The sequence below is a fragment of the Metallosphaera sedula DSM 5348 genome, assembly GCF_000016605.1.
Taxonomy (GTDB): domain Archaea; phylum Thermoproteota; class Thermoprotei_A; order Sulfolobales; family Sulfolobaceae; genus Metallosphaera; species Metallosphaera sedula.
In genome coordinates, this window is record NC_009440.1 from 1,248,429 (window position 1) to 1,305,816 (window position 57,388).

Sequence of the window (57,388 nt, forward strand, 5' to 3'; positions counted from 1 at the left end):
CGACTTAGTCCTGGTCCTCCACATGGAGAGCATATCCCTTGTACTGTGGGGAGCTAGCCTGGTTCTCTGGATACTCCTTCAGTACTACTTTCTCTTCACACTGACGGTGAGAGAGGAGAAGGGAGGAATTCAGGATGTTAACGGTCTCTGGTTACTTCTTCCCGTGTCCACCCTTACCCTCTCAGTGCTATCCCTAGACCTGTCGACTAAAGTCCCTCAGTTAATCTACCCTGGCTTAATCACGTACTTTGTGGGATGGGTAACTTACCTGGTCATCACGGTCTTGATCTCATCTAGGCTCTTTCTATCTAGGGTGAAGGCGGGAGACGTGATCCCAGCTTACTGGATCAACGGAGGGTTTCCAGCACTGGCCTCCCTATCGTCCTCCCTTCTCATCCTTCATGCCAGTCCCTCCTTCCCAATTCTCCTAGAGCTGAGGTCATTCCTCCTTGGTACTGGAGTGTTGGTATGGGCCTATGGCACCTGGTGGATGCCCCTACTCTTTCTCCTCTTTGCCTGGAAGCACCTCGCGAAACACATATCCTTCCTCAAGTATGACTTCCAGTTCTGGAGTGCGGTGTTTCCCATAGCGGTGTACGACCTTGGAACTTACTTTACGGCAAGGGTGACCGGAATTCCTGGTGTCTCGCTCATCGCCCTGGTGTTCGCATACATATCCGTGGGTCTGTGGGTATATCAACTCTCGGGGTTCGTGTACAACATCCTCGTGAAGTTGAGGAAACCCATAGATGCCTAACTTGGGCAAAGACATAAAAGAGAACCCCATATCTGGTCCCGATGATCAGGAAAGAGTTCCCCGTTCCCATGGATCAAGTACTCCCCAGGATCAAGGAGAAAATCAAGAACCTAGGTGCCGAAATCTTTGCCGAAATTGACCACGCGCTTAATGCAGAGAAGGTAGGCCTCAAACTGGAGCCAACGAAGGTCCTCATATTCGGCAACCCCAGGGTCGGGACCCTCCTCATGCAGGAGAACAGGGACATAGCCTATGAGCTGCCACTGAGGCTCGCCATCTGGAGTTCCGGTAACAGGACATTCGTGGTATACGAGTTGCCCAGCGAGATAGGGAGAAAATTCGGCATAACCAACCTCGACGTCCTCAGAAAGATGGACGCCTTCATGGAGAATGTGGTAAACCTATAAATCTATTTTTCATTTATCTAAATATTTTCTACTGAATCCTAGAATACTTTATCTTCCGAGTTTGGTCTAAGCATACTTAAAGAGGCACAGTAACTTTTTAAACATTACAGTATTAGATTAAATCGGTGATAAGATGATTAAGCTCCTTGGAAGGAAAGAAGTTCCCTACGACATGGCAAAGATGCCTGAGGACTTCCTTAAGATAGAGTATCCAGAGTACTACAACTCATTGAAGAAAAGGAAATACGAAGATCCCATGATGTACTTCTCCTGAGTTTTTTACTTGAGCAAGGAGAGGATGTTTCTTACTTCAAGGTTCTCGTGTGGGCAGACCTCGACACATCTCGCACATCCCACGCAACTTACCCTGTTGGTGTAGCCCTGCCTAATGATGTCCTGGCTTACGGGGATTTTTACTGGGCATGAGGAATCGCAATTCTTTGTGGAACAAGTCCTGCACGTCTCTAGGTTCTTGGCTCTTATCTTGAATAATACCTTGTTGAAAATTCCAGTGAAGGTTCCAAAACCACACCATCCCTGCCTTGCGCACGAATAGGTCCCGAATATGGGGGTCAGGAAATAGAAGAACCACCACACATAGTTTAGGGTGAACATACCGTAGAAGTTTAGGGGATCAAGCGGAAAATTAACACCATGTAACTCCTGCATAACGTAGAGTCCTAAGAACAGAAACATGGGGATCATCAGGATTCGTCTCGCATACTCCCAGATCTTGGATGAGGTCTTGGCCTGAAACTGTTCGTAAAATATGTTGGAGAACATATGGGCAGACATACACACTAGATTGCAGTAACTTCCCCTACCGAATAGGATAGACGCTACCACTATAACACCCAGGGAAAGGGCAAACGTTGCCAACGTAACGGGGAATATCATACCGCTCATTCCGAACACGTAGAAATTGGTGTAATAGGGGATCAATACAACGAAAATGGGAACTCCAACTAGTATTGCGAGCGTCCAGTTCCTTAGGTATCTGCTCTTAACCCTCTTGTACCTTTGATATACAAGGAATGACATCTCCGCCCCCATCATGATTACGTAGAATGGTGACATCGTCGTACTCATTACGAGCATGAAAGGGGTCATGAAGAGGGATATCAAGAAACCCTTGTGAAGATACATCTCTGTCATCGTCAATGGATTAATGGGGAATAACCACCAGAAGGGGTTGGTGAAGGGCGATCTCATGGCCATCCCCGAGTGCGACATGGAAGTGCCGTGATGCATCACGGAACTAGAAAAGATCGCGTTGGTAAGATTGAAACCCAATACGCTCTCCCCAAAGCCCATGGCTAGCTCAGCCAAGTTTACCAGAACTAGAAAAAGGAATGGATACCTTAGCTTCATCTGTATCCTCGAGGAAGGGACGTTAAAGAAGATCAGGAAAAAGTACCAAACCATGGATATGAGCATGGCCAAGGTGATCACGTATAGATCGTTAAATCCCGCAAAAAACGAAAGCCCAAGCATCATAACAAAATCAAATAATGCGAGGGATATGGAGACCAATTGTCCCCTCAAGGTCGTCTGTCTCATTTCTATGATGTAAAGCATGACAATGTTCACTATCATGATGAGGGAGGACATTAAGGAGGTTACCAATTCCACCCCCGCAACGCGGTATAGGGACGGCATGAACGCCATGGACAAGGCGAACGTGGTTAATGACCAATCCACCACGCTCTTAGTTCTGGAGATTGCCATGAAGTAAACCCCATCCCCCAACATCATGAGACCGAACGCTGGATTGTCTACTGCCGTCAGGATTGGATTTGGTTGAGGGGCGAAGGAACCATAAAGATATCCCATGGAAACTTCATCTACCAGCAGAGCAATCGAGAGAATTGCTGAAAGCCTCAGGCTTCTCCTCACGCTAACTCTTTCAGATTTTACTAGAAGGGAAAGGAGCATGGGAGTAAATGCTACACTTAGGGTAACTGGTTCCATAAAAAGTGAGCCATGTAAAACAGCGATGTATGCGATGGAGACACTCTCGCTTGACATGATCAGGGTAACTGAGATGAGGAATAGGATAGCCTTCAGGTTCACAAATTCCTTCCTTAGAACATAACCGAATATCCAAAAATCTATCAGCATCATGATTACAATATAGATAACTGAGAAATCGAACAAAATCTGTATCGTCATTCCGGTCAATACAGATCTTCTCTCGGCAGACTTTAAATTTTACATTTATTCTAGATTTCTAGAAAATATATAACTAAATAAATCAAGTTTACCCCGGTGACATCATAACGATATAATTCTGAAAAAGTGAATAGATCCAGGTGTTTCGGTAAAATTAGTTCATATTATTGTGGTGAATTTACGAATATCTTCGTAACCAGATTTTCCCTGGGAAACCAGTCCGTGGAAGAAGTTCCTTCTCGCGAGGAAACGAAGTCAAGAAGGGCTAGACATGGGAAAGAAATCTCCAGATTGAGGTTAGTTCCTGTGAGCTAAGCTCCGCCACGATAGTAGCATGTGAAAGCTGAGGATCCAAACGGGCCAGCACGGAGATCTCGAGGTCTCAGGGTATCCTTATGATTTTCACCTGGTTAAAGATAGGGTAGCCTGGTAAGCTCCTCGATCTGGGGTACTCAGATTTTGGATGAGGGTATCAAGGCCGACTAGATGTGGATTCCTAGACAAGATGATCCATTCATAGATCCTAACCTCCGTCCTCGCAAGACTGGTCACATCACGTTTCCAGTAACAGAGGTGAGCAGACTTGAGAACTTCTGTTCCTTTCGAAGGGGGTACTTGGGTAAGATGTAACTAAAACGTGATCCTCCTATCCACGCATACTATCTTTCATCCTAACTCCAGGGTATAGCCTCAGGATTCGTCAGTTTCAATGGGACCATAATGCGAATATAAGCCTCGAGATGTGAGGCACTAAGTTAGGTTAGCCTACGAGAGAATAATTGACTCTAGAATATAACTTCAAGATAACGTTACAAACATATTAAAAAGATTTTTATACTAGCGTTCACAAAAATATTGATGTATAAATGAAATTCTTAAAATTTTCGTTTATTTTTATTGTATTATTTACAACTATGTTCTTGTTATCGGTGTTAATCCCTGCGACTGGCTCGTATACATCTATGGGCTCGGGGATAGTTGGAGAATCAGCTAATTCCTATAATTTAGTTCACCAAGGACTTGGGTCAGATTCGACTAGCCATTCTCGGTCAATGAACTACATAGGCTTAGGTGTGATGAACGATTACACCTACACTAGGTCAGTTAATCCCATGATATCGAATGGGAACAAGAGTGAACAAACAGGTATGGTTCCTAATAACGATCCATCAAGTACATCAGGTTTTACAGTGTACAACATATCTGTTGATGGTGGTCAGGATTACGCTATTTACGATCCTTCTAATGGTTATGTGTACGTAGTAAATTACAATTCAAGTATACTGTCTGTTATATCAGGTACTAAGGTTGTGGCTAATATTAGTCTTGGTTATTTTACCACCCCACTTTATGCTGTTTACGACCCTTCCAATGGTTACGTGTATGTAACGAATTTTGCTATTGATACAGTCTCTGTTATATCAGGTACTAGTGTTGTAGCCAATGTTTCTGTTGGTGTTGCCCCGGAGTTTTTAGTTTACGACCCTTCCAATGGTTACGTGTATGTATCGAACCTAGATTCAAATAACATGTCTGTTATTTCGGGTACTACTGTTATAGGTAACGTCCCTGTTGGTGTTGGCCAGACCTATTCTCTTTACGATCCTTCCAATGGTTACATATACGCGATTAACGGTAGCCCACATTCAAATTCAGTGATTGTCATATCAGGGACTAAAGTTGTAGCTAGCGTCCCTGTTGGTTCAGACCCGACGTGTTTAGTTAACGATCCTTCCAATGGTTACGTATATGTAACGAACTTACATTCAAATTATATGTCTATTATCTCGGGTACTAAAGTTGTAGGTAATGTGTCTGTTGGTGTTGGAGCGAGGGAGGCTGCATACGACCCTTCCAATGGTTACGTGTACGTAGACGTATTATACGCGCTTGGAAATACATCAGTCTCTGTTATCTCAGCTAATAATGTTGTAGGTAATTTGAAAGTATGTAGCGGGACTCCTCCCATATACGACCCTTCCAATGGTTACGTGTACGTTGGTGGTGCTCCTTCAGATACAGTCTCTGTTATCTCAGGTAATAATGTTGTAGCTAACGTCCCTGTTGGCTTAGATCCAGTCTACGCTCTCTACGATCCTTCCAATGGTTACGTGTACGTAATGAACTACTATTCAAATAATGTATCAGTAATTATGCCGAAAAGCTCTAGCACGTCTTCCCCTACTTCTGGAACACCTCCAACCAATACGAGTTCGACTACTTCCTCGACCAATTCGTCAAGTTCCACATCGACCTCATCCTCAGGCATCCCGTCTTCTACTTCCAGTAAAAGTAATGGATCTCCTTTCAATCTAACATTCTTGATTTTAATAGTCACTGTTGTGGTTATTATTGCCTTAGCCTTCGTGTTTATTAAGAAGAGATAAGTAAATGAAATAGATTTTTCTTTAGTCTTTATTATTTGTTAGAAATACTAAATTCCGATAATTTACTAAAAAGGTGAATGAATGATAGGCATTCCCCTGTAGTTGAACCGCCAATCAAAATTATTAGGTTATATGGGAGATCGGCATGGTCTAACTTTTCCCTATAAACTTCTTAGATTGACATTGCCTGATTATTTTAGTTAATGTATACCCGTATTGATGAACTGAAGATTCATCGCGAGTTCACGAAATAGGTAAAGAGGATCGCGAAATTGCAGAGAGAGGTTAGGAGTGATACCTTCGCAAAGCTTGGGGCTTGCCGCGATGCGAGGACTATCGAGCGTGACGCAGGTCATGGGGGTTCGATTACGCTAACACGTTGTCTAAGCTCGATGAGATCTCTAACAGCACACTGGTGAGGTTGGTCAAGGCCATCGTTCGGGACGACCCAGTCCTCTTAATAGATGACTTCACATACCACGTAAAGAGGTACGGAATCGCCGAGCCAGTGTCACCTTATTTAGCGTAGGTCTTCTACGTAGGGTCAGAGGGAACTTACCTGCCAGCGCTTCAACTGGTGATCGCGGTTAATGACCTGAATGTGAGCGCGTAATCCCGGTTCTCGTTGAAGTTGTAGCATAGGCGCAACCTTACTGATCAGCAAAGTATTTAGTATCCAAGGGAAAAGCTCACCTGATGAGTGGCGTAAAGGTACAGACGTTGAAACGAAGGGCTTTGCAATTCCTTAAGGACGCGAGGCGGGACTTAAATGAGGGTATCTACGATCTTGCAGTATTTTACGCGGAACAGGCTATTCAACTTTACGTGAAAGCTATCCTTTTCGAAATGTTTGCGTCTGAAATTAAATCACATGAAATAAGGAGTTTGATCTCATCCTTATCTAAACTCTTGAGAGAGAACGGGTATCAAAATCTAGCAAACGACCTCGATAATCTCGTGAAAAAGTTCAGGAAGGAGCTAATCGATCTAGAAGTTGCTTACATAGATTCGAGATACGAGGACATTGAATATGATAAGGAGACCACTGAGGAGATACTCAACGTGGCCATGAACATAATAAATGAGCTGGAGGAGATTAGCAAGAATGTCAAGCTGGGTAAAGGATAGATTCATGCACCTTTCCAGGTGGAGAGAGTATGCTGAAAAGATCGCTAAATCCGCTAAGGAGCTCTATCCTCAGGCGGAAGTTTACGTTTTTGGTGGTGTAGCTGAGGACAGGATAACGGTCCTGAGCGACATAGATATCCTTGTCATTTTACCTGGCAAGAGTGTCCAGGAATTACGGGAATTAAGAACTAGGATTTTCCTGAACGCAGTCGATAAGTATGGTCTACCCTTTGATTCGCCGGTTGAGCTTCACGTGGTTAACGAGGAGAGGGCTAAAATTTACTTTAGGCTTGCGAAAAAGATGATAAAAATTATATAGTCTCATAGTGGCCTAGGACAACTATTGATGGGTTCTCTTGTGAAATGGCACGTTAACTATACGCAAACAAACTGCCATAGGGAAAGCAGTTAAACCTTAATGACGCGGTCTTGTGTATGGATATTTCGGAAACTTGATCCAAAAATAGAATAAACTAGCGTAGCTTGGATCCGGATTTGGTTCCAAGTTGGGTACATGACAAGCAGAATTGCTCGGAATTCCCTCGATACCACGTGGGCCCACAGCTAAATCCACAACATCATGACTGCTGGGCCATCTTCTCCTGGCGCAGGATCTTCTCCTGGAGAATGTCCAGTAAAGCAATCAGCTTCTCCTTCTCCTCTACGCCCAAATCCCTCATGAGCTCTGAGGCCATCTCCTCGTAGACCTGCATTGCCTCCTCAGTTGCCCTAACTCCACTTTCTGTGATCTGCACGTTAATGATCCTCCTATCCTCCTTGTCCCTCTCCCTCTTGACTAACCCCTTCTCCTCTAGCCTGTCTATGGCTGCCGTGATCCCAGCCTGCGTCATCAGCACCTCCTTAGCTAGGTAGACCATGGACTTCGGGGACTCCTTCACGGTCATGAGGATCAGGAAGTCTATGTAGTTGAGTCCACGCGATTCAAGCCTCCTGTTGAACTCCCTCTTCACCGCTCGGTAGACCCTGGAGATCCTCACGAGTACTTCAACGTCTAGTTTTCTCTGCATCATATTGGACAACCTCCTCCGGGATTTTAGCTTTTCCCCTCAGGGCTGAGGCTACTGCCGCTATGAAGGAGAGCGCAGCCCCAAAGTAGAACGTCTCCCTCAAGGCTAACATGAAGCTGGGGGCAATTGCGCTTGGGAACCAGGTCCTCTGCTCCATGATCGAGATCGCACTACTGGGAATCTGGGAGGCAACTGAAGCGGGTAAGGTTCCGAGTAGGGCCTTCACGGGGTCGTATCCAAGGAAGGCCGCGAACAAGGCCCCGGTCACTGGAACCTTTTGTACATAGGGCGAAAGCTGAGGAGCGCCTGCCTGAGCTAGGGCGTGAGCCAATGACGGCCCCAACGACGAACTCAGGGAAAGGATCACAATCGTGAAGAATATGGCAATGCTCACCGTTTGTCCAGTGTTCTGAAGCGTTGACCTCATCCCCGACGCAGCTCCCCTGTGCTTTGCGGGGACGCTACTCATGATCGAGGAAGTGTTTGGAGAAGCGAACATCCCATTTCCGACTCCCATCATGAAGATGATTGCTCCAAACACTGGATAGCTGAAGTTGTAGGGTAGCGCGGTCAGGGCTAAGAAACCTATGCCGACCAGAACCATTCCCGCAGTAGCTAGCCCCCTCGATCCGTACCTGTCTGAGAGCCAACCGCTCACTGGTCCCGCACTCACGAATCCAACCATTAGGGGGATCGTGTATATCCCTGCCCAGAAAGGAGTTTCAGAGTAGGAGTATCCGTGAAGCGGGAGCCATATCCCCTGGAGGAAGATCACTATCATGATCATGAGACCTCCGTAGCCTATGGACCTCAGAAATCCAGCAAAGTTGGCCGCAGCGAACATCCTATTCCTGAAGAGTTCCATTCTGAACATGGGGTACTTGACCCTAGTCTCGATAAAGGGAAAAGAGGCCAGAAGTCCCAGCCCTGCAACCATGGAGAGTATGACGAAGGGATTACCCCACCCGGTCTGCGCTGAGCCATAGGGCATAAGGGCGTAGGTCATTGCAATTAGTACAAGGATTAACCCGAGGCCGAACACCGCATTACCGACCCAATCTATCCCCTCCCTGTTCCTTGCACTGGTCTCCTTGAGCTTCAGGTAACTCCACGCCGTTCCAAATACCCCTACTGGAACGCTCACGAGGAAGACATACCTCCAGTTTATGACCGATAGAATTCCTCCCAGGATAAGCCCAATTAACGATCCTGCCAGCGCAGCTACCTGGTTTATTCCAAGTGCCCTACCCCTCTCATTGACGGGGAAAACGTCTGTGAGGATTGCCGCGCTGTTCGCCATCAAGAACGCTCCACCAATTCCCTGGATTATCCTGAATATCACGAGCTCGAGGCCAGCCATATCCCCACTTCCAAAGGTTAAGGAGAGAAGGATAGAGCCCACGGTGAAAACCAGGAAGCCGAGGTTGTACAGCCTGACCCTTCCGTACATGTCAGACAACCTTCCAAAGGAAAGGAGAAGCGTCGCGGTTACAACGTTGTAGCCCATGAGGATCCAGAGAAGGTACTGGAAAGATGAGGGGGCCAGTGGGTTTATCCCTATCCCCCTGAATATGGCGGGAAGCGAGATGATCGTGATCGTGCCGTTTATCGTCGCCATTAGGACTCCCAAAGTCGTATTGCTCAAGGCTATCCATTTGTACTGCATGATTAGAGTACTAACTATTAACTATTTAATCTTTTCGTAATAGCGATTGAAATCATTAAGTTAATGATGGAAAATCTTATATTTTATAGATTTGATATTATATCTATGGCAAAGGTTTACGTGATACATGAATGGGATGATACGCAGAAGGATCAGGCCCTGAAGTTTTTCAACGGGCTAGTGGACATGGCGAAGGGAAAGAAGCTTCCGAAGGGATTTAAGCTCGAGAAGTTGAACGTAGATGAGGCTAACAAGACAGCAGTTTGCGAGTGGGAAGTGCCAAGCATGCAGGACCTTGCTAACGTTGCCAGCCAGATGGGAATAACCTGGAAAGTGAAGATGATAAGTCCAGTAACCAAGTACGAGCATAAGTTGTTATAAAGCGTTTTTTACTTTTTCTATCTAGAGATTCTTTCAGGCTCTCAAATTTTGGTACGATGTAGTGAAACGCTTCCTACATTCCCGGTACCCTATAAGATATCTTGAGCCTGTCTAGGGCCTCCAGCATTGCCCCTGAATTCTCGGAAATTATTGACATACCCAAATCCCCGTGAAGATATCCTAGAACGTCATAGGTTGCCAGGCCGGTACAGGCTATGTACATGGCATCTGCCTGGATTATGTCATCTATATGCTTCTTAACGAGCCTGTATACCGTGAAGGTAATTGCCACGGGACTATGATTGGCCTCATAGGTAGTCCGAGATCCTCACTAGATTGTTCGTCTCTCCCCTGGATAGATACCTTTCCAGGTTGGCACAAGCGCTTATCATTGCCCTCCTCAAGACCTCTCCGCTAGCCGATGCCCCTGCGGTATGATACGTTCCTGCGAAGTTCTCGAGTTCCCACAGTGAACTGTCAAAGTTCTCCCTCCCGTTCCTCCTCCAGAATACGTCTGTCCCAAACCTCAGGTCAGGTCTCTCCTTGAGAATCCTGATGATATCCTCCTCTACGATGGTTTCCCCTCTTCCTATATTCACAAGTATTGTCCTCTCCTTCATCAGCCTCAACAGGTCATAGTTCAGAACTCCTCTGGTCTCCTTGTTGAGGGGTAGGGCATCAAACACCACGTCTCCCTGCGGGATGGCCTCCCTTAACTGCGTCGGGTGGAGCTTAACGTCGAAGAACTCTGGTCTCTTGAAGGACCTGGACACCCCCACCACCTTCATCGAGAACCCGAACTTGGCGATCTTAGCAATCTCAGACCCTATTCCCCCTGCCCCAAGAATCACGGCGGTCCCTCCCATGACGGAGTAAGTCTCAACCTTTTTCCTCAAGTTCACCCTCTTTGCTAGGGCGAGGGCCAGGGCCCACGCGTGTTCAGCCACAGACTCAGAGTAGGCCCCAGCGTTGGACATCACCGTGACCTTTGTAAGTTTCTCGAAGGGAAGATCATCAACTCCGGCCGAGAAAGTCTGGAGAAGCCGGAGCTTCGGCATCTTCTCCAGGAGGCCAGCAACCTTAGAGGGCCAAGTCATTAACACTTCCCCTTCCCTTAGATCCGAGTCTGTTAAGTTGGAGTCCTTAACCCCAAACTTATCCAGCAGGGTGTGGCACTCCTCGGGTAACCTTTCTGTTGAGATAATCATAAATAATCCTTGTATCTCAAGTAAAAAGGTTCTCCCATGAATTAGGTCCCTATGATCCTTAATTAGATTTTCAAGTCCTATTGGCTTGACACCCCCATTGATGCTTCAGCGTACTAAAAGTTATACGTCTCTGCCTTAAACTCGTTAAAAATCATATGAATATATTCCTCTAATGTCCCAATATTATAATTTAACTTGATGCCATACTTAATTAGGATATCTTAAGAGATTTTTACTATATATCAGAAACTAATTGATTAACTGAACATCATTTAATTAATCTTTAAATTCTTAAGCGTCCCATGTATACTCATGCCCGGATGGAGCGTAGTCTTAACCTCTGATCGCGGCTCGTTTACTAGGTTTGGGCCATCCAGCGTCTTGGGATACGTGGCGTGCATGCCGGCGAGGCTAGTCCCGAGGTTTTTCATGGATAGGTTCTTCACTCCCCCGATCAAGGATGTGGATAAGGAGGGGAGAGCCCTTTACGCGCCATATGCGCTAAGGAAAATTGAGGCCAGCCTAGTTACCAATGGGATAACTGATGTGGCAGTTGTCCAACCAGAGAGGCTGGAGAAGGCAGTCTCGCACAACACCAAGATCGTGGGAATATCGGTCCACGACCCTAGAGGCCTGGACCCCGTAACCTTCAAGTTGGCTCTTCTCTTTGGGGGAGGCAAATCGTGGCTGGAACAGTTCTTCGACGAACTCGGAGATACGATCTCGAGGTTAAAGAGAAGGTACAATTTCAAGGTCATTGCGGGTGGACCTGGGGCGTGGGAATTAGCTCGCGATAGACCCGAATGGTTGGATGTCCTTATGCTCGGAGAGGCAGAGGTCACCCTACCTCCCCTGGTGAAGTCCATGCTCAGGGGTGAAAGCGTACCTCCCCTGGTGAAGGGAAGAGATCCGAAGGTGGAGGAGATTCCCCCAATCCTGGGGCCAACTAGGTGGGGAGAGGTACAGGTGACTAGGGGATGTCCTAGAGGGTGCAGTTTCTGTTCCATCACTCCTGAGACCTTCAGAACAATCCCCCTAGATACCATCAAGAAGGAGGTTGAGGTCAACCTTCAGGGAGGTATAAGGAACATTGATCTCATCACAGATGACATTCTCCTTTACGGATCCTCGAAGCTGAGGGTGAACCATGAGGCCATCGTGAAGCTCTTCACAGAGGTGAAAGGCACGGGTGTGGATGGGCTATTCTGGCCCCATATCTCTGCCCCAGCTGTTAAGTCTAGTCCGAGGACTGTCCAGGCCATGGCAGATATCGCAGGGTATGACTTCGATAGGTCGGTAATGCCGGTGGTGGGACTGGAGAGCGGAAGCCTCAAGATCCTGGAAAAGTACATGCCAGCGAAGGCCTTCCCGTGGACTCCAAGGGAGTGGAGTGACGTTATCATGGACGCCACAGCAATCATGAACGACAACTACATCTTCCCGTGCTACACCATGACCATAGGTTACAAGGAGGAGACAGACGGCGACGTCCAGGAGAGCATTGACCTGGTTCAGAAGATAATAGACCACGATTTCATGGCGTGGATCTTCCCGCTACCCGTGATTCCCATCTCGACCACTAGGATAAAGGACAATCCCTTCCCTGCACTTGAGAGGTTACCCTCCAAGTACTGGGATCTCCTCTACATTGCGTGGACTTACAACATGAAGGTTACGAGAAAACTCGCTCCAAGGCTGGCTGGAGGCAAGGGAGTGACTGGGAGTATCGTGAGATTCATGATAGACAGAATATTCTCATCCATAGAGTGGTTCTTCAGGGACCTAAAGCAAAGCAAGGGAAAGAAGTCCCTGGAGTTCTCGAATATCAACATCAACAACACCGTGGGGACCATAAGGGCCATCCTGGAACTCGGCAGGCTATCCTTCAAGGGCCACGAAAGTTAGGTTTTTTACTATTAGATGTCTAAACTTGGTATGGAAGAAAAAGTAATTAAGTATTCTAGTTTTGATGGTAAAGAGGTAGAAGGTTTCCTCGTCACAGGAGGAAACAAGGCTGGAATCATTGTAATCTCCGAGATCTGGGGGATTACGGAGTATGTGAGGAACGTTGCTAGGCGTCTCGCAGGTCTAGGCTTCACTGCCCTGGCACCTAACCTGTACTCCAGGGATTCCGAGATCTTCAACGAGAGGACCATCTCCAGCGTCATGCGAAGGTTCTTCTCCCTGCCACCAGAGAAGAGGGGGGATAGGGAGGCCTTAGCCAAGATTGTTGAGGGACTAACAGAACAGGAGAAGAGGATCTACCAAGACCTTGTGGTCAATAGGGCCTCGACGGAGGACAGAATGTTAAAGGACCTAGAACACGCGTTTCATTACCTCAAGTCGCTCGGCCTCCCCAAGTTTGGCGCCATAGGGTTCTGTATGGGAGGAGGTCTAGCTTTCCAGCTCTCCACTCAGGTCCCCCTTGACGCCACAGTCGTGTATTACGGAAGAAATCCCAGAACGCTCGAGGACATAGCCAAGATCAAGGGGCCCGTTCTAGCTCATTACGCAGGTGAGGACTCTGCCATAAACCAGGGAGTCCCTGACATGGTGAGAGCCATGATCCAGTACAAGAAGGAACTGGACATGAAGATATACCCTGGAACATATCACGCCTTTGCCACTGAAGGGGGACATGTTTACAACGAGGCTGCTGCGAAGGATGCATGGGATAGAACCGTCAGATTCTTCACCAGGGTTCTGGGGTGAGAACATGGAAGAGGAAAAGGGGAAGATCATTGAGGATTGTTTCATGACTTGGGTAAGGATCCTGGAAATGACTGAAAAAGAGAAAGATGAAAAGAAAAATTGATTTTTATTCTTCTACCAGCTGTCCATCCTTAAACTGTCTATACTGCGTTATCTCAAACTTGACCTCATCGCCCACGTCATAGTATTCCTCGGAGAGGATCGTTATGCCATACCCCTTGAAAACGCAGATGAGGTACCTGGAATCTCCCACTGCCTCCACCGACTCCACGGAACATGTTAGCTCCCCCTTCCCCACATTGACCCACTCTGGTCTGAACCCTACTTCCTCGGCCTTCTCTCCCAGTATTTCCCCTGGAACGAAATTCATGGGGAAGTCTCCTATGAATTCGGCAACCCACTTAGTTCTGGGATAGTCATACAAGTCCTTGGGTTTACTTACCTGTTCAAACTTCCCTGCATGAAGAACTGCAACCCTATCAGCCAAACTGAGAGCCTCCTTCTGATCATGTGTCACGTAAATGAACGTACCCTTCAACTCCTTCTGAATTCTTTTGAGCTCACCTCTGGCCACAGTTCTCATCCTAGCGTCCAAGTTACTGAGAGGCTCATCCAGAAGGTAGTAAGACGGGTTCCTCACAATTGCCCTAGCTATAGCCACCCTCTGTTGTTGACCTCCACTTATCTTCGTGACCTTTTTATCTAGAATTTCGGATATTCCTAGAAGACCTGCAACCTTCTCAACACTTTCCTGGATCTCCTCTTTTTTCATTCCCTTCATCTTGAGCGGGAAGGCTATGTTATCCCTCACAGTCATGTTGGGATAGAGTGCGTAATTTTGAAAGACCATTGCCACGTTCCTTTTCTCTGGAGGCTTGTTAGTTACGTCGACTCCATCCACGAGTATCTTACCCTTGTCGGGCTTCTCTATTCCTGCCATGATCCTAAGGAGAGTGGACTTCCCCTCTCCGCTGGGACCAAGAATCACGAAGAACTCACCGCTCTCTATCTTCTCTGTCACACCGTCTAGGACTCTCTTGGTCCCGTAAACCTTCACAAGCTCAACTAGCTCTACGGTCATGCCTTTATCCCCCCTGCCAAATATTCTCCTCTTAGATACTTTTGTAACGCGAAAGTTAATACTATTACGGGAATCGTGAAGACCAGGGAAAACGCAACTCCTGCGAGCAGGTTACCCCTAGTTACATCAGAGTATATGGTGACTGGAAGCGTAGAATGATACGGAATCAATAGTATGGCATATGTGAACTCGTCCCAGGAGAACATCCAGGATATTAGGAAGGCAGCTGCTATTCCAGGAGCGGCTATGGGCAACAGGATCGAGAATAACCTTCTCAGTAGGCCCGCACCATCGACCCTGGCTTGATTCTCTAGGTCTGACGGTATTGAGGAGAAAGTCCCTTGAAGAATGAAAGTTGCCAGTGGAAGGGTAATCAGAGTCTGCGCTAGGGCAAGCCCCTCAACGCTCTCAAAGAGATGGAGCTTAATGAACTCCACTGCTATGGGAATCCCAATAACGATAGCTGGCATCATATTTGTCACAAGAAGGAGAACTAAGAAGGGGTAGGCAATAGCTCTAGGAAGCCTGCTGAGACCGTAACCTGCTGGAACTGCGAGTACTAGGGTAATCACCCCAACCAGGGTGGCAGTTTCTAGGCTCTTTACCAAGGGGTCTATGAACGCTGAACCTTGCAGGGACACAACCAGGTTATTCAACGTTAATGAGATAGGTAGGAGAGCAGGATACCTTGCCAGTATAGTGATGGTTGGCGAATTGAAGGCCAACAGGAAAAGGACATAGAGTGGAAACAGGAAATATGCGCCCACCACAATTGCACCTATGTAGGACCACTTCATGAGGATCTACCTCCTGTCAATTTTATCACAACACCCATGAAGACCAGGATAAAACCTAGGAGAACGGTTGCAGCAGCAAGGGCTAGGCCCACTTCAGGAAAGGTGGTCGTGTAGAGGTTATACACCAAGGTGGTAAGTAGGGGAGGATGGTCTCCTATCAAGATTAAGGGAAGAGCGAAGATATTGAACTCCTGAACCCCTCTGAGGATGAGGGCTACACCTATGAAGCTCCTTAGATTTGGTAGTGTAATGTGAATGAACCTCCTCACCGAACCGGCTCCGTCTATGGCTGCGGAGTAATATAACTCCCTTGGGATCGAGGACATTCCTGCCAAGAGAATCAGGGATACTATAGGAGTGTTCTTCCAGCTATCAGCTAGCATGACTACAAGGAGGGATGATAGGGAAGTTTGATACCAGTTAACATTGATCCCGAATAAGGAATGCAACACTGTGTTGGCGTAACCGCCACTGGTCTGGAAAATGAAGCTAAAGGTTATGGCAGCGACCACTGTAGCCACGCCCATGGGAATGATAGTTATTGTGGAAAGTGCCCTCTTTCCTAGGAATTCCCTGCTTAATACCGATGCCACTAGAAAACCCAAGGCCAGCTGAATTAGAAGCGCACCCACAGTGACGAGAACTGTGTCTAAGACTGCTCCCCCTACATTAAAGTAGGCCAGCTCCTGGTAATTATGAAGCGATAATCCCCCGTGAGGATCCTGAAAACTTAGATAAACGGCGTCAATAGTGGGAAAAAAAGAGAAAGCAACAATATACCCCACCGCAGGCAGGACCAGTAAAAAAGGGGTTAACCTCAAGTTTTTCACCCGTACAATGGACCGTAGACTCCCTGCTCGTATTGCTGAGCCACAGTGGTGTTATAGTTCTGGACTAGGTAGTTATACATCTCCTGATTCGCCTGGCCTAGGATGCTGGGTATCTGGGAGTAGGGTGCATGATCTACAATAATCGTGTCAAATACCTTGTCAGCGATCTGTCCCCACACAGTTATCCATGGAACGGGTTCCCTGAAGAACGCGTTGCTCATGGCCTCCTCCTCTGCCTTGTACAATGCGCTGATATTGCTTGGCAAGTTGTTGTAGGCCTGCTGATTTACTGCTGGCCAGGACAAGTATATGATAAAGTCCCTTTGAACCTGCGTCGATAGGAGGAACCTCGCGAAATCTATTAGTGCAGGAATGTCGGTTGCTCCCTTAGGTATGGCCAGGACATCTCCGCCCACCAGATGGTCTCCGTTAGCAGGTCCCACAGGGCCCGGATAGAAGCCTATGTGACTCATGTTTACGCCTTCACTAGCCATGGTGCTATAGATGTAGGGCCATTGATAGTCAATCATGTAATACTCTCCACTTAACAGTCCCTTATAGCTACCCCAGTACCCATGGACGTAACCCGGAGTGAAGTAGTTGGAGAGGTTATAGAGATATTCGAAGGCTAACACATCACCGGAGTCGTTGAAGAGGAATGGATTTCCTCCAGCCTGTACCATCCATTGGTAAAGCTCCGTGTAGGTGCTGGCTCCGCCGTGACCCTGGAACATGATTGGGGCCACACCAGTCTTAGCCTTTATCTCAGAGGCTACCTGCATTAGCTGAGACCAGTTCTGAGGCGGAGTTATTCCCATTTCCTGGAACAGCGTTGCATTATACCACACTAGGGGTATGTTACCCCTCAATGGTATGAAGAACTCCCCGTGGTAAACACTTTGCTCATACTTTACGAGGCTCACCATTGAGGGTATGAGGGAGACGTTCTGAAGTATTTCGCTCGTGTATGGCGTGAGGTTCATCAAATAGTTCCCGTTCAGAAGCTCCCCAATAACCAGGTTATCCTCTCCAATTATTACAGGTCCAACGTTACCACTTAGCTCAAGCTCCTCAACACTCTTCACGATGTCCGTTGCACCTTCATCCACATAGTTGATATGAATGTTGGGATATTCCTTTTCAAATTGCGGAATGATTACGTTCTGCATTACTGAAGCCTCTGACTGGGAGAGGTCGTCGAAATAGGTTATGGTCACATTCCCAGTAACAGGGGGAGGAGTCGTTGTGGTAGTTGAGGTGTTAGTTACACTTGGGGGCGTTGTCCTATGACTTGTTAACTCTATAGCTGCCACTGCACCTATAACTATTATTACAATTACTATCCCTATTACAACAGATTTGGCTATCCCCCTAACTGCCTTTTTATAATTAACTCTCGGTAACAAGGGTATCACTTTCCTCATATTGGACTTCATGTTATTTAAATATATCTGAGATTTTTATACATACTAGTATATAGATTAATTCAAGTAATAAAGTATAAGTATATCTAGTAATTTTTAAGTAATAGTGCTAATCAAGGCCAAATCTACAACAGCTAGAAAATAACGTTTCGGAGTCACAAATCGCGATAGAATGTTGGATATCAATATAGAATACTTTATTTAATCGTCATTAAGAATATAATAGAAGGCGTTACATTTAAGTTTCAAGTTAAAAATTTAAACATAGCCCACTGTATCCACGGGATGGTTGCCGTAGTAGATGCGTGGATTACGCCCTTCGGAAAGAGAAGGGAGAGCATCTTTGACCTGGCTAAGGAGTCCTCTCTGCCACTTGTGAGAAAATACAGGGATGTCGTGGATTTCGTGGTTGTATCAAACTCTTACTCAGGGGAATTTAATGGAGTTTCTGGATTGAACAACCTCATCTCCACGTACCTTTCTCTGGAACACGTTCCCTCAGTTAGGATAGATAACACGAGCGGAAGTGGAGGGAGCGCCGTTCTGGTGGGAAAGAGCCTTCTTGAGTCAGGGACGGCCAGGGCTGTCCTCGTGATAGGTGTGGAGAAGATGTCCACAATGAGGACAAGGGAGGTTACCTCAGTTATTTCCTCCCTTCTGCCTCCTAGGGAGAGGTCGGTGGGGATCTCTGTACCCTCCCTTGCTTCCATCATGACGAAGGAGTACATGGCGAGATATAATGCTAGGAGGGAAGCCATAGCTGAAGTGGCAGTGAAAAACCACAGAAATGGGGCCAAAAATCCCTTCGCCCATATTAGGAAGGAAGTATCCTTGAGCGAGGTTCTCTCATCTCCCGTGGTTGCCGATCCGCTGACTCAGTACGAGTTCTGCCCGATCAGTGATGGTTCAGCATCCCTCCTCCTGGTAAGGGATGAAGACGCGCTCAGCTTCACTGGTAGACCAGTTTACATCAAGGGAATAGCCATGGGTTCTGACTCCTCCCACATAACCGATAGGGAGGACCTACTAGAGATGAGGTCAGTGAGAAGGGCAGGCGAGTTGGCAATGAGAACTAGCAAGGTGGACCGCGTGGACTTCGCCGAGCTTCACGACATGGCCACCATCCTGGAGATTGTGGAGGCAGAGGCGTTGGGTCTACTCAAGAGAGGAGAGGGGTGGAGATCTTACCTGGAGGGGGAGACCGAGATTCACGGTGAGATGCCCATTAACACCAGTGGTGGGCTCAACTCTAAGGGCCATCCCATAGGTGCCAGCGGAATTGCTCAACTGGTGGAGGCGTTCCATCAGATCAGGGGAGAGGCAGGCGAGAGGCAGGTAAAGGACGCGAGGACTGGGTTAACCTTGAGCATGGCTGGTTTCGGTAACTCTGCCACAGTCGCGATAGTGGGTGATGAGCCGTGATAGTCTACGTGTGCAACTCATGTGGTAAGGCCTATTTCGAGCCAAGGGGAATCTGCCAGTGCGGGTCAGATAGCTTCAGGGAAGAGGAAAGGGAGACCACGAGGATACACTGCGTAAAGTTGATGGTCCCGCCTGCAGGATTCCCGGACCAGGTTGAGTTCTGCCTATCGCAGGCTAAGGGAACAAAGGTTTTCGAAATCGTGAGGTCAGCCTAAACTTCTCCTGACCTCGTTCACCACCTCAGGGTCCTCCAGTATCGTCGGGTCTACATCCTTTCCCGTGAGTAGGTCTCTCAAGATCCTCCTCACCACTTTCCCGCTCCTGGACTTAGGAAGCCTAGGCACTCTCACCACCCTGTCAACCACGTATATTGGCCCTAGTTTGGATCTAACCTCCGCCTTAACTCTCTCAGGGTCTGCGTCTCCCACGATGAAGAGGACAAGTTTCTCCCCCTTGACGGGGTCGGGAACTCCCACCGCAGACGCGTCCTTAACCCCTGGAACCTTTGAAACCACGTCCTCCACCTCTCCGCTGGTGATCCTGTGACCTGCGACCTTTATCATGTCATCACTCCTGCCCACAATCTTGACGTATCCGCCTTCCACGATTGCCAGGTCTCCCGTGTCATGTCCGCCGTACCTCTGATACTCCTTGAACTTCTCTTCATTTCTCCAGACCCCAATGAACTTCGTGGGGAAGGGACTCTTCAGGACTAGGTGGCCGACCTCACCCTCAACCCTATTCCCGTTCTCATCAACTGTTTCCAGCAGTGCTCCAGGGAACGGAACTCCGGCATATCCCTTCCTTGACTCCACACCCAGGGAGAACGGAGTCCCCACCACATATCCTGTCTCGGATTGGCCGTAAATATCCGTGACCCTATCGGCGAACCTTATGGCGTAATCCCAGGAAGGCTCATCCATTATCTCGCCTGCAGTGGCAATGTACTCAACGCGAGGCAGGGATAGGTCCATACTCCTCAACAGGCGTAGAAGCGTTGGGGATGTGAAGAATACCTTGGGGTTCTCCCTCTCCATGATCTTCCTAACCCTATCCCTAGGGTGATCAGGAGCTCCCTCCATGAAAACCAGTGTTCCGCCATGAAGAAGAGTGCCATACATGATCCTGGAAAACGTTATCCATCCCACGTCAGCTGAGGTGAATACCACGTCACCAGGTCTCAGGGAAAACACGATATCGAACACGGTGTAGTGACCCACCATCCAGGAGCCGTGGGGTAGAACTATCCCCTTAGGTCTACCTGTGGTACCGGAGGTGTACATTATCACGAGGGGATCATTTGCCTCAATCCTCTCAGGGAGAGTGAAGTCATCTTCCCAGGGGGTGAGGTTCCTTTCTAGTGTCACATCACCACCGAGGAGAGGAATCCTCTGACCCCTTCTCTGGGTGTACCTCGTGGTGAGCACAAGCTTGGGTGAGAGGTCCTGAATCCTGGCCTTGACTGCCTGCTCCCCAAGACCTGCAAAGATAACGGAGTACACGACTCCCATCTTGGCGCAGGCGAGGAGTGAGGCAATGGTTTCAGGAAGGTTTGGCATGTAGATTGCGACCCTATCGCCCCGAGTCACTCCCTTGTCCTTCATGACGTTGACCACCCTCTCTGTCAGCCTGGCCAGCTCGGAGTACGTGATTTCTCTCCTCTCGTCTTCACCATACCAGATTAGTGCCGTGCCCTCATGTGAAAGGACGTTATGCGCAATGTTGGTCTCCCCGTTCACGAACCACTTCCCGCCCTCTAGGACTGAATTCCAGGGCTTAAACCATCTTAGTGCTGAGGCAAAGGGCGACCAGTACAGATCTGGCCTTTCCAGAGCTGTCGCAAAGGCCGAGGAATAATCCATAGGGTGATAGAATCACAACTGCCTAAAAAGGACTTGGTGGCAGAGGCATTGTTAAGATGTCGGTACCCTTGATCACGTTCTTGACATGGATTCGTGAGTTGGAGATAACGCGTGCCTCATCCTTGATTTAGCTATGACGCAAAGGGATATCCCAGTGAACGCGTCTAGGAGCTTTAGACACAGTCTTCATTATCTCGTAAGCGAGGCTTTTTTAATTCTTAAATCATTGAAGACCTGATGGAGCCGTCTATTTACGTTAGGAGCAACGCAAGGTTAGGAGAGGGACCGCTGTGGGATCCTAGGACGGGGACTCTTTACTGGGTCGATATTGAGGGAGGAAAACTTCACGTAACAAGGGATGGAAAGGATACCGTCATAGATGCACCCCAAATGATCTCTTCATTGGGCTTAACTCACGAACCTGGGACACTGATCACGTCCGCAGGGTTAACCCTATACAAGTTCTCAGGGGAATTCACTCCCATCTCCAGCATCACTGCGGAAGGAGTTAGATTCAATGACGGAAAATGTGGCCCTAAAGGAGAGTTCTGGGTGGGAACAATGGATCTCAAGGAGGAGAGGGACCTGGGGATCCTTTACCGATTTAACGGCGAGTTTACTCCCCTCGTGGATCATCTAATAATATCCAACGGAATGGACTGGTTCAAGAACGTATACTACCTCGTGGATAGTCCCAGGAAGAGGGTTTACGCCTTCAGGGTTAGAGATGACGAACTTGAAAGTCTTGGAGCGGCTGTGGATACCTCCGATTACCCGGGAGTTCCTGACGGAATGACCATGGACTCCTCCGGGTTAATTTGGGTAGCCCATTATGGAGGAGGGTTGGTGACCGTGTGGGAGCCCTTCTCTAGGAGGCCAGTCCTGGAGATCCAGATGCCTGTAAAGATAGTGACCTCGGTCGTCTTTGGAGGGCCTGAACTTAACCAGCTTTTCGTGACCTCCTCATCTAGGGCAGGGGAAGAACTAGGCGGTTCGGTGTTTGTGGTGGAGACGGAGTACAGGGGACGTGAACCCTTCGTGTGCATGGACTTCTCACGGTGAATCCATGGACTTAAGGATTCCCCTAGTGGCGCTCCTGGGAACTGTGATCTCGTGGTACTCCTTCTTCTCTGTGGGTATCCTTTCAGCATCTAGTTCGCCCTTTCACTCCCTAATCCTGTCTGCCCTCTTCTACTTTTCAGCCTTTGTTGGGAGACCGTTGGGAGCCTTCCTCCTAGGGAGGGTGGGGGATAGCTGGGGAAAGAGATTCTCGCTCTCCCTAGTATTCCTCTTCCTTTTCGTGGGTGACCTCCTCATATCGCTGAGATCTCCGCTAGAGGTGATTTCGCCAGTCCTCATAGGTCTTGCCCTTGGCGGAGAGTGGGGGAGCGCCTCGGTCCTAATGGCAGAAAGCGTGGAAAACATGAGAGGTGGTTGGACAAGCCTGGTGCAGTTGTCCGTACCCATTGGACTAATCCTGTCGCTCACGGTGGCAATTTCGCCCCTCTCCCTCTTTGTGCCAGCGTTGATTTCCGCGCTTTTGATACCAGTGACATTCCGATTGCCTGAGACGAGGGGAAGGATAATTGGTGCTCAGCTAAGTGGTCTCAGATCCCTGATCAAAGGGATCATGATTAAGGTGGGGGAAAGCTCGAACTTCTACTAGTTCACATCCTTCTCAATCCCCTTTCTCTTGAAAGCTGGCCTTGACCTAGGAACACTTCCGATCCTTTTTGTTTCTGTGGAGGAGATGTTCCTAATGATACCCATGGGGATAGCGTCAGATCTCATGGGGAGAAGGACGGTGATAAGGATTGGGATGCTGACAATGTTGTTGTCCTCTGCCATGTTGAGCATTTCCGCCATCTTAAGAAGTGGTATCCTGGTCTTGGCATCATTTCTGGTTTTTGGCCTTGGAGACTCCCTAAGCTACGCACCGCAGGGAGCTTACCTAGCTGAACTCTATAGGGAACAGAGAGTGATGATGGCCGGGTTGGCCTACCAGCTTTCAGCGGTTTTAGCTGGAGGTACCTCTGTAATCCTGACCTCCCTATCTCTCTCATTTCTTGGGGAGACAGGGAGCTCGATCGTCATACCCTTGCTCTCCCTGGTATACGTGATGATGTCTGTCCTTGCAGTTTGAGAGTTCTGAGGCTCTTCTAAAATAAGGATTAATAATGAGGATTCCGCATTCTAGTTTATGAAGTGGAAACTGCTATTTCTTCTCTTGAGGCTGTTGAGAATATTCAGAAAGAGATAGGAAGTGCTTATTTTTCCTATTCTACTAAGCAATGATTTTTTACCCACCGCATCGCAAGTTATGATATGGAGATCCTTTTACGTGAACTTGGTAAACAGTTGAATGACCTGACCAAGGAATTTTATGAGAAGGTGCTCCCACCAATAGACGTGTACGAGCAGGGTAACACCCTTGTGGTTATTGTGGACATGCCGGGTTTCGACAAGTCCAGCATTAGTATAAGGCTATCGTCTGATGGAGTTCTCAGAATTGAGGGAAAGAGGGACGTGGAGCAGGCTGGAATAAAACACGTGGCGCAAAGACCCTCAAGGATGATGAGGGAAATCAGGTTACCAGTCAAGGTTCCTAAGGACGCTGAGGTAACAGGGAAATATGAGAACGGTGTTCTCACGTTAAAGATTCCCATAGAGGGCGCAGCTAAGGTAAAGATAGAGTAACCGTTATCCCTAGAAGGGCTATCAAGAGGGAAACTACGTCACCTAGGAAAAAGTAGGCTGGGATCGAGGCAGCCACCACGGGTATACCAATCCATTTTCTCTCCCTTTTCCTGGGCAGGCTTGGCTGTTTTAACATTCTCTCCTTAATCCCTGTCGAGAAATAGTTTACGTAATCCATTACCTCGTCCACCAGGGCCACGCGCATTAGCCCTTCCTCCTCCACGATTCTAACCAGGTTAGGGAGGAAGTCGAATTCAGGGTCAATCATTCTACACGTACCCTCTAGGACAGATGACATTCTGAAGTAAAGGGCTATCTTCTCCGGTAACCTAAGGGGGAACTTAAAGAACGCCTCGCTGGCTAACCTGTTAAAGTCGTCGAGTTCCAATTGGTCCACGGGGACCCCCTTCATCTCCTTTATCATTAGCTCGAAACCCTTAGCTAAGACCTTCCGATCAGCGTAGGGTTGAACTGCACCTAACTGATCCAGAACGTTGACCAGCATGAGAGGGTCGCCCCTGCTGATGGTAACGTACATGCGAATCAACTTTATCCTGGTCTCCCTGTCAATGTAACCCGCCATTCCAAAGTCGTAAAGGATTATGTTCCCGTCTTCATCCACTGCTATGTTTCCAGGGTGAGGGTCCGCGTGAAAGTACTCCCCCTTCAACACGGGGTAAACAAACACCTTGAACACTCTCCAGGCTAGGCCCTTCCTGTCAAATTTGTTAAGGGCCTCCTGTGACGTGATCTTTAACCCAGGAATGTACTCCATCACAAGGACATGCCGGGTCGCCTTTATGGTATTGGGTATCCTTACCCTGAATCCCTCTAGTTCTTCCCTAATTTTCTCCGTGTAGAAGGCCTCCCTCTCGTAGTTGAGCTCTTCAAATATCCTTGTGGAGAACTGCCTGAAGATAAGCTTGAGGGTCTCCACTAGACTGGAGTCCAGAATCAACCTAGTTAGGGGGAGAAAGGTCCTTATCACGGAGATATCTGCCTTCAGAATTTCCTCAACTCCAGGCCTGTTCACCTTGATCGCGATCTCCTTCCCATCCTTACTCACTCCTCGGTGGACCTGTCCAAGACTTGCTGCAGCCAGGGGAGTCGGGTCTACTTCCCTTATCACGTCTCCAGCCTCCTTGAAAATCGTTTCCTTTACCTCTTCAAAGGGTGCTGGGGGTACCTCGTCCTGAAGCCTCTGCAACTCCCTCATATACTCCTGGGGAAGGACGTCAGCGCGAACCGAGAGCACTTGACCCAGTTTTATGAAGGTTGGGCCTAGCTCTATCATGGTATCCACGAACCTCTTGGCCTCCTCCTCGAGCTCCTCCCTGGGGATGGTTTCTCCCTTCAGGATCCTTCTCCTGAAGTCCCTGTACTTCAAAAGCCTCGGCGTCATCTTTCGTAGGATGGTAAACGTCCTGGAGATAGACACATGTAGATGATTTCCCTCACCATAAAATAATTTTACTAGATAGTGCGAAGATCGCCTCAGAACTTGAATGCGTAGGTTTTTATTTAAGACTTCAATTTAATTTCTATGGAAGTCGTTGTTCCCATCCTAACGCCTTTCAATCCAGACGGGACCATCAACAGGGAAGCCTTGAAGACCCACGCCACCAATCTTCTTGAAAAGGGGATAGATCTAATCTTCTTGAACGGAACGACAGGGTTAGGACCAGCCCTCTCGAAGGAGGAAAAGAAGGAAACCCTTAGAACCCTTTCAGACGTGGCTGACAGGGTCATATTCCAGGTAGGAGAGCTTAACTTAAACAATGTGCTGGAACTTGTTAAGTTCTCCTCTGATTACGGTGTAAGGGCTATAGCGTCTTACTCCCCCTACTATTTCCCGAGGCTTCCAGAGAAATGGTTAATCAAGTATTTTCAGACTATTGCCTCCCATTCCTCCCATCCAGTGTACCTTTACAACTACCCGTTGGCCACAGGTTATGATATATCAGCTGAACTACTTTCCAAGTTTGGCCTTGAGTTGGCAGGGGTAAAGGACACGAATCAGGACCTGGCACATTCCATGAAATTCAAAACAACTTTCCCTAAGATGAAGGTGTACAACGGTTCTGATACCCTAGCGTTTTACTCCTTGTTATCACTCGATGGGACGGTAGCCTCAATGTCCAACTGTCTCCCCACAGTTTTCGTTGAGATGAAGAGGGCAATCTCACAGGGAGACGTGAAGAAGGCCTTAGTTCACCAGAGACTGATTACCTCCATTGTGGAGCTAGCAAGGAAATATGGACAACTTGGTGCACTTTACGTCCTAACTGAAATGACGCAGGGATATTCGGTTGGGAGACCAAGACCGCCCATATTTCCCCTTGAGGAAGGCGAGGAGAGGGAACTCAAAAAAGAGGTAGAGAACTTCATCAAGGGTCTCGGTGTTAAAGCTTGAAAACTATGGTAACCCTGGGAGAAATTCTCATAGAACTTAACGCCGTTACCTCGGGACCATTAAGGCACGTGAATTACTTTGAGAAACACGTGGCGGGAAGCGAGGCCAATTATTGTGTGGCCTTCGTCAGGCTAGGGAACAATTGCGTGTACATAGGAAGGGTAGGACGCGACGAGTTCGGTCATAATGCAATAGAATGGTTAAGAGGAAAGGGAGTTAACGTCGATCACGTCAAGTTTGACGATAATCCCACGGGTATATTTTTCGTACAGAGGGATTATCCGGTTCCGCTTCATAGCGAGTCAATCTACTATAGAAAGGGAAGTGCTGGAAGCAGACTATCGCCGGAGGACGTGGATGAGAACCTTGTGAGAGGCGGTGACCTCGTCCACTCCACTGGGATAACCTTGGCCATTTCTAGCTCAGCGAGAGATTCGGTGTTCAAGGCTTTCTCACTTAACGGGAACAGATCATTCGATACCAACATTAGGTTAAAGCTATGGACTCCAGAGGAGGCGAGGACGACAATAATGAAGCTTCTTAAGGATTACCCTGTGAAGTACTTGATAACTGATGTTGATGACTCCAGGATTCTAGTGGGTGAGTCAGATCCAGATAGGGCCTCTGCCATCCTAAGGGAATACGCCGAGGTGGTAGTGATGAAGCAGGGGCCAAAGGGAGCATCCCTTTATCACGACGGAGGAAAGTACTTTTCGCCAGGTTATTCGGTCCCAGTAGAGGACGTTACAGGAGCAGGAGATGCGTTAGGAGGAACCTTCCTATCCCTAGTTATGTCAGGGTTCAGCATGGAGAAAGCGTTGGATTACGCCATCGTGAGTTCAACCCTTAACGTAATGATAAGGGGGGACCAAGAAAACCTCCCAGGTTTGTCCGAGATCGAGGCATTCCTCAAGGAAATGGATAAAAAGTAATGTGTACATTCTATTTATGAACCTCAAGGAATTGTCCCCAGAGTTTAAGGAGATAACTAGCTTAGAGTCTAACACGACGGTCTTCAAGACTTATCTCACCGGTGACTGGGTGTCAGCAAGGGAGCTCGAAGATGTTATATCCCCAATAGACCTCACCACATTCGCCAGGGTTCCCAGACTTCCCTATGAGATGGTGGACAGTGCACTCTCCAAGATCTCAGAGAAGGGGAGATGGGAGATCCGTGACCTTCCAGGAGAAAAGAGATTGAAAATATTTCATGATATGGCCTCGCTCCTGGACAAATTTAGGAGTGATCTGGTTGAAGTCCTAGTGATAGGCAACGGAAAGACTAGGGCAGCTGCCAACGGTGAAGTGAACGCGTCCATAGAACGATTAATCAGGGCAGACCTGGACGTGAGGAAACTCTATGGAGAATACGTTCCAGGCGACTGGAGTAGTGAGAGCTTGGAGACTGAGGCCATTGTGAGAAGGGAACCACTGGGAGTAGTTCTTGCAATTACTCCTTTCAACTATCCACTTTTCGACGTGGTGAACAAGTTCGTTTACTCTACGGTTGCAGGTAACGCCATCCTAATCAAACCTGCTAGTAAAACTCCAGTGCCCGCAATCCTTTTCGCGAGAATCGCGGAACTTGCGGGATTTCCCAAGCACGCGTTGGGAATACTGACCATACCTGGGAAGGACATGGATAAGGTAGTCTCGGACAGAAGGATTGGAGTCATCTCATTCACCGGAAGCACGGAGACTGGAGAGAGGGTAATTAGGGCTGGAGGCGTTAAACAGTACGTGATGGAGCTCGGAGGCGGTGACTCGGCCATTGTCCTAGATGATGCTGATCCTGTCTCCACTGGACAGAAGCTTGTTACCTCGATCACCTCGTACAGCGGACAGAGGTGCGATTCAATAAAGTTCATTTTCTCTGAACCTGGCGTCTATGACAAACTTAAGCAGACGCTTCTCAACGAGCTATCCAAGATAAAGGTTGGCGATCCCAGGGAGGACGTGAGCATGGGACCGATCATAGACAGGGGAACGGTGGATGAGCTAGAGTTCTCCGTCAAGGACGCGCAGGAGAAAGGAGCCAGGGTTTTATTTGGGGGCAAAAGGCTGAAGGAGAACTATGTTGAACCTACTTTGATCGAGGCCTCAAAGGAGATCGTGAAGAACCTTTACCTTTATCAGAAGGAGGTCTTCCTCTCGGTTGCAGTTCTAGTTAAGATGAACAACGTGGATGAAGCTATCTCCCTGAGCAACTCCAGGAGATATGGGCTTGATGCCTCGGTATTTGGAGAGGACATCAATAAGATCAGAAAGGCCATAAGACTACTTGAAGTGGGAGCGGTCTACATAAATGACTTTCCAAGGCATGGGATAGGTTACTTCCCCTTTGGAGGAAGAAAGGACTCGGGACTAGGAAGGGAGGGAATAGGGTACACCATAGAGTACGTAACTGCCTACAAGACGGTGGTCTACAACTACAAGGGAAAGGGTGTATGGGACTACATGTAGTGACGACAAAGATCATCTTGGATCATGCTGGAATATGCCTTGAATTTTAGCCATAATTCCATCGTCCCTTATTTATTAACTATAAGTCATTATTATAAAAATGTGGAAGTCACATACGAATTTGAAACGACCAGGCCGGCAACGTAGTCAAGGATTACCTATCCGACCCACGTAATCTCATGAAGTACGTCCCGAGCTTCAAAAGCCTCAAGGAGACTGAGAACGGATGGGAGCTTCAAGTTTCCTGGATGATCACAGTCACGCTTAGGGTGACCATGCAAAAATCGAGAGATGAGATAACCTATCTCATAAAGAAGACGGAAGGACTAGTGAAGATTAACTCTTATCTCCGCTTCATCATTCTTCCCACCAGGGACAGAACCGTGGTTAGGTTAACCTTCTTCTACAAGGGTCCCTTCGAGAGGGTTGCCAAGAGGCAGACCGAGGAGTTCTATAGGCGGGGCGTAGAGATATTTAAGAGGGATCTAGAGTCCGTACAGGTGGAAAGAAAGGAGGAACGTGGAGCACCGAGTAACGCAAAACTCCTCTTGAACATGAGGACTCTTCTCTCCACACAAATTGGAAAGGATCAGCTGGATGAGGTCCTGGAACAGGCCATGCTGTGGAGCGTGAATTCGCAGGTATTTGTCCTCATCTCCGATGGTTCTAGAAGGGTTGAGTTGAGGTTTAGGAATGGGGACCTAGAGAGCGGTGGTGATCTATCGAGCCTGGGGGATAAAATAACCGTTATAGTGAAGGGAGATAGAGCGGATTAACCAAATTATCCTGTGCCACTATCTGATTTATGGATCCCTTTGAATACATTGAAAACCTAGAAGATCCTAGAACTAAGGCATTCATAGAGGAGGAAACGAGGAACTCCTCTTTCTTTCAGGAGAGGGCAAAACTTCACTATCAGCCCATTCTCGAGAGACTCACCGAGGAAAGGCCCATCACGTTGGTGGGCACGGAAAAGGGAGTGGCAATTTTAGTTAGGTCCAAGAGTGGAGTCCACGCTGAGGTCAACGGGAACATCATCAGGAGTGAGAGGGAACAAGACATCTTCAATTCCCTGGAGAGGGTATGGAACTCAGACCTGGTGAGAATAGGGGTAGGGATAGGAGGATCTGATCAGGGTTACTCGATCCTAGTGAATGAGCAGGGTAAGGTAGTGAGAAGGGTTGAGGGGCTCGTTAACCAGTTTTTCTTCTTAAGGGGCAAGCTGTGTTACGTTAGGGAGTATAGGACAGAGAGCTCACCTGATGGAGTTCCTCCTGCAGTGGAAAGGTTGTTCTGTGGGGAGGAGATGCTCCCCTTTTACCCTGGAAGGGGTGAGTGGATCTCAGTTAAGGCTGAGGGAGATAACCTTCTCCTGGTTAGGGGAATAGGTTGGAGCAAGAAGGTACTCTATCGAGACTTTGAAAAGGTGGATGAAGGCGATATCACCTCCTACGACATGAAGGGAGGAAGGATATATTACGTGAAGGGAAACTCTCTCATGCGTGATGGTGTGGAGTTATTCAAGATTTCAAGACCCACACTGGACATGAAGGTTATGGACGATGGGATTCTGACCCTCGAGATCAGGAATTACAAGACGTCTCTAGTGAAGTACTCAGAGGAGGGGAGGGAGACCTGGAACTACACGACGGACCACATCCTCACCTTCGATACAGTTGGCGATCAGATCTACGTCCTGGAGACATCATTTGACACGTCATACACCATCTCCAGGATAAAGGATCAGAGAGTCGAGGTGCTGAGAAGGGGGAGGGAGGAGAGGCTCACGGTCAAGGAGATTTACGTCCAGGGAGACGTCCTCCTGCACGGGTTCCTCCTAAGTAAGGGAGGTAATAGGGGAGTTGTGGTTTACGGTTACGGTGGGTTCGCGATCCCGCTCCTTCCCAGTTACAATCCTCTATTCCTCGAACTTATGGACTCTGGTTACTCCGTCCTAGTCACAAACCTCAGGGGAGGCTTTGAGAACGGGGAGGAGTGGCACAAGGCGGGGATGCTCAGGAACAAGATGAACGTATTCAAGGATTTCTCGGAGTTCCTACAGACCGTGAAAATGATGGGAGGAAGGACAATAGCCATGGGTGGAAGTAACGGTGGACTGCTGGTGGGAGCTACCCTTAACCTCTACACGTCCCTGGTGGACTGTGGAGTCATAGGTTACCCTGTCCTTGATATGTTGAAATTTCACAAGTACCTCGCTGGTATGTATTGGGTACCCGAGTACGGTGACCCTGAAAAGGACTCCGAGTTCCTCCTTTCCTACAGTCCCTATCACAACCTGAAGAAAGGGCTACCTCCAACCCTAGTGTACACAGGGCTTAATGACGATAGGGTCCATCCCATGCACGCCTTGAAATACGTTGCTAAGTCTAGGGAGATGGGAAACAAGGTTTACCTCTTCGTAAATAGGAGAGCTGGACATAACTTGAGCAGACCGGAGGCAAGTGCCGAGGAGATGTCCACCGTGGTGGCGTTCGTGGAACAGTGTCACTCACTCTGATTCCTTCCAGAACTTTATCATGAAGACGTAGATAAAAAGGGCCCACACTGCAGAGATCACAGTGAGGATTAAACCAACCGCGAAATCCTTTAACGTGAGATACACTCCAAAAATTGTGAGAAAGAGGAGACCTGACACTATGTACAGTAACTCGGTTCTCTCCATTAACTCTCACGAGCAGTCCAGTCTATGACCGTCTTTATCTCCCCCGGGACCTTTTCCTTCAGGACTTGGGGGGCCTCTTCCACGCTGACCCTCTTGGTGATCATCCTTTGGAGGACGCCTGGATACCTGGCCTTCCATTCCACTAGAAGGTTAACTCCAGCCTGGAAATCGGCCTTTGAGGCATTCACGCTCCCAAAGATCAGGATGTTGTTCTCAACCAACATGGTTATCTCCTCTGCAGTTAGCTCATATCTCTCTAGCCCAGTTGTTCCAAAGAGGATCACCGCACCGTTCTTCCTGATTCTAGGAAGTAAGGGGACGACGGCTGAGGGATGCCCAGAGGTGTCCACAATGAGATCTGGCTCAAGGTCCTCATGCTCAGAGGTGTTGAGGAAGGTTGCCCCTATATCTCGAGTTATTTCGCTCTCAACCTGGGATGGGGGCCTCCTGTTCGCCACAATCACGCGGAAGCCCATACTTCTCAGGGCCATGGAGAACAGGAGACCTATGGGTCCACTCCCCAGTACCACAGCTGTTCTGCACGAGTAGGTGGAATCGTCGCACCTCCACCACGACCTCCTCTGAAGATATTCCATCTCTGTGAGGGCCTTCACGACATTTGAGAGAGGCTCCAATAGAACTCCCTCATCTCCTAGTTCCCTTGGAACCCTAACTAGGTACTTTGGGTCCTCTAAGAACTCCTCCCTCATGGTACCGTGAGCTCCCCTTATTCCGATCTCCGTGAATCTTCCGGTTTCACAGAAGTCCTGCCTTCCCAGCATACAGTTTAGGCAGGATCCACAACCCCTCCTGACCACTGGAACAACTAGGTCCCCGGGACTGAACTCTCCATTACCCTTTACCACTTCACCAAGAGTCTCGTGACCCAGGATAAGGAAATCGTATCCCGGTGGAGGCCTTGCGAAGGTAAGCCTTCCCGTGACTAGACCCCTATCTGTTCCACACAGACCGCTGAGTCTAGTCCTGACAACTATCTTCCCGTCCGTGGATTCCCTCAATGTGATGTCCTTAACCTCGACACCCTCATTAGGTGGCCTTACAATAATTGCCTTCATAATAGAAATAGTTCTGGCTCCATTTTAACCCTTGTCTCAATCACGCTCTTCCAGTGAATGCCCACTTACCCATTTCCTTCACGTACTCTGCAAGGTCCCTCAGGCTGTTAAATGACGCTGTCTGGAGGTGAAGGTATTCGTACCTGGCCTCGTCCTCTAGCATTTTCCTCCTGAGCTCATCAGCCCTTCTTGAGGCGAGGAGGTCCTCTAGCCTGTTCCTAGTTAGGTTGCCTATTATCTCGCCGTTGACGTCGTCCGGATAAGGCAGATCGCCGTTAGGGTAAACCGTTATGGCATAACTCGTCAGCTTCTTGGGGAGCTCACCTCCCACTGCACGTATAAATCCCCAGGAGTTGTTCAGAGTTGAACCGTACTTCCTCTTTAGATAGGACAGTACCTCGAAATATTTTTCCCTGTCGGGGGCTAGCTTAACCCTAGAGTCAGGGTAGTCAACTGCGGGCATGAGGAGGATCTTATAACCGCACTCCTTAACCTTTCTCACCTTGTCCTCGAGTTTGTCTATGTTATACCTTGTAACTACTGTCTGAACGTTAACCTTTAGGCCGTATTCCCTGAACTTACAGAGAGTATCAAAGGCCTTCACGTTCCAATGGTATTCGTCAATGGAATAGTGAAGGAAGTCTATCCTATCGGCCAACTTTGAGAGAAAGTCCGGATCATTCAACTTGTATCCGTTCGTAGTTAACATGACGTAAAATGATCCATCGTGGGCGTACTCCAGAAGCTCGAGAATGTCGGGCCTAGTAGTTGGCTCTCCACCCTCAAAGGACAGAACAACCACAGTGGACCTGAGATTATCGATGATCTTCTTCAGCTGTTCCGTGCCTACCTCCTGCAGGGTCCCAGAGTAGTACGACGGATTACAGAAGGTGCACCTTAGATTGCAGTGGGAAGTAACCTTGAAGGTAGCGTAAGCAACGCTGTACCATTTCCCGAGAAGTTGAGTGTTTATGAACCACTTTATTGCCTTAAGGTTCCTATTCAAGGGACCAACCCCCTTTCCTCTAAAAACATGAAAATTATTCTGCTAAGAAGATTTAAAGTCTTATTATTAAGGAGCTAAGGTAGTGGAAAGTATATTATGGATAACTGGGTACTATTTTTATGAAAATCCAAGAAATTACGCCGTTTGTCCTCTCCTCCAAGGAGAGGGGATCTGCAACCTGGGCCTCTACCATGATCGTGGTGAAAGTGACCACAAGTGACGGAATGATAGGTTATGGTGAGGCCGTGCCTACGTTGAGGGTTAAGCCCGTGTTTAGTGCAATCCAACAGGTTAGCAAGGGCTATCTGGGAAAGGAGGTCGAAAGAGTAGAAAGGAATTACCACGAATGGTACAAGCAGGACTTCTATCTCAGCAGATCCTTCGAGTCCGCAACGGCAACCAGCGCGATAGATATTGCGCTCTGGGACCTTGTGGGAAAGGAGTTGGGAGCACCGATTCACAGGCTACTGGGCGGAAAGTTTAGGGACCACGTACCCGTTTACGCGAACGGGTGGTACAAGGACTGTGTTACGCCAGAGGACTTCGCTAGGGAGGCAAAGAACGTGGTTAAGAGGGGGTACAGGGCCATGAAGTTTGATCCCTTTGGACCATACTACGATTGGATTGATGAACATGGATTGAGACAGGCAGAGGAAAGGGTGAAGGCAGTCAGGGAAGCTGTTGGGGAAGAGGTCGAGATCTTGATTGAACATCACGGGAGGTTCAACGCAAACTCGGCTATTGAGATTGCGAAGAGGCTCGAGAAGTACAGACCACTGTTCGCTGAGGAGCCAGTTCACCACGAGGATCTGGAGGGATATAGGAAATACAAAAGACACTCCAACCTAAGGGTGGCAATGGGAGAGAGACTGGTGAGCTTGAAAGAAACTCTGGTTTACTTGAGGGAGGGGCTAGTGGACATCCTACAACCTGACTTGACCAACATCGGTGGAGTTACAGTTGCCAGGAAAGTAGCATCGCTAGCTGAGGCCTTCGACGTTGAAGTTGCCTTCCACAATGCCTTCGGTTCAATACAGAACGCGGTCTCAATCCAGTTGGCGTCGGTTATTCCTAACCTACTCCTGCTGGAGAACTTCTACGACTGGTTCCCACAATGGAAAAGGGATCTCGTGAATAACGGAACTCCAGTTGAGATGGGAAGAGTGAAGGTACCGGATGGACCTGGCATAGGAGTTGAGGTTAACGAGAGGATACTGGAGGAGTTGAAAACCGATCCTGTTGCGCTTGAGGTTGTGGAGGAGCCTGTGTGGGTTGTGGGCGGAACGTGGAAAAACTATTAATTTAAGGAGGGAGTTGGGAGGGTAGGCCTTCTTTCTTTGCCCTGCTCGTTCAGAGGTCTTTACTTCATTCAAGGAGTGGAAGTGTCTCTGAGGTAGAAAGTCTCATATTTGCCAGTCAACCTTTCCAGGATCCTCGTAAGTCCCCCAAGTTGAGACCTGTACTCGTTCAAGGCCTCGACCTTTTTCTCCCTATATTCCTCAATGTTAACCTTCACCCTCTTCCACCTTCTCAGTGGGAGCAATCCTACTTTTCTTGTCCCTATGGGAATCCAGATGAGATAGAACCTTGTCATGACGTTAATTCCCGTTACAATTTTCCCCACGGTTGAATGGTCAGGGTGACCATCGTAGGGAAGTGGAGAATACAGTAACGAGGCGTTCAAGTCCCTCACCACGTCCCTAAGGGCATCCGTCACTTCCTTAACCCTATATTTCACATGCGCGTCCTCAAAGCCCAGGAAGGTTACGTCATTGGGTGTAAGTCCTAGCCTCCTCACTGCCCTATGCAACTCACGCATTCTCATCTCGACGAGCTCCTTGCTCCCCCTCAGCTCTTCTTTAGGGGCTCCGTATCTCCCATCCGTGACCACAATGACGTGAACTTCATCTCCCCTTGTCACATGACGTATAATGGAACCTCCACAACACAAGGTTTCGTCGTCGGGGTGAGGAGCTATAACCAGGACTTTCAACTTCACCCTAAACTTGAAACCAGGAATAAAGGGTTTACCTGCTCATTGACCTGGAGAGTCTGCTCACCCTTACCCTGTAAATCGTCGCAGATAGGCTCCAGACTACCACGAAAACCGAGACTATGAAGACCCCCACATAGCCCCACTCTGCACCTCCATTCACCCAGGCTATCCAACTCCACATCCCACCCTGAAGTCCGAGCTCTGACTGAAGGAGACCCAACAACTCCAGGGATCCAATCACGAACGCCACCATAACTGAGATCACTGTCATGGTGAGGTTGTACCAGATTTTCCTAAGTGGATCTCCGGAGAAGGCCCACCTGTACGCCCCATTCATGAAGAATCCGTCGGTCGAGTCTATGAGAGTCATACCACCGGCAAATAGGGCTGGGAATAGGAGGGCGTACCATGTGGATACTCCACTGAAGAGACCAGATGAGGTCGCGGTGATGGCAAGGAGTGCGGTCTCTGAGGCCGTATCAAACCCTAACCCGAACAGGAAACCTATGGGGTAGAGGTAATACTGATTCTTAATGAGCGAGAATAGCCTTCTGAAGTACCTTCCCATTAACCCTCTCTTCTGTAGCACGTTATCCACCCTCTCCTCGTCTACCTCTCCCCTCATGACACCCTTGTATAGTTGGTATATCTCAAGGGCAACGAAGAAGTTCAGAAACCCCAACAGGTAGAGAACCCCTCCGCTGATCGCGGTTCCGAGGAAGGAACCGAGTTTCTCAAGGCTTGGAATGCTTCCCTCCACCAATCTGGTGCTCAGCACAAGTCCAAACGACAGGAGGAAGACCACGCTGGAGTGACCAAGTGAGAAAAAGGTTCCAACCAGGAGAGAGCTCTTCCCCTCCTGCGTCAGTTTTCTGACCGAGTTGTCTATTGCTGCCAAGTGGTCCGCGTCAACTGCGTGCCTCAATCCCAGGAAGAAAGCCAGTATACCCAGGGAGAAGAACGAGATCGAGGATGATCTCGCCTCCTGTGAAAATTTTACAAGTTCCAGGAAGAGGATTCCAAGTATGGTCAAGTTTAAGGCGTAGAATGCGCCAACCTTCAGCTTGAAATCCATGGGGGTTGGATAGGCTATCCATATTAAAAAGATTTCCTTCGGAGGCGCAATCTAGCTATTAGCGATATCCTTTCACGTAAGTCCCCTCCGGTCTAGAAAATTCCGTTAATCGAGAACGTCCTGGCCATTCTATTAATTGAGGCGAGTTCAGCGAGGGCTACCTTGTCCCAGGAGGAATACATCTCAGGGACGTTAACCTCACTCCTCTCCTGCTTCAGGCACAGGGAGGCCATACCGCTTAAGTTGTCCTCCTCCACGGTGTGAACGCCCTTAACACCGCGATATATCTCCCTGATTGCGGGTGTATCATAAGCTATTACGGAAGTGTTCAGGGCCAACGATTCCAACACCACAAGGGAGAAGCTGTCGTAGTGCGAGGGATAAAGCGTGAACTGGGCCCCAGCCACGACCTTGTACAAATCCTCCCCACTCCTGAAGCCCAGGTACTCCACGTTAACGTTAAGTCTGCGGACGAGCCTGGTAAACTCCTCCCGGTCATCCTCGCTCAGGAACTGTCCCATCACGTAAAGCCTCATGTCCCTATGCTCGTTTACCCTCTTCCAGATTAGGGGGACGTCAAAGAGTCCCTTCTCGGGAATTAACCTGGTGAAGTAGACTGCGTAATCCTCCTTCTCCCTCCTCACCTTGCTCACCTCTGGATCTATGGCATTCCCCGGGGTCGTGACGTCATATGGGATCATCTGATCTAGGCCTGAATAAGTTAAGGGAATCCTGCTCACGGAAATGGCGAAGTTCAACTTTCCCGCCCTAATCAGGGATAGCCAGGTTCTCTCCTCCTCCTTGGACTCCTGAACTGCCCTCTGAAACCTGGTGAGGGCTCTCCCTGTTGACCCCCTGAACTTGATCCTGAAGAGGGTCGAGAGATCCCTATAGAAGGGTTCCAGTTGCAGTTGAACGCCGACGGGGGAATTGGTCAGGGTCGAGGCTAACTCCACGTTTTCACCAGAGTTACTATACACGAGGGCGAGATCGTATTTACCTGGTCTCAGGAGTTTAAGGAACTCCTCCAGTGAGTTTGCATCCCTTAACGCATCGAGGGAGACGGTAGCCTTCAAGTCCTTCAGTAAGGAGATCAACTCATCCCTATGCCCGCTTAAGGCGAGCCTCACATTCCTCAATGAGGGAACTATATCCACCTCGAGGTAGGAGGGTAACCTCCTCATAATTTCCAGGTTTCTCTTGTACCCACCACTATGCTCCACGAGGCCGAAGTCCACCACTGCGAGAACTCTCAAGACTAGGAATAAGTTGGGTACAAGGTATTAAATCAATGTCGTGAAAGTCCTGGAGCTCACTTTATCCAGATCCTCTCTATTTCCTTGATCTTCTCGAAGTCGGAGTCCTCGGTGAGAATCTTCTTTATGGAGTTGTTGAGCATTACTGCCACGTGAAACGCGTCTGAGGGATAGAGGGAATACCTAGTGATGAGCTCCTTGCTAACCTGGTACTCCCTCAGGGAGATCGGAAATACCACTACGTAAGGTAAGACTAGCTCGTCCAGAAATCGCAATGTGTCGCCGAAATTCACGCCATACTTCTTCCTCGAGACGTAGATCACCTCGTCTAGGACCAGGGGGTCAACGCCCATACTCTCATTGGAAAGTATCCTGAGGTAGAAGCTCTTGACCGGGTCAACTCCCAGGTTTAGGTACACCAAGAAGTTTGCATCCAAGAATATCAATCGTCAAACTCCTCCTCCAACACGACGCCCTTTAAATCTCCAAGGCTGGCCCTTCTTGCATACGCGATCCTTCTCTCGTGTTCCTCAAACTTCCTCTCCACCTCCTCCAGATCAACTTTCCTTTCCTTTTCCAGGACTATCTTGCCATTCTCTACCCTGAGTTCCAGGAAGTCGCCCTCATTGATGCCGAGCAGGTCTCTGACGTTCTTGGGGATTATCATGTAACCCTTCTTTCCTACCTCTACCCTAAGAGTCAATCCGGCTTCACTATGGTTTAACTGGCTAAACCAACTAAAAAATGTTGACTAAAAGTGTCTGGGTCTCATCTAAGCCACCACTCCACCAGGTAACTCGCGATTCTTAGGAGACTGTTTTGCCTTATCTCGACCTCCTTCACCCAATCCTGATTGCCACCGTATTCCCTGATCCATTCCTCTACCATTTTTCCGTCCACCTCCACATGAAATTGAAGACCAAGGGCATGACTGAATGAGAATGCTTGAAAATACTTCTCACTGTAGGCTAGAAGCTCAGATCCTTCGGGGAGAGAGAACGTATCACCGTGCCACTGAAATACCTCAACCTCGCCTAGGTTTGCAAGTTTCCCCATGAACTTGACCTTACCTATACCCAGTTCTGGACCGAAGGCTCCCTTCACAACCTTACCCCCAAGCGCATAGGAGAGGAGTTGCGCCCCTAAGCAGATTCCTAGGACCCTCTTATCCTCTGCTATTGCTTTTTGGATTAGATCAACCTCCCTCCTGAGATGTGGATATTTCTCCATCTCGTACACGCCCATGGGTCCTCCGAGGACGATGAGCCCTTCGAATTCCTCCTTTCCCGTTAGGTCCTCAGCGCTTACCGTCAGGGTACGTATTCCCTTGGAATCTAGTACTTGCTTCAGCGTACCCAATCCCTCGATAGGGTAATTTTGAATCACAAGAAACATGATCTCTAAAAGTACTTTGGGTTTAATATCCTCCTCCCTCATGACTTTGAATTGTTTTCAAATAGAGCTTCAGGAGTGGATGTCATGGCTAAACAGTAGAATCCGAATCCTAGCTGTCCAAGGTAAGCTACCTGATTCCTTAGGCAGTGATACCCAAACTTCAACCTAACAAATCTCAACTTGAACTATTGCGTTTTGCTTTTTAGGATATGCGATCAATATAATATTATGAGTCCCAAGAAAATTTATGACCTGTCCGTAACCCTCCAGCCTTACATGCCCATCTGGCCCACCAATCCAATGGTGGAGATAAAACCTGTGGGCATAATGAGCAGAGACGGATATAACGTCGAGACCATATCCTTTGCCACTCACACTGGAACTCACATAGACGCTCCCTATCACTTCGACGAGTATGGAGTTACTGTAGACAAGATTGACCTCCACGTACTAGTGAACAAGGGATACTGTATTTCACCCAAGACCAAGGGAAAGGAGATCACGGCAGAGGCACTGAAGGAAGTGTGGAAGCCTGAGTATGACGGGAAGACCATCCTAATCAGGACAGGATGGGATAAAAAGAGGGCCTTTACAAAGGAATTCCTCTACGATTTTCCTGGACTCTCCCTAGATGGGGCGGAGTTTATCATTTCCCATGGCGTCAAACTTGTGGGCATAGATACCCTGGGCATTGAGCCCTATGATCACACCGATTTCAGGGTTCATAAGAAGCTACTCAGTAGTGGCATCGTGGTAATAGAGGACCTAGCCAATCTAGATCAGCTAGAACCTGGGAAGGAATACCTTATCGTCGCGCTCCCAATCAAGGTAGGAAGGGGAAGCGGGGCGATGGCCAGGGTAATAGCAATGGAGGAGTAACATGAGAATCAACAACATAGACCAAGATGCGCTTCAGACCTTGAGGGAAAGGGGATCCAGGGAAGGATCAATTCCCATGGAGAGGCATATAGAGGGAGAGTTTAGACTAGAAGGCTCCCCTATGTTTGTTGCCGAAATGAAGACCGAAACCACAAAGGTAATAGTAACGGCTGACGAACCCAAGATCCTTGGCGGACAGGGAGTTCACGGAACACCCTTAAGCTACGTTCTATTCGGAGTCATGGCGTGCTTCGCCTCAACTCTCGCCTTAGAAGCCTCACAGGCTGGAATAGTTATGGAGAGGCTCAACGTGAGGGGACACATATACTATGATCTCGCTCCTGTGGTCACGGATAAGGAGGGCCCCATAATAAAGAAACTGGTCCTTGAGGTGATCAGCGATAAGGATCTTTCAAAGGTTTTAGAGAGGGCTGAGAGAAAATGCCCTGCTCTCTTCCTAGTGAAGAATCCGATCCCAGTGGAGGTTAGGCAAACAGGGGGCACTCGATAAGCTCAACGCCCCCTCATATTTCTTCTCGATAATTTCTGGCACGTTTATACCTGAAATTCTTCTAAGACGGGTTTTAATCTTGGATTTAAACCTATCGTAGAGTGCTACGCAGAACCTTGCCTGTCTAAATTTTGTTCATTTCTACCCTGAAATGCTTAAATACTCCACAGATTTCTTAGGTGTAAATGAGCAAGAAAGAACTTGCAAAGGGATCTGTTTCATATAGAGAAGTAGTGGCTCAAGGAGTGGGTGGAGCGGCCCCGGCAATGGCCAGCCTAGTGACGCTAACAGGGGCTGCAGCCTACGCCTATGGTTCTTTCCCGCTAGCTGTACTTTTAGCAACGGTAGCGGTACTCCTTGATGCTACTAGGTTATCCATTACAAGTAGATACGTTCAAAGTGCTAGAGGGATTTACGCATTCATCTCAGAAGGTTTGGGAAAGAAAGTTGGTTATTTTGTGGGTTGGGCTTACGTTCTCTACGCTCTTACGGCTCTAGTTTTTATCTACCTCTCCATAGGAGTATTTCTGCCAGGTGCATTGCAGGTACTTGGGATTAATACTCCGGGATGGATATGGGCTCCCCTAGTCGTGGCCGTCGCGCTATTTGGAGGAATCCTCTCCTACCTTGGAATAAGACCATCCCTCAAATTTACGCTCACCATGAGCATCCTTGAAATAGCGTTCATTCTGGGAACTTCCCTCTTAATCTTCACTAAGGTGTCGCCAGATCCTGCCACCTTTACTCTCAAGTACGCCCCACCGCCATCCGCATTCAACGTCGGAGTAGGCATGGCTTTCGTGTTCCTGGCCTTCGCGGGATATGAGACTACCTCAGTCCTAGGAGAGGAGGCTGTGGACCCTAAGAACACCATAACTAAGGGTGTCTTCACCAGTGCCTTGCTCGTGGGGATTACCTACCTTATGGCCAGCGAAGCCTTCACTGTGGGTTGGGGGGTCAACGACATGTCATCCTTCTTTAGCCAACTTGTTCCAGGCATCGTCCTGGGAATGAGATATGGAGGTTTCGTCCTGGCAGTTATCCTAACGATTCTGCTCATAAACAGCGGACTAACAGACTCTGTAACTTTCTTCAACACAGTATCCAGGGTGGTCTACGCCATGGCTAGGGACGGCGTCCTAGATAAGAGATTGGAGGGAATACATGATAACAACAGAACTCCCCACGTAGCCATCCTCTTCTCCCTTGCCTTCTCTCTTCTATACACTCTCATCTTCTCAGCAGCGATAGGGCCAGCTAACGTTTTCTTATCAGTTGGTATCACCACAACGTTCGGTTTCCTGATTGCCATATTTACTGCAAACATTAGTCTATTATTCATCTTAAGAAGGTTTAGCGCACTTAACGTGTGGAACGTTCTTCTCACGGTGATCATAAATGCGATTCTAGGATTCGTAATATTTGCCAACATAGTTACAACTGCAGTCAATTCCTTCGTTCTCATTGGAGTTGCTACATTCGCCGGCTGGATGATAATCGGGGCAATTTATTATTGGTTGAGAAAAGTAAGAGTATAAAAATTCTTTTTAGACTAAAGGGGAAGCGTCCATCCCAACGCAAAAGTGGTTATTGCAGCGAAAGTTAGATACATTAACCACACTGCAGTAATTAGATGGAACGCTCCCTTAATTCTGATCCATAATCTGGAACCGGTTAGACTTGCAGGTATATCGGAGATGTACACCAGCGTCAGAAGGGTGAAAAGTATGCCTACAGAAACATCACCAACATCATAGAATACTAACGCACCGATTATGGAAAGCCACAGGAAGGCTATGGCCATGTAGCCATCTATTCTCGTATCTCCTCCGAAATGCTTGTTTAGTCCCATGGCGAACCAATGAACTCCATAAGCTGTGAACGCTACAGCTGCCATGTAAATCGCGTTAGTCGTTGATACATGGAAAACAGTTATGTAAGTCCACAATATCAATCCAGTAAGGAATTGCATGAAACCTGGCATCCATAGTCCCCACTGTCCAAGACCTTTGTTCAGTGATTCCGAACTGCTGGGAAAGTTTGTCACTTCCCATCCTCCATAAACAAAATAGCCCGTACCAAGACCAAAAAATCCTACAGCTATTGGTAATAGGGGTAGAGCCATATTTATCCTAGTCGAAAAATTACAGATATTTCTTTTATAAAATTTTCCAGTAATTGCTCAATTAATACATTTACAAATATTAAAATCGACCTCCTAAGATACTTTTTATTAAATTAAAAGTCATACAAGTTTGATAAATTATTGAGTTTATTTTGAGTTTAGTCATTAAAAAATAAACTCAAGTAACAGGGTTGAACAAATCATTATAAACTAGCTTTCGAATTTTGTGCCATGAAATTGAAGGTAGGAGACCAAGCTCCAGATTTTGAGGGAGTAAGCGAGAGAGGAGATAAAGTAAGGCTCTCAGATTTCAGAGGAAAATACGTTGTGCTCTATTTCTATCCAAAGGACGATACACCTGGATGTAGGGCAGAGGCCCTTAGTTTCAAGGAAAACTGGGATGAGATATTAAAGAGGGGGGCCGTGGTCCTGGGGGTTAGCGGAGATTCCCCAGAATCACACGTAAGGTTCAAGGAGAAGTATGGCCTTCCCTTCACCTTGATCAGTGATGAAGGGGATAAAATAAGGGAACTATACGGGGCAAAGGGACTCCTCATTCCAGGTAGGGTTACCTTCGTGATTGATCCTGAGGGAAAGATCAGGTTAATTTATTCGTCACAAATGAATCCAACATCTCACGTGAAGGAAGCTCTGAAGGTTATACCTCCTGTACCTACAACCTGAAGTTCTAGGGAGGTTTTAAATGATAATTTACGCCACGGAAACCTTATTTAGTTAGGATGAGAAATTCCATTGATGAGAACGGACATTCTTGTGTTCTTAGCTTATAAATATGCCAAAGACGGTAAAAAGGACGCTATTTGCAGGGAAATGACGGACAGGAGGTTTGTGATTGTCTCGAGCAAAAAGACAACTGACCTGCTTCTTTACCTTATCTCCAAGAACATTGGGTTGAACGCTATGATGTACGTTGTGGACTCGAACACCCATGTCTCCTTTTCTAACGTTAACGACCTAAACGCATTAATAAAGGAGATCTCAATGACCTTGTATGATGACGATAATAAAACGTTTTTACAGAGCGTTGAAGACGACGGATCGTTCTTCTTTATGACAGAGAGAAAGGGGATATACGTACTCAAAAGGCTTGAGTCGGACGAGTTCTATAAGATGTGTACCGGGGAGGAGAAGGGAGGATCCCATCCCCATGTGTAGTGTTTTTCATGATCGTGGACATTCAACATGTTGGGATTAGGGGATATGAAAGAGATTTAGGGTTGGATCTGGTTCTTCTTAACCCGTCATACAGGCTAGGTTGTCAGTGCTGTGTGGACGGTTTCTATCAACAGTATCTTTGGTCGAGGGGAAGGAAGGGATACATACAGCTGGGTATTTACAATCCCAGGTGCAGGGTTCCAGTAGAGGTGGAACTGGAGAGGCAGATCAGGAAGGGGATTGTTGGCGTGGTGTTGAACCCTGCAAACCACGGGTACTCCTTGAGGGAGGCCAAGAGGACAGTGGAGTACGTCAACAGGAAGAGGCTCAACCTCTACCTTTACACTAGGACGCTGTCACTTGAAGAACTTGAGGAATTGAATGACGGGCTTGACGTGAAGCTGGTGATCCTGGATCCTAGGGAAGAGATATCTCCGCTCTCTAGAGAGAGTAACGTTTACTTCAATGTCAAGGATTACTCGGGGGATTTACCAAGTAAGAGGGCAATACTAGCCACGTTTTACCCCTATGAGAGTGAGAAGGTGGCCAGGGAATTACTCTCAAGGTTTAGCTGGACTTTTGATAACTTGCTTGAACTGGTAAGTACATGAACTGGTAACTCACATGATGACAAGTTTTTCCGTCAAAGTAAGAGTAACTGAGCTCCGCCTTCAATTAGATCTTTAGTCTAACACGAGAAGAACTGGTGAGACGTTTCTCAATGAGCGACTTACTCATCGAGAAGTCCCACTGGGAGATACTGACGTAAGTGCACGCCCCTAGATCTTGAGCTGAACCTCCCTAGCCCTCCTTAGTTCTTCCATCATCTTCACAATGTCTGGGAAAGGAGTCAGTGCTTCAAGATGCTTCCTTCCATCTGATACTATCTTCACGGCCTGGGGATATATCTCGTTCAACCTCCTCAGCGCGAACGTCTTATCTGTGACAAGACTTAGGCCAAAGTTGATATGTCTGGCCTCATCCTCTATTATGTGCTTTATTCCCTGAGTGAACCGCGTCAAGCCATATCTCTCTCCAGCGTTCCTGAGAACGTTTAGCCCGGTCGTGGCAAGAATTCCCTCAGTGACCAGGTGGAACCTGGTGACTATCCTCTGAATATCCCCGCTCTCAAAATCCTTCATAAGTTCGTCAAAGAAGTCAATATATGAGCTAGGTAGTTCCACTTCGGATAGTGGATCATCCCTGAAATAACTCTCAAAGAATTCGAAATGATCAAGCTCCTCCTGGTACTGCTGGGGTGAATATCCCCTCACGTTACCCACGAACTTCATGGATAGGGGCTTAAGAATGCTCCACCGGCTCATGTACCTCTTGGGATAAAAATGGGCTGATAAATACCTTATACCAAATCTGACCTCTTCAGGAATTTGATTCCAATTTAAGTCCATATGGATTACTGATTAAGATAAGCTAAAAACTTTTTTATAAAAATAATTAAAATGGAACTTGGGTTGATGGAACTTGTTTAATGAAGAGATCATTTCAATGAATAACCGTTTAATAACCCTATCACTTAAGCTGGTTGGAGAAAATTAAATATGTCTAGCTTATTTAATTCGGATCATCAGTTGTTTATTTTCACATCGCATTTATCTAAAGTATATAAAATGTATATAAAGTTAAACAACAATATAGAGATATGCTTTTAAATGTACCCAAGAAAAGGAGGTCATGTCTCTCACGGTGAGGATAAATGATAAAGTATATTCCGCTAACCCTGGGGAGACTATCATTGACGTTCTGAAAAGGAACAACATTTACGTACCCCACGTCTGCCTCAACGAGGGTCTAGTGCCCATAGAGAGCTGTGACACTTGTCTGGTCAGGGTAAATGGTAAGTTAATGAGGGCCTGTTCCACCAGGGTTGAGGACGGAATGACAATAACCACTAACGACGATAAGTCCAAAGGGGCTAGAAAGGAGGCCATATCTAGGATACTTAGATATCACAAGCTATACTGCACAGTTTGCGAGAACAATAACGGAGATTGTGTCCTTCATGAGGCCGTGATTAAGGAGAAGGTCTTCCATCAAAGGTACGTTGAGAAACCCTACTCCCTAGATAATAGTGGGCCCTTTTACGTTTATGACCCTGCACAATGCATCCTTTGCGGGAGATGCGTCGAGGCATGCCAAGACTTCGCCGTAAATGAGGTAATATGGATCGACTGGAACCTGAATCCGCCAAGGGTGGTGTGGGATCAGGGTAATCCCATTGGAAATTCTTCCTGCGTGAACTGTGGGACCTGCGTCACAGTCTGTCCCGTTAATGCCCTTATGGAGAAGGGAATGTTGGGGGAGGCTGGACTCTTTACGTGGATAAACCCAGAGCTCAAGAAGAAGACAATAGAGGCAGTTGGGAAAGTTGAGGACAACTTTAGCTTGCTCATGACAGTGAGCGAACTAGAATCCAAGGCGAGACAATCACAGATTAAGAAGACCAAGACTGTGTGCACTTACTGCGGAGTTGGTTGCTCCTTTGAGGTGTGGACTAAGGGAAGGAAGATCCTGAAGGTAGAGCCCAAACCTGAGTCACCAGCGAACGGGATCCTGACTTGCGTCAAGGGTAAGTTTGGGTGGGATTTCGTCAATAGCCCAGATAGGATAACTAAACCACTAATTAGAGAGGGAGATCACTTCAGGGAAGCCAGCTGGGATGAGGCAATCCAGCTTGTTGCGAGGAAGTTTAAGGAAATCAAGGAGAGGTATGGCCCAGATTCCCTGGGCTTCATTGCCTCAGATAAAATGACCAATGAGGAGGCTTACCTCCTTCAGAAGCTAGCTAGGGCAGTTGTGGGCACGAACAACGTAGATAACTCCTCTAGATATTGCCAATCTCCGGCTACAGTGGGTCTTTGGAGGACCGTTGGAATAGGAGGTGATTCCGGGACCATAAGGGACATTGAGAACGCTGATCTAATCCTCATAGTGGGGCATAACACCACGGAAAGTCACCCCGTTGTGGGGAGTAAGGTTAAGAGGGCCCAAAAGATCAGGGGGGCCAAGATTGCCGTTATTGACGTCAGGAAACACGAGATGGCAGAGAGAGCTAACCTCTTCATCAGGCCCAAGCCAGGTACAGATGCAGCGGTCTTGGCAGGGGTAGCGAAGTATATCGTGGACCAGGATTGGGTGGATCACGAGTTCCTCAAGAGAGTTAATGGTTTTGAGGAGTTTAAGGAGACCATCAAGGGCTTCACGCTGGACTACGTTGAGAGCGTGTCTGGAGTGCCCAGGGAACAGATAATCAAACTAGCTGAAATGATACATCAAGCAAAGGGCGTAGCAGTGTTGTGGGGGATGGGTGTAACTCAGCACTTAGGTGGGGCTGACACTTCCACCATCATATCCGACCTTCTCCTATTAACCGGAAATTACGGACGCCCAGGAACCGGGGCTTTTCCCATGAGGGGGCACAACAACGTTCAAGGGGTCAGCGACTTCGGTTGTCTACCAAACTACATGGTAGGATACCAAAAGATGGAGGAGAGCGTTATGTCCAAGTTCGAGGACTCGTGGAGAACGACCCTTAACAGAAAACCTGGCCTGCAGATACCACAAATGATAGAAGGGGTCCTCGAGGGAAAGATCCATGCCCTTTACGTCGTGGGAGAGGATACCGTGATGGTTGACTGTGGAACTCCTCTTACTAGAAAGGCGTTGGAGAACGTGGACTTTCTTGTGGTTCAGGACATGTTCATGACAGAGACAGCGAAGTTAGCTGACGTCATACTTCCAGCTGCGGCGAGTCTTGAAAAGGATGGGACTTTCGTCAACACAGAGAGGAGGATACAGCGGATCTACAAGGCCATGGATCCCTTAGGTGAATCAAAGCCTGACTGGGAAATAATCCAAATGATAGCTAACGCCATGGGAGCTAACTGGAACTATCATCATCCCTCGGAGATCATGGACGAGATCGCTAGGCTGACCCCAATATTTGCTGGCGTTTCCTATTCGAGGCTCGAGGGTTTCAATAGCCTGGTCTGGCCAGTGAACGAAGATGGAACTGACACCCCTCTGCTTTACGTGAATTCCTTCGCCACTCCTGATGGAAAGGCAATCCTCTACCCGCTGGAGTGGAAACCAAGACCGCTGAAGGATGAGGTACACTCCATAGTGGTAAACACTGGAAGGGTACTTGAGCATTTTCACGGTGGTACAATGACTGGAAGGGTTGAAGGTCTTAGGAGAAAGTTCCCAGAAACGTTCGTGGAAATATCCAAGGAACTAGCTGAGAGGTACTCCATCAAAAACGGAGATCTAGTACTCGTTAAGTCAAAGTTTGGAGGGGAGATCAAGGCAAGGGCGCTGGTCAGCGAAAGAGTGTCAGGAGAGGAAGTGTTTATTCCCCTCTTTGCCTCAGAACCCTCAAAGGGTGTGAACAACTTGACAGGCCAAGAGTTTGATAAGGCTTCCGGAACTCCAGGCTATAAGGATACGCCCGTCTTGATCGAGAAGATATCCAGCGGTGAGGGAACTCCGTTACCAAGGGATAACTGGAGGTTTCACGTACAGGAGAGGAAGAGACAGATCGGGATTGAGGTGACCAAGAAATGGATGAGAGAGGAGTTCAAACCCTTGACAGAGTAATGGCTCAGCTCGTCGAGAGCGGGGAGGCCCTTGAGCAGTTCCTGAGGCTAGTGAACGCTCTCAACAGGTCTGGGATCCTCCCCTTCCTGATCGGACTGGCGGAAAACCTAGACGTCACGCTCTCCACACTGACGGAACAGAACACTGGGCTAATCAAGACACTGAACGTGATATACGCTGCGCTTAACGGTGATGAGGAGGTGCAGGACGTGTCTCTCACCCAGATATTGAAGGAGTTTAACGACCCAGACGTTAAGAGAGGGCTATTGCTAGTGCTGAAGATACTTAAGGCGATAGGAAGTGCAAGTAAGCAAGGTTAACCTAGTCAAGGTGAAAGACGGACATACGGAGATAGACGAGGACTTCGTGGCAGTTGAGGAACCCCTGGAGATAGTTGTCTGTAATGGTGGATGTAAAACCTTCGCAATAGTCATGAGAACACCTGGGAATGACCAAGAGCTTAGTCTGGGATTTCTCTACTCCGAGGGAGTTATTGATTCCATAGAAGATGTAGTGAAGGTAAAGCAGGAACTAAACAGGGTAGAGGTGTACCTAAGGGACGTGAAGAAACTTGAGTCCCGCCAGATAGTGGTTAACTCGAGCTGTGGGATATGCGGGAGAGCTCTCCTCTACACCTTGGACATCCTATCCACTAACGCTACTGTGAGCAGGGATGTGATCCTTTCGTTACCCGAGAAATTGAGAGAGAGACAGAGTGCCTTTAACGTGACAGGTGGTCTCCACGCTGCTGGACTTTTCACGAGGGAGGGGGAACTACAGTACCTCTATGAGGACGTGGGAAGGCATAACGCTGTGGACAAGGTTGTGGGGAAACTACTCATGGAGAGAAAATTACCGGCTAACTCCAGTGTTCTCCAGGTTAGCGGAAGACTTGGATATGAGATCGTGAGCAAGGCAATTATGGCCGGGATACCTGTAATAAGCGGAATATCTGCCCCCACTAGCTACGCAGTAAGGATAGCAGATAATGCGGGTGCAACACTGATAGGTTTCGTGAGGGGAAAAAGCTTTAACGTATACTCTCATCCAGAGAGAATATCTTAACTCTTGAGACCGGCCTCCTTAGCCTCTGCCTCAGACTGACTCTCTCTCCAGGGCTCGGCCTTACTCGTGAACTTCACTTCGCTCTTTCTCCCTGCTAACTTCTTCGCTACTTCCTGGGCAAAGTTCAGGTCATACAACCTGGAGAACATTATTCTCTGCGCTGCGGGACTTCCTGCTCCATGAACAGACTCTATCTGGAAAGCCACACCCATGCTCACGTTCTCCACGAGCCTGACCATCCTCAACCTATCCTCGGCCGTGAAGTCCTCAGCTCCCTGGAGGTACCTGGATATGTACTCCTTGAGTTTGGGGTTCTTTAGGTCCCATTCACTGGGGGCTGTTCCCACAATTCCTCCTGCTAGGTCTATGGAAAGCTGTGCAATCTGGGATGGGAACCTAGCAACCAGGTGTTTCGTGACATTAGCGTGCATGGGGTTAACCCACCAGCAGTTATCACACATTTTCACGGCATTAAGGCTCGCAGCGATTCCAGCTGAGTACATGGTCTCGGTAAGGAAGATCATCTCAGTGAGCTTATCCTGAACGTGGGACGCCCTATCAACTCCAATCTGCTTTGCTAGATCTGCACTTGCCCCTATGATCACGTCTCCGAGTCCGGCCTTACATCCACCATAACCCTGCCTGTGATAGGCAGAGAATATCTCAACCAGGGTTCCCGTATACTCCCACTCACCTGCCAAGAAAACCCTGTTCATGGGGACGAACACGTTATCGAAGATCACTAGACCCTCGTGATTGTAGAAGTAGGGAAGTCCGTCTATCTCACCCTCCTCCATTCTCCTCGCATCATTCAGTTGCCTCCCCACGACTATCTTGACCCCTTCGGTATCTGTCGGGATCGCGAACGCAACTGCGTAATCCTTATCCTCCGGGCCCATTGCCCTAGTGGGTAGCACGACCATCTCTTCTGTTGCCGCTACTCCCGTAATGTTAGCCTTGGCACCTGACACGTAAATTCCATCCTTTGTGACCTCGGTTATCCTGAGGTAAGCGTTCTTGTTGGGTTGCTGACTTGGTTTAAGGTTCCTAATACCCTTCGCGTCAGTCATGGCTCCAGCAAGGGCAAGGTCATTCTTCTGAACGTACTTGAGATATTCCACAAATCTATCCCTCACCTCGGTTTTGCCCTTCTTGGCCATCATAGTGGTCACAATGTGAAGCGTGTTCAGGGAATCCCAACCAACGCATCTCTGGAAACATGCCCCTGTTTTATGGCTCAACTTTCTCAGCAACTTAACCTTAGCAGCCAGATCATCCGGTGATCTATGAATATGATTAAACCTGTTTATCTCCTCCTCTAGGTAGGGACTCCATGCCCTGCCTAACTCCTTTGTGTCCTCTTCCCAAGCAGCGTCAAATGTAGCCTTAAAGGACATTACAGAAGGCTTAAGGAAGGGATGCTTAGTCACGTCCTTGACTTCCCTGCCCATTACGTAAATCTCCACCTTTGACCTGTTACTTATGGATTGGAGATATTGCTCCCCTGTTCTGACGACCATGCAAGTTAATAGGGTTTAAAGTTTTTAAAGTTTAGTATAATGTTCTTTTAACTGAAACTCAAAAGTTCACTGAAATCGTTCCAGTTCCTTGAGTGCCGAAACAACCTGTGCGTGAACGAAAACCTGGGGGAAGTTACCGGTGAACTCTAGGGTGGAGGTGTCCAGATGCTCTCCTAGGAGGTGAAGGCTGCCGGAGACCCTGTCTAACCTCTCCAGGAGATCCCTGGCCTTCCCTGTTTCGCCTAACCTTATGTAAATCCTTGCCAGCCAAAGCGTGGTGAGGAGGAAGGGATGTTTCGCCTCTCCCATGAAGTCCGAAACATATCTCTTGACGAATCCGTCCTTAACCAGATCCCTCTCTACCCTGCGTAGGGTATTTAGAAATACCTTATCGTTAACGTCAACGAAATCGTAAAGGGGTGCCGAGAGGATCGAGGCGTCAACCTGGTCACTTCCTGGATATCTAGGAAAGTACTCTCCTGACTGTTCAAGAATCCAGGACCTCAGCTCCTCCCTAGCGTCCTTCCATCGATCCTGCATGCCTAGGGTACTCGCGATCTTCCCAGCCCTGTCCATGGCAACCCACATCATCACCTTAGAGTGAATGTAGTGCTGAGGCTCTCCCCTATCTTCCCATATCCCTGAGTCCTTCATTCTCCAGTTCTCTGCCTCCCAGTCAGCGAGATAGAAAATCTTCTCGAGGGCATCGTAAATGTATACCCTATCTCCCGTCTTCTCAAAGTACTTGTAGAGCGTTGCCATGAAAAATCCCTCGACGTCGAGCTGAACCTGAGTTGACGCCCCGTTTCCCACCGTAACCGGTCTAGATCCCCTGAAACCTGAGAGCCAGGGAAGTTTCCTCTCTGGAGGTGGGATAGTTCCCTCCACCGTGTAGAGGGGGTAGAAGAAAGGTTTCGACGAGAAGTTAATCAGGGAGAGCAAGAAGTTAATTATGTCCCTGGCCTTCACCACGTAATCCGCGTCTAGGAGGGACTCGGCGATAATAGAGGAGTCCCTTACCCACGCAAAACGGTAGTCCCAGTTCCTGGACCCACCTATCACCTCTGGTAGGGAGGTTGTGGGGGAAGCCACTGGACCTCCCGAAGGGGCGTAGATGGATCCCAGGAGAACTGCAAGTGAAGTGGTGTATAAATCCTCTAGGTATATCCTGGACTTGGGTAGGGACCTTCTCCAGTACTCAACGGTCTTCTCAAAGGGTCTGGAGAAGTCAAGGGATAGGTGGGAGGTCCTCTCGCTCAATGGACCGTGCTTGGCATCTGATGAGTAATTAGCTACGAGATATCCCTTTCCGCTTGAGAATTTCCAGACATCGTCGCTCTCCATCTCCACTTCTCCATCATACTCATAAAGAAACGCCACACAGTCCCTCCCCCTTGGATTGATTCTCCTATTGCCATCGGGAACTGGTCTGTAGAGACCATAATGGAATATTGGATTGAACACAACCCTGAAGGGAAACTCGCTCTCCACCCTCCTTATAATAATGGTCTCCCCTATGGGAATAAGGTCTTGGATAACCATCTTTCCCTGGTCTGTTTCCACGTAAGTTGTGAGAACCATTGGGTCCCTGTATTCCTGAGCCATGTAAGTTACCTTTCCCGGCACCACGGAGAATTCCCCTCCCCTTTCATCAACCAACTTGGAGAAGATTGAGGGAGAGTCGAACTTGGGAACTGGAAACCAGACAACCGATGTGCCGTCAATGATAGCGGATGTTATTTGATTGGAAATGAAGCCTAACACACCTAGTTTAGGAGTTGGGCTATTAAACTGTTTGGGACGACAAAGATTAATATTCTTTATCTCATTTTATCTTATGAAATTCTTAATACTTGGAGCAGGGTATGCAGGACTTACCGTGGCTCATAAGTTGAGGAGGTACCTCAATGACGAGATAACCGTTATCTCTGAGTCTAGGGTGGTGAGAGAAAACACAATTTTCCCGCTTCTCCTCACGGACGAGGTGAAGGTCGAGGAAACTGAATTTGACGCCAAGGTAGCCATGGAGAGGAAGGGAGTGAACTTCGTGGAGGGTAGGGTGACGCAGATCCTGCCTGAGAGCAGGGAGGCCAAGACGGACAAGGGAACCTTTGACTATGACTATCTCTTCCTAGCCCTCGGTGGAGGATATGAGGAGAACTTCAGGAGGATACCTGGACATGAGAACGCAGTCATGCATCACACCCTGGATGGATTCCTCAAGCTTAAGGAAATGCTGTGGAACACTGAGGGGAACGTGTTCGTAGGTAACGCGCCAGGGAGTCCCATAGAGGGTCCCTCGTATCAGGTCGCCCTCATAGCTGAGTACATTCTTAGGAGGAGAGGGGTGAAGGGGAAGGTTTACCTGGCTACGCAAAGTCCCAAGGGTGTCTTTGGCCCAATTCCCTTGGACTGGGTTCACGAGAAGGCCAACTCATACTTCGAGAGGAGGGGTATAAGCGTCCTCAAGGGTAAAGCCGTAAAGGAGATTAAGAGAGGGAAAGTAGTCTTGAGCGACGGCCAAGAAGTGGAGGCTGATGTGATCTCCGTGCTTCCCTCACTCTCTGCGCCAAAGGTGGTTAGAGATGCTGGACTTGCGGGAAATTCAGGTTTCGTTGAGGTGAAGTTACCAAGTTTTAGGAAGGATGACAGGATATTTGCCCTAGGAGACCTGGCCCAGACTCCCTTCCCTAGGACAGCTAGGGCAGCAATGATCTCCGCAGAGAATGCAGTCTCGTCAGTGTTAAGGGAGGTCAAGGGACTGGAGTTGCCCATGTACTCCCTAGGTGTTCTATGCGTGATGGAGGGAGGAGATGACGGTGGAATTCTTAGATTCGATACGAATGGGAAAGAGGTGAAAACCACGCTAGCCTTTGGAAAGAGTTACGTCACCATCAAGAAACTCTACAGTAAACTTCTAGTCAAGAGGGCCTTTGATGTTCCCTATCACGGAGCGCTAACAGTTGAAATACGCTACAACTTCTCTCCTTAATAAGAAATTATGAACTCGCGCGTCATATACGCCGTTTCCTTGATATTTGAGCTTTTATCCGTAGATGATCTTAAACCATATAATATCGATCTAATATCCTTAGATGCCCAATCAGACCCGGTTACTTGCCGGTTCTCATCAGGATTAATGGAGTTAGATTTCCTTTCCTATCAAATGGATTAGTAGTCTATGAACCCCAGATAAATCATTTTTGCGTGTCATGAAATTGGTGATACCAGAAATATAAGCTCACTTGAGTGAATACCTGGAAATCCATCAGTATCGTTACCTCCTACCTGAAAATGATTTTAACATTGGGAGGTTAAGGGGGTAGAAGTCCCCATCGCGAGGTGGGGATGCTCCGTCCGTAAGGGCGGTGTAGTTCATGCTAATTCAGATATTGCCTGGAATGCTAGTTACTGTTGGTAATCCTTGAAATACCCCTGAGAATATTCCCTGAGTCAGAACATAGGTGAAATGGAAACTGAGAGCAGTAATCACAAGAAGTATTCCCACAAAGTAAAGGGAGGAATAGAAGGTCTTACCATATGCGATTGCAATAGAAATTCCGTTAGCAAAGGACAGCGCAACTAGGATAGCCAAGAGAAGCAGTGATAGCTGAGGAATACTAACCTGTCCCAGAGTGAAAATTGAGTTAATAACATTTGTACTGAAAATATTCTCGAATACCTGGATTAACGCCAAGAGCGAACCACCTATAGCCGAACTGGCTCCCTGCATGGCGAAGACCGAGGCTTCGAAGGCTCTACCGTTCTGCTCCCTTCTAGCCCTAAGGTTGAGCAGTGTAGTCCCTATCCTTGAGACAGTTTCGCCCACCTCTTTTACATTACCTCCTAACTCCACGGTAGCCGATATAATTCTGTTCATCATCAAAATCAAAACACTACCGCTCTCCTCACCCATCATCTCAAAAATTAATGACTTTCTCACGCCAAATTTGAGCCTATTTAGGGAAGATGAAACCAGAGGTCTCATGGTCCCCAGATCCCCCCTCATCACACTGAGGAAAGTATCCATTAAATTGTTGACTACATGATAGGTCCTGGAAAAGTAGGTGACAAATGCCACATAATGTCTTTCTAATATGTTAAGTCTTCTCTCCTTCATTCTGAAAAACATTCCTGTTCCTATTAACACTCCTCCCGCTATGGCCACAGCAACATAATTTCTTTGAAGTAGCATTATTGTCATGGATAAGAGCAACCCTATTACAGCAACCAGTTTCTCATTCCTCTTCAGGATCACGTAAATCTCTGGTTTATATAGCACGTAAACCACTAGGGTAAGTAGACCTATCACGGCAACCATTGCCATGGAAAGCAGTTGAAGAACTGAAGTTCCCACATCAAACAGGATAGATACCAGTGTCAAGTTTACCATCAGGAAGACTAGCGAGCTACTCAAACTCCCATAAATTGCAAGAAAATTATTCATTGATTCTATTTTCCTGTTCATGTCAGCGTTATAATCATTTAATGTCATGTCTATTTCCCTGTTTAAGAAAGAGATCATCTCATCCCCGTGGGAGAGGGCCTGTGAAAACCTAACTATGAACTCTCTGAAAGGTTTAATGTGAATCTTAGTACTCACGATATTGATTGCGTTGGAGAACTTGTATCTATATCCGTGAATTAGCGTGGCCAGTCTACCAAAGGTCTTGGAGTACTCTCCAAAGTACTTAAGGCCAGAGAGTGTCACCACTATGCTCTCTGGCGGAAGATCCGCAGTGAACAGGGCCAGTATGTACGCTACTAAAAAGATAAACTTGGAGTCCACTTCGTCTTGACTACGTAACTGCAATTTGCCTGATCGCCTCCTCCAATCCCATTTGTCTAGATTTAAGAATCCAATTCCAGACATCAAAATAATTGAATATCTTCTTCTCCACAAGTGTCTTGATAAATTGTGCCCTAAGATTGAGCTCATCATACAATAAGTTCATGTTCCTCCTATCTATTCCCCTCCTCACCGCTATCTTGTTCTCGATGAGAAACGAGGATCCCTTACCGGCAAAGTTAATCTGGTCGTAGATGGGATCATAGGTAAAGACTGGGACAAATATGACATCGCTAGTCACTGGATCAACATCTATGATCTCATCCACCTCTATGACCCTTCTCACAGAATTTCCCTTCTTATCGTACAGAGCGCTCTGGAACAGGGCTAGGTTCAAATTATTGATATACGATTTGGGTACCTCTATTGGATAACCGCTCAGTCTCTGTACTAGAGTCCTGATGTTAGCTGCGTGAAATGTGGCCATAACTGAGTGGCCTGTCTGCATTGCCTGAAACGCTACGTTACCTTCCCTATCCCTTATTTCTCCCACTAGAATATAGTTGGGCCTCTGTCTTAGGGCCGCCTTAAGCAGATCAAATAGCTTTACTGTCCCTTCGCCTCCAGTTTCCCTAGTTACCTCAGCCACCCAATTCTCATGAGGAACTGTAAGTTCTGGGGTGTCCTCGATTGTAATTATCTTCAGATTGGGAGGAATGAAGGCAGTAATTGCATTAAGTGACGTCGTTTTCCCTGACGCTGTTTCCCCACACACAAATAGGTTCATCCCCTCATCTAGCAACATCCAGATATACCCTGCCAGTATTGCTGACATGGTACCGCTGGCTACCACTTGAGTTATACTCATTGGAACCTTACTGAACTTTCTTATGGTCAGATTGGAGCCCCTTCTACTTATGTCCGTCCCAAAAACGAAGTTTACCCTAGAGCCATCGGGAAGGGCTGCGTCTATGATGGGCCTATTATGCGAAACTGGTCTTAACGTCTTCTCGCTCAAAGTGACAATCAGTTCGTCTAGCTCTTCTTGATTTTCTATCCTTATATTTGTCTTCATGGGTCCAAATAACTTATGGACAATGTATACGCTCCCTAACCCTGGGAGGCTTATATCCTCAATGAACGGATCTCTTATCAGAGGCTCTATAGGCCCAGTATACAATTTATCTCTGATAAAATGATAGATAATATATTCTCTGTTAAACCCCTTAGTTTTTATCTTTTCCAGAAGAGCTCTCATCTTCTTCTCTTTCTCTTGCAAAACGTCAGGTACTTTCTCTTTGTAGTTAATTAATTTGGCAAACTGTATTTCCACGTCCTCAAGGAGACTTGCTGGAGGTCTTGGAGGCTCTATCACGAAGTATTGATA

Annotated in this window: 57 protein-coding genes and 1 pseudogene (2 of these 58 only partly in view); 32 read left to right on the top strand and 26 right to left on the bottom strand. The window is 47.8% G+C overall.

Going from position 1 to position 57,388, the window contains the following annotated elements:
- The 3 genes from MSED_RS06450 to MSED_RS12355 all read left to right on the top strand — a co-directional run.
- Positions 1-757: the 3' portion of a tellurite resistance/C4-dicarboxylate transporter family protein gene (locus MSED_RS06450; RefSeq protein WP_048060079.1), read on the top strand. It extends 278 nt beyond the left edge of the window; 757 of the gene's 1,035 nt are visible here — the last part of the coding sequence; its start codon lies off the left edge, out of view; the stop codon is at positions 755-757.
- A 41-nt stretch (positions 758-798) separates the two neighbouring features.
- Positions 799-1,164 carry a DUF302 domain-containing protein gene (locus MSED_RS06455; RefSeq protein WP_012021219.1) on the top strand — a complete coding sequence of 122 codons (366 nt, stop codon included), beginning with the start codon at positions 799-801 and terminating at the stop codon, positions 1,162-1,164.
- A gap of 133 nt (positions 1,165-1,297) precedes the next feature.
- The gene (locus MSED_RS12355; RefSeq protein WP_012021220.1) at positions 1,298-1,438 is read left to right on the top strand and encodes a hypothetical protein; all 141 of its coding nucleotides are present in this window, start codon (positions 1,298-1,300) and stop codon (positions 1,436-1,438) included.
- A gap of 5 nt (positions 1,439-1,443) precedes the next feature.
- Here the strand turns inward: MSED_RS12355 and MSED_RS06460 are convergent, their stop codons facing one another.
- Positions 1,444-3,336, bottom strand: a complete 1,893-nt coding sequence (locus tag MSED_RS06460) for a 4Fe-4S binding protein (RefSeq protein ID WP_012021221.1) — start codon at positions 3,334-3,336, stop codon at positions 1,444-1,446.
- Positions 3,337-4,412: 1,076 nt separating this feature from the next.
- On the opposite strand from MSED_RS06460, the gene MSED_RS06465 reads away from it, so the two are divergent.
- From MSED_RS06465 to MSED_RS06475, 4 genes and pseudogenes are all read left to right on the top strand, one after another.
- Positions 4,413-5,723 (top strand): YncE family protein, encoded by a 1,311-nt coding sequence (locus MSED_RS06465; protein ID WP_144418765.1) that lies wholly within the window; start codon positions 4,413-4,415, stop codon positions 5,721-5,723.
- A gap of 373 nt (positions 5,724-6,096) precedes the next feature.
- Positions 6,097-6,252: pseudogene (locus tag MSED_RS12575) on the top strand (hypothetical protein); the annotation flags it as partial.
- 167 nt (positions 6,253-6,419) lie between these two features.
- Positions 6,420-6,851 carry a HEPN domain-containing protein gene (locus MSED_RS06470; protein WP_012021223.1) on the top strand — a complete coding sequence of 144 codons (432 nt, stop codon included), beginning with the start codon at positions 6,420-6,422 and terminating at the stop codon, positions 6,849-6,851.
- Positions 6,829-7,170, top strand: coding sequence for a nucleotidyltransferase domain-containing protein (locus tag MSED_RS06475; RefSeq protein WP_012021224.1), 342 nt, complete (start codon positions 6,829-6,831; stop codon positions 7,168-7,170). Before MSED_RS06470 ends, MSED_RS06475 begins: the two co-directional genes overlap by 23 nt.
- A gap of 259 nt (positions 7,171-7,429) precedes the next feature.
- Here MSED_RS06475 and MSED_RS06480 read toward each other — a convergent pair whose 3' ends face one another.
- Positions 7,430-7,882 (bottom strand): MarR family winged helix-turn-helix transcriptional regulator, encoded by a 453-nt coding sequence (locus MSED_RS06480; RefSeq protein ID WP_012021225.1) that lies wholly within the window; start codon positions 7,880-7,882, stop codon positions 7,430-7,432.
- A complete protein-coding gene (locus tag MSED_RS06485; RefSeq protein WP_012021226.1) occupies positions 7,857-9,545 on the bottom strand; it encodes an MFS transporter in 1,689 nt (562 codons plus the stop codon). The genes MSED_RS06480 and MSED_RS06485 overlap by 26 nt, the downstream gene beginning before the upstream one ends.
- Positions 9,546-9,650: 105 nt before the next feature.
- Between MSED_RS06485 and MSED_RS06490 the strand changes: the two genes are divergently transcribed.
- Positions 9,651-9,926, top strand: a complete 276-nt coding sequence (locus MSED_RS06490) for a hypothetical protein (RefSeq protein ID WP_048060081.1) — start codon at positions 9,651-9,653, stop codon at positions 9,924-9,926.
- A gap of 73 nt (positions 9,927-9,999) precedes the next feature.
- On the opposite strand, the gene MSED_RS12185 is transcribed toward MSED_RS06490, so the two are convergent.
- Positions 10,000-10,218 (bottom strand): hypothetical protein, encoded by a 219-nt coding sequence (locus tag MSED_RS12185; RefSeq protein WP_012021228.1) that lies wholly within the window; start codon positions 10,216-10,218, stop codon positions 10,000-10,002.
- A 16-nt stretch (positions 10,219-10,234) separates the two neighbouring features.
- Positions 10,235-11,134, bottom strand: a complete 900-nt coding sequence (locus tag MSED_RS06495; protein ID WP_012021229.1) for a 2-hydroxyacid dehydrogenase — start codon at positions 11,132-11,134, stop codon at positions 10,235-10,237.
- Between the two features lie 312 nt (positions 11,135-11,446).
- Between MSED_RS06495 and MSED_RS06500 the strand changes: the two genes are divergently transcribed.
- Complete coding sequence (locus tag MSED_RS06500) at positions 11,447-13,039, top strand: B12-binding domain-containing radical SAM protein (RefSeq protein WP_012021230.1); 1,593 nt, start codon at positions 11,447-11,449, stop codon at positions 13,037-13,039.
- Positions 13,040-13,069: 30 nt separating this feature from the next.
- Positions 13,070-13,846 carry a dienelactone hydrolase family protein gene (locus MSED_RS06505; RefSeq protein ID WP_048060082.1) on the top strand — a complete coding sequence of 259 codons (777 nt, stop codon included), beginning with the start codon at positions 13,070-13,072 and terminating at the stop codon, positions 13,844-13,846.
- A 106-nt stretch (positions 13,847-13,952) separates the two neighbouring features.
- Here MSED_RS06505 and MSED_RS06510 read toward each other — a convergent pair whose 3' ends face one another.
- Genes MSED_RS06510 through MSED_RS06525 form a run of 4 tightly spaced genes read right to left on the bottom strand, consistent with a single transcriptional unit; the run spans position 13,953 to position 17,990 of the window.
- Entirely contained in the window at positions 13,953-14,927 is a 975-nt protein-coding gene (locus tag MSED_RS06510; protein WP_012021232.1) for an ABC transporter ATP-binding protein, read from the bottom strand.
- Positions 14,924-15,724: a carbohydrate ABC transporter permease gene (locus MSED_RS06515; RefSeq protein ID WP_012021233.1), complete on the bottom strand. Its 801-nt coding sequence runs from the start codon at positions 15,722-15,724 to the stop codon at positions 14,924-14,926. Before MSED_RS06515 ends, MSED_RS06510 begins: the two co-directional genes overlap by 4 nt.
- A complete protein-coding gene (locus MSED_RS06520; RefSeq protein WP_012021234.1) occupies positions 15,721-16,545 on the bottom strand; it encodes a carbohydrate ABC transporter permease in 825 nt (274 codons plus the stop codon). The genes MSED_RS06515 and MSED_RS06520 overlap by 4 nt, the downstream gene beginning before the upstream one ends.
- Before the next feature lie 5 nt (positions 16,546-16,550).
- Positions 16,551-17,990 carry an ABC transporter substrate-binding protein gene (locus MSED_RS06525; RefSeq protein WP_012021235.1) on the bottom strand — a complete coding sequence of 480 codons (1,440 nt, stop codon included), beginning with the start codon at positions 17,988-17,990 and terminating at the stop codon, positions 16,551-16,553.
- 273 nt (positions 17,991-18,263) lie between these two features.
- Here MSED_RS06525 and MSED_RS06530 point away from each other — a divergent pair, with 273 nt between their 5' ends.
- Positions 18,264-19,400, top strand: coding sequence for a thiolase family protein (locus tag MSED_RS06530; RefSeq protein WP_012021236.1), 1,137 nt, complete (start codon positions 18,264-18,266; stop codon positions 19,398-19,400).
- Positions 19,397-19,615: a PhlB family protein gene (locus MSED_RS06535; RefSeq protein ID WP_048060083.1), complete on the top strand. Its 219-nt coding sequence runs from the start codon at positions 19,397-19,399 to the stop codon at positions 19,613-19,615. Before MSED_RS06530 ends, MSED_RS06535 begins: the two co-directional genes overlap by 4 nt.
- Here the strand turns inward: MSED_RS06535 and MSED_RS06540 are convergent.
- Complete coding sequence (locus tag MSED_RS06540; protein WP_012021237.1) at positions 19,607-21,262, bottom strand: AMP-binding protein; 1,656 nt, start codon at positions 21,260-21,262, stop codon at positions 19,607-19,609. The two genes, MSED_RS06535 and MSED_RS06540, sit on opposite strands and share 9 nt — an antisense overlap.
- A gap of 237 nt (positions 21,263-21,499) precedes the next feature.
- Between MSED_RS06540 and MSED_RS06545 the strand changes: the two genes are divergently transcribed.
- The 4 genes from MSED_RS06545 to hsp14 all read left to right on the top strand — a co-directional run bounded on the left by MSED_RS06545 (position 21,500) and on the right by hsp14 (position 23,959).
- The gene (locus tag MSED_RS06545) at positions 21,500-22,324 is read left to right on the top strand and encodes an SMP-30/gluconolactonase/LRE family protein (protein WP_012021238.1); all 825 of its coding nucleotides are present in this window, start codon (positions 21,500-21,502) and stop codon (positions 22,322-22,324) included.
- Positions 22,325-22,328: 4 nt separating this feature from the next.
- Entirely contained in the window at positions 22,329-22,928 is a 600-nt protein-coding gene (locus MSED_RS06550) for an MFS transporter (protein WP_048060084.1), read from the top strand.
- 27 nt (positions 22,929-22,955) lie between these two features.
- Positions 22,956-23,405: an MFS transporter gene (locus MSED_RS06555; RefSeq protein ID WP_144418766.1), complete on the top strand. Its 450-nt coding sequence runs from the start codon at positions 22,956-22,958 to the stop codon at positions 23,403-23,405.
- 182 nt (positions 23,406-23,587) lie between these two features.
- Positions 23,588-23,959, top strand: coding sequence for an archaeal heat shock protein Hsp14 (gene hsp14, locus MSED_RS06560; protein WP_012021239.1), 372 nt, complete (start codon positions 23,588-23,590; stop codon positions 23,957-23,959).
- Here hsp14 and MSED_RS06565 read toward each other — a convergent pair.
- On the bottom strand, positions 23,940-25,397 hold the full coding sequence (locus MSED_RS06565) for an ABC1 kinase family protein (protein WP_012021240.1): 1,458 nt from the start codon (positions 25,395-25,397) through the stop codon (positions 23,940-23,942). The two genes, hsp14 and MSED_RS06565, sit on opposite strands and share 20 nt — an antisense overlap.
- 105 nt (positions 25,398-25,502) lie before the next feature.
- Here MSED_RS06565 and MSED_RS06570 point away from each other — a divergent pair, with 105 nt between their 5' ends.
- The 5 genes from MSED_RS06570 (at position 25,503) to MSED_RS06590 (ending at position 31,353) form a co-directional block, all read left to right on the top strand.
- Positions 25,503-26,372, top strand: coding sequence for a bifunctional 2-dehydro-3-deoxy-phosphogluconate/2-dehydro-3-deoxy-6-phosphogalactonate aldolase (locus tag MSED_RS06570; RefSeq protein WP_012021241.1), 870 nt, complete (start codon positions 25,503-25,505; stop codon positions 26,370-26,372).
- A 5-nt stretch (positions 26,373-26,377) separates the two neighbouring features.
- Positions 26,378-27,304: a bifunctional 2-dehydro-3-deoxygluconokinase/2-dehydro-3-deoxygalactonokinase gene (kdgK, locus tag MSED_RS06575; protein WP_012021242.1), complete on the top strand. Its 927-nt coding sequence runs from the start codon at positions 26,378-26,380 to the stop codon at positions 27,302-27,304.
- Positions 27,305-27,320: 16 nt separating this feature from the next.
- Positions 27,321-28,835, top strand: a complete 1,515-nt coding sequence (gene gapN, locus MSED_RS06580; RefSeq protein ID WP_012021243.1) for an NADP-dependent glyceraldehyde-3-phosphate dehydrogenase — start codon at positions 27,321-27,323, stop codon at positions 28,833-28,835.
- A 179-nt stretch (positions 28,836-29,014) separates the two neighbouring features.
- On the top strand, positions 29,015-29,611 hold the full coding sequence (locus tag MSED_RS06585; protein WP_012021244.1) for a hypothetical protein: 597 nt from the start codon (positions 29,015-29,017) through the stop codon (positions 29,609-29,611).
- Between the two features lie 29 nt (positions 29,612-29,640).
- A complete protein-coding gene (locus MSED_RS06590; RefSeq protein ID WP_012021245.1) occupies positions 29,641-31,353 on the top strand; it encodes a prolyl oligopeptidase family serine peptidase in 1,713 nt (570 codons plus the stop codon).
- Here the strand turns inward: MSED_RS06590 and MSED_RS12360 are convergent.
- Genes MSED_RS12360 through MSED_RS06600 form a run of 3 tightly spaced genes read right to left on the bottom strand, consistent with a single transcriptional unit; the run spans position 31,345 to position 33,600 of the window.
- Entirely contained in the window at positions 31,345-31,518 is a 174-nt protein-coding gene (locus MSED_RS12360; RefSeq protein ID WP_187146780.1) for a hypothetical protein, read from the bottom strand. The genes MSED_RS06590 and MSED_RS12360 overlap by 9 nt on opposite strands.
- Positions 31,518-32,594 (bottom strand): glucose 1-dehydrogenase, encoded by a 1,077-nt coding sequence (locus tag MSED_RS06595; protein ID WP_012021246.1) that lies wholly within the window; start codon positions 32,592-32,594, stop codon positions 31,518-31,520. The genes MSED_RS12360 and MSED_RS06595 overlap by 1 nt, the downstream gene beginning before the upstream one ends.
- Before the next feature lie 40 nt (positions 32,595-32,634).
- The gene (locus MSED_RS06600) at positions 32,635-33,600 is read right to left on the bottom strand and encodes a radical SAM/SPASM domain-containing protein (protein ID WP_012021247.1); all 966 of its coding nucleotides are present in this window, start codon (positions 33,598-33,600) and stop codon (positions 32,635-32,637) included.
- 119 nt (positions 33,601-33,719) lie between these two features.
- On the opposite strand from MSED_RS06600, the gene MSED_RS06605 reads away from it, so the two are divergent.
- Positions 33,720-34,901, top strand: a complete 1,182-nt coding sequence (locus MSED_RS06605; protein WP_012021248.1) for a mandelate racemase/muconate lactonizing enzyme family protein — start codon at positions 33,720-33,722, stop codon at positions 34,899-34,901.
- Between the two features lie 68 nt (positions 34,902-34,969).
- On the opposite strand, the gene MSED_RS06610 is transcribed toward MSED_RS06605, so the two are convergent.
- The 6 genes from MSED_RS06610 to MSED_RS06635 form a co-directional block, all read right to left on the bottom strand.
- Positions 34,970-35,593: a PIG-L deacetylase family protein gene (locus MSED_RS06610; protein WP_012021249.1), complete on the bottom strand. Its 624-nt coding sequence runs from the start codon at positions 35,591-35,593 to the stop codon at positions 34,970-34,972.
- Positions 35,594-35,627: 34 nt separating this feature from the next.
- Entirely contained in the window at positions 35,628-36,671 is a 1,044-nt protein-coding gene (locus MSED_RS06615; RefSeq protein WP_012021250.1) for a HoxN/HupN/NixA family nickel/cobalt transporter, read from the bottom strand.
- A 92-nt stretch (positions 36,672-36,763) separates the two neighbouring features.
- Positions 36,764-37,927, bottom strand: a complete 1,164-nt coding sequence (locus tag MSED_RS06620; protein WP_012021251.1) for a glycosyltransferase — start codon at positions 37,925-37,927, stop codon at positions 36,764-36,766.
- A gap of 56 nt (positions 37,928-37,983) precedes the next feature.
- Positions 37,984-38,373 (bottom strand): type II toxin-antitoxin system VapC family toxin, encoded by a 390-nt coding sequence (locus MSED_RS06625; protein ID WP_012021252.1) that lies wholly within the window; start codon positions 38,371-38,373, stop codon positions 37,984-37,986.
- Positions 38,370-38,630, bottom strand: coding sequence for an AbrB/MazE/SpoVT family DNA-binding domain-containing protein (locus MSED_RS06630; RefSeq protein WP_012021253.1), 261 nt, complete (start codon positions 38,628-38,630; stop codon positions 38,370-38,372). Before MSED_RS06630 ends, MSED_RS06625 begins: the two co-directional genes overlap by 4 nt.
- A 65-nt stretch (positions 38,631-38,695) precedes the next feature.
- Positions 38,696-39,325, bottom strand: coding sequence for a type 1 glutamine amidotransferase (locus MSED_RS06635; protein ID WP_144418844.1), 630 nt, complete (start codon positions 39,323-39,325; stop codon positions 38,696-38,698).
- A gap of 225 nt (positions 39,326-39,550) precedes the next feature.
- Here MSED_RS06635 and MSED_RS06640 point away from each other — a divergent pair, with 225 nt between their 5' ends.
- The 3 genes from MSED_RS06640 (at position 39,551) to MSED_RS06650 (ending at position 42,250) form a co-directional block, all read left to right on the top strand.
- Positions 39,551-40,201, top strand: a complete 651-nt coding sequence (locus MSED_RS06640; protein ID WP_012021255.1) for a cyclase family protein — start codon at positions 39,551-39,553, stop codon at positions 40,199-40,201.
- Between the two features lies 1 nt (position 40,202).
- Positions 40,203-40,712 carry an OsmC family protein gene (locus MSED_RS06645; RefSeq protein ID WP_012021256.1) on the top strand — a complete coding sequence of 170 codons (510 nt, stop codon included), beginning with the start codon at positions 40,203-40,205 and terminating at the stop codon, positions 40,710-40,712.
- 185 nt (positions 40,713-40,897) lie between these two features.
- Complete coding sequence (locus tag MSED_RS06650) at positions 40,898-42,250, top strand: APC family permease (protein ID WP_012021257.1); 1,353 nt, start codon at positions 40,898-40,900, stop codon at positions 42,248-42,250.
- A gap of 14 nt (positions 42,251-42,264) precedes the next feature.
- On the opposite strand, the gene MSED_RS06655 is transcribed toward MSED_RS06650, so the two are convergent.
- Positions 42,265-42,837: a hypothetical protein gene (locus MSED_RS06655; protein ID WP_012021258.1), complete on the bottom strand. Its 573-nt coding sequence runs from the start codon at positions 42,835-42,837 to the stop codon at positions 42,265-42,267.
- Positions 42,838-43,068: 231 nt separating this feature from the next.
- Between MSED_RS06655 and MSED_RS06660 the strand changes: the two genes are divergently transcribed.
- The 3 genes from MSED_RS06660 to MSED_RS06670 all read left to right on the top strand — a co-directional run bounded on the left by MSED_RS06660 (position 43,069) and on the right by MSED_RS06670 (position 44,624).
- Entirely contained in the window at positions 43,069-43,521 is a 453-nt protein-coding gene (locus MSED_RS06660) for a peroxiredoxin (protein ID WP_012021259.1), read from the top strand.
- Between the two features lie 72 nt (positions 43,522-43,593).
- Complete coding sequence (locus MSED_RS06665; protein WP_012021260.1) at positions 43,594-44,013, top strand: hypothetical protein; 420 nt, start codon at positions 43,594-43,596, stop codon at positions 44,011-44,013.
- Positions 44,014-44,021: 8 nt separating this feature from the next.
- Complete coding sequence (locus MSED_RS06670) at positions 44,022-44,624, top strand: hypothetical protein (RefSeq protein ID WP_012021261.1); 603 nt, start codon at positions 44,022-44,024, stop codon at positions 44,622-44,624.
- Positions 44,625-44,792: 168 nt separating this feature from the next.
- On the opposite strand, the gene MSED_RS06675 is transcribed toward MSED_RS06670, so the two are convergent.
- The gene (locus MSED_RS06675; protein ID WP_012021262.1) at positions 44,793-45,422 is read right to left on the bottom strand and encodes a ferritin family protein; all 630 of its coding nucleotides are present in this window, start codon (positions 45,420-45,422) and stop codon (positions 44,793-44,795) included.
- A gap of 283 nt (positions 45,423-45,705) precedes the next feature.
- On the opposite strand from MSED_RS06675, the gene fdhF reads away from it, so the two are divergent.
- Genes fdhF through fdhD form a run of 3 tightly spaced genes read left to right on the top strand, consistent with a single transcriptional unit; the run spans position 45,706 to position 49,692 of the window.
- Entirely contained in the window at positions 45,706-48,627 is a 2,922-nt protein-coding gene (fdhF, locus tag MSED_RS06680; protein WP_012021263.1) for a formate dehydrogenase subunit alpha, read from the top strand.
- Positions 48,591-48,947, top strand: coding sequence for a DUF1641 domain-containing protein (locus tag MSED_RS06685; protein WP_012021264.1), 357 nt, complete (start codon positions 48,591-48,593; stop codon positions 48,945-48,947). Before fdhF ends, MSED_RS06685 begins: the two co-directional genes overlap by 37 nt.
- Positions 48,928-49,692, top strand: a complete 765-nt coding sequence (gene fdhD / locus MSED_RS06690; protein ID WP_012021265.1) for a formate dehydrogenase accessory sulfurtransferase FdhD — start codon at positions 48,928-48,930, stop codon at positions 49,690-49,692. Before MSED_RS06685 ends, fdhD begins: the two co-directional genes overlap by 20 nt.
- Here fdhD and MSED_RS06695 read toward each other — a convergent pair.
- Together MSED_RS06695 and treH1 are read right to left on the bottom strand one after the other, a co-directional pair.
- A complete protein-coding gene (locus MSED_RS06695; RefSeq protein ID WP_012021266.1) occupies positions 49,689-51,212 on the bottom strand; it encodes a 4-hydroxyphenylacetate 3-hydroxylase family protein in 1,524 nt (507 codons plus the stop codon). The two genes, fdhD and MSED_RS06695, sit on opposite strands and share 4 nt — an antisense overlap.
- Positions 51,213-51,278: 66 nt before the next feature.
- Complete coding sequence (gene treH1, locus MSED_RS06700; RefSeq protein ID WP_012021267.1) at positions 51,279-52,976, bottom strand: alpha,alpha-trehalase TreH1; 1,698 nt, start codon at positions 52,974-52,976, stop codon at positions 51,279-51,281.
- 73 nt (positions 52,977-53,049) lie between these two features.
- Between treH1 and MSED_RS06705 the strand changes: the two genes are divergently transcribed.
- Positions 53,050-54,204 carry an NAD(P)/FAD-dependent oxidoreductase gene (locus MSED_RS06705; RefSeq protein ID WP_012021268.1) on the top strand — a complete coding sequence of 385 codons (1,155 nt, stop codon included), beginning with the start codon at positions 53,050-53,052 and terminating at the stop codon, positions 54,202-54,204.
- Between the two features lie 393 nt (positions 54,205-54,597).
- On the opposite strand, the gene MSED_RS06710 is transcribed toward MSED_RS06705, so the two are convergent.
- Together MSED_RS06710 and MSED_RS06715 are read right to left on the bottom strand one after the other, a co-directional pair.
- Positions 54,598-56,025: a flagellar protein FlaJ gene (locus MSED_RS06710; protein WP_012021269.1), complete on the bottom strand. Its 1,428-nt coding sequence runs from the start codon at positions 56,023-56,025 to the stop codon at positions 54,598-54,600.
- Positions 56,012-57,388, bottom strand: the 3' portion of a protein-coding gene (locus tag MSED_RS06715) for a type II/IV secretion system ATPase subunit (RefSeq protein ID WP_012021270.1). The gene runs 162 nt beyond the window's last position; 1,377 of the gene's 1,539 nt are visible here — the last part of the coding sequence; its start codon lies beyond the right edge, outside the window — the gene reads right to left on this strand; its stop codon occupies positions 56,012-56,014. The genes MSED_RS06710 and MSED_RS06715 overlap by 14 nt, the downstream gene beginning before the upstream one ends.

What these genes read in the sequence shown, in the direction of transcription:
- MSED_RS06455 (WP_012021219.1), top strand. Translation starts at nt 799, where the DNA reads ATGATCAGGAAAGAGTTCCCCGTTCCCATGGATCAAGTACTCCCCAGG.
- MSED_RS12355 (WP_012021220.1), top strand. Translation starts at nt 1,298, where the DNA reads ATGATTAAGCTCCTTGGAAGGAAAGAAGTTCCCTACGACATGGCAAAG.
- MSED_RS06460 (WP_012021221.1), bottom strand. Translation starts at nt 3,336, where the DNA reads ATGACGATACAGATTTTGTTCGATTTCTCAGTTATCTATATTGTAATC.
- MSED_RS06465 (WP_144418765.1), top strand. Translation starts at nt 4,413, where the DNA reads ATGAACGATTACACCTACACTAGGTCAGTTAATCCCATGATATCGAAT.
- MSED_RS06470 (WP_012021223.1), top strand. Translation starts at nt 6,420, where the DNA reads ATGAGTGGCGTAAAGGTACAGACGTTGAAACGAAGGGCTTTGCAATTC.
- MSED_RS06475 (WP_012021224.1), top strand. Translation starts at nt 6,829, where the DNA reads ATGTCAAGCTGGGTAAAGGATAGATTCATGCACCTTTCCAGGTGGAGA.
- MSED_RS06480 (WP_012021225.1), bottom strand. Translation starts at nt 7,882, where the DNA reads ATGATGCAGAGAAAACTAGACGTTGAAGTACTCGTGAGGATCTCCAGG.
- MSED_RS06485 (WP_012021226.1), bottom strand. Translation starts at nt 9,545, where the DNA reads ATGCAGTACAAATGGATAGCCTTGAGCAATACGACTTTGGGAGTCCTA.
- MSED_RS06490 (WP_048060081.1), top strand. Translation starts at nt 9,651, where the DNA reads ATGGCAAAGGTTTACGTGATACATGAATGGGATGATACGCAGAAGGAT.
- MSED_RS06495 (WP_012021229.1), bottom strand. Translation starts at nt 11,134, where the DNA reads ATGATTATCTCAACAGAAAGGTTACCCGAGGAGTGCCACACCCTGCTG.
- MSED_RS06500 (WP_012021230.1), top strand. Translation starts at nt 11,447, where the DNA reads ATGCCCGGATGGAGCGTAGTCTTAACCTCTGATCGCGGCTCGTTTACT.
- MSED_RS06505 (WP_048060082.1), top strand. Translation starts at nt 13,070, where the DNA reads ATGGAAGAAAAAGTAATTAAGTATTCTAGTTTTGATGGTAAAGAGGTA.
- MSED_RS06510 (WP_012021232.1), bottom strand. Translation starts at nt 14,927, where the DNA reads ATGACCGTAGAGCTAGTTGAGCTTGTGAAGGTTTACGGGACCAAGAGA.
- MSED_RS06515 (WP_012021233.1), bottom strand. Translation starts at nt 15,724, where the DNA reads ATGAAGTGGTCCTACATAGGTGCAATTGTGGTGGGCGCATATTTCCTG.
- MSED_RS06525 (WP_012021235.1), bottom strand. Translation starts at nt 17,990, where the DNA reads ATGAAGTCCAATATGAGGAAAGTGATACCCTTGTTACCGAGAGTTAAT.
- MSED_RS06530 (WP_012021236.1), top strand. Translation starts at nt 18,264, where the DNA reads ATGGTTGCCGTAGTAGATGCGTGGATTACGCCCTTCGGAAAGAGAAGG.
- MSED_RS06540 (WP_012021237.1), bottom strand. Translation starts at nt 21,262, where the DNA reads ATGGATTATTCCTCGGCCTTTGCGACAGCTCTGGAAAGGCCAGATCTG.
- MSED_RS06545 (WP_012021238.1), top strand. Translation starts at nt 21,500, where the DNA reads ATGGAGCCGTCTATTTACGTTAGGAGCAACGCAAGGTTAGGAGAGGGA.
- MSED_RS06550 (WP_048060084.1), top strand. Translation starts at nt 22,329, where the DNA reads ATGGACTTAAGGATTCCCCTAGTGGCGCTCCTGGGAACTGTGATCTCG.
- hsp14 (WP_012021239.1), top strand. Translation starts at nt 23,588, where the DNA reads ATGGAGATCCTTTTACGTGAACTTGGTAAACAGTTGAATGACCTGACC.
- MSED_RS06570 (WP_012021241.1), top strand. Translation starts at nt 25,503, where the DNA reads ATGGAAGTCGTTGTTCCCATCCTAACGCCTTTCAATCCAGACGGGACC.
- kdgK (WP_012021242.1), top strand. Translation starts at nt 26,378, where the DNA reads ATGGTAACCCTGGGAGAAATTCTCATAGAACTTAACGCCGTTACCTCG.
- gapN (WP_012021243.1), top strand. Translation starts at nt 27,321, where the DNA reads ATGAACCTCAAGGAATTGTCCCCAGAGTTTAAGGAGATAACTAGCTTA.
- MSED_RS06585 (WP_012021244.1), top strand. Translation starts at nt 29,015, where the DNA reads ATGAAGTACGTCCCGAGCTTCAAAAGCCTCAAGGAGACTGAGAACGGA.
- MSED_RS06590 (WP_012021245.1), top strand. Translation starts at nt 29,641, where the DNA reads ATGGATCCCTTTGAATACATTGAAAACCTAGAAGATCCTAGAACTAAG.
- MSED_RS12360 (WP_187146780.1), bottom strand. Translation starts at nt 31,518, where the DNA reads ATGGAGAGAACCGAGTTACTGTACATAGTGTCAGGTCTCCTCTTTCTC.
- MSED_RS06595 (WP_012021246.1), bottom strand. Translation starts at nt 32,594, where the DNA reads ATGAAGGCAATTATTGTAAGGCCACCTAATGAGGGTGTCGAGGTTAAG.
- MSED_RS06605 (WP_012021248.1), top strand. Translation starts at nt 33,720, where the DNA reads ATGAAAATCCAAGAAATTACGCCGTTTGTCCTCTCCTCCAAGGAGAGG.
- MSED_RS06615 (WP_012021250.1), bottom strand. Translation starts at nt 36,671, where the DNA reads ATGGATTTCAAGCTGAAGGTTGGCGCATTCTACGCCTTAAACTTGACC.
- MSED_RS06640 (WP_012021255.1), top strand. Translation starts at nt 39,551, where the DNA reads ATGAGTCCCAAGAAAATTTATGACCTGTCCGTAACCCTCCAGCCTTAC.
- MSED_RS06645 (WP_012021256.1), top strand. Translation starts at nt 40,203, where the DNA reads ATGAGAATCAACAACATAGACCAAGATGCGCTTCAGACCTTGAGGGAA.
- MSED_RS06650 (WP_012021257.1), top strand. Translation starts at nt 40,898, where the DNA reads ATGAGCAAGAAAGAACTTGCAAAGGGATCTGTTTCATATAGAGAAGTA.
- MSED_RS06655 (WP_012021258.1), bottom strand. Translation starts at nt 42,837, where the DNA reads ATGGCTCTACCCCTATTACCAATAGCTGTAGGATTTTTTGGTCTTGGT.
- MSED_RS06660 (WP_012021259.1), top strand. Translation starts at nt 43,069, where the DNA reads ATGAAATTGAAGGTAGGAGACCAAGCTCCAGATTTTGAGGGAGTAAGC.
- MSED_RS06665 (WP_012021260.1), top strand. Translation starts at nt 43,594, where the DNA reads ATGAGAACGGACATTCTTGTGTTCTTAGCTTATAAATATGCCAAAGAC.
- MSED_RS06670 (WP_012021261.1), top strand. Translation starts at nt 44,022, where the DNA reads ATGATCGTGGACATTCAACATGTTGGGATTAGGGGATATGAAAGAGAT.
- MSED_RS06675 (WP_012021262.1), bottom strand. Translation starts at nt 45,422, where the DNA reads ATGGACTTAAATTGGAATCAAATTCCTGAAGAGGTCAGATTTGGTATA.
- fdhF (WP_012021263.1), top strand. Translation starts at nt 45,706, where the DNA reads ATGTCTCTCACGGTGAGGATAAATGATAAAGTATATTCCGCTAACCCT.
- MSED_RS06685 (WP_012021264.1), top strand. Translation starts at nt 48,591, where the DNA reads ATGGATGAGAGAGGAGTTCAAACCCTTGACAGAGTAATGGCTCAGCTC.
- MSED_RS06695 (WP_012021266.1), bottom strand. Translation starts at nt 51,212, where the DNA reads ATGGTCGTCAGAACAGGGGAGCAATATCTCCAATCCATAAGTAACAGG.
- MSED_RS06705 (WP_012021268.1), top strand. Translation starts at nt 53,050, where the DNA reads ATGAAATTCTTAATACTTGGAGCAGGGTATGCAGGACTTACCGTGGCT.